Origin of the sequence: Streptomyces sp. WM6372, assembly GCF_001279655.1 — a bacterium.
Classification (GTDB): domain Bacteria; phylum Actinomycetota; class Actinomycetes; order Streptomycetales; family Streptomycetaceae; genus Streptomyces.
Window position 1 is genome coordinate 56,036 of sequence record NZ_LGDB01000093.1, and the last position, 52,888, is coordinate 108,923.

General features: G+C 72.2%; 48 protein-coding genes (1 of these 48 only partly in view). 13 read left to right on the forward strand and 35 right to left on the reverse strand.

The features are described 5' to 3' along the window. The 13 genes from ADK52_RS08885 to ADK52_RS08945 form a co-directional block, all read right to left on the reverse strand. Positions 1-658, reverse strand: the 5' portion of a protein-coding gene (locus ADK52_RS08885; RefSeq protein WP_078988159.1) for a 1-hydroxy-2-methyl-2-butenyl 4-diphosphate reductase. The gene continues 68 nt to the left of window position 1, outside the view; the window shows 658 of its 726 coding nt (coding positions 1-658); the start codon lies at positions 656-658; the stop codon falls past the left edge of the window. Continuing rightward, positions 658-2,628, reverse strand: a complete 1,971-nt coding sequence (gene shc, locus ADK52_RS08890; RefSeq protein WP_053689217.1) for a squalene--hopene cyclase — start codon at positions 2,626-2,628, stop codon at positions 658-660. Before shc ends, ADK52_RS08885 begins: the two co-directional genes overlap by 1 nt. A 117-nt stretch (positions 2,629-2,745) precedes the next feature. Beyond that, entirely contained in the window at positions 2,746-3,846 is a 1,101-nt protein-coding gene (locus tag ADK52_RS08895) for a polyprenyl synthetase family protein (RefSeq protein WP_420708197.1), read from the reverse strand. 50 nt (positions 3,847-3,896) lie between these two features. Continuing rightward, positions 3,897-5,276 (reverse strand): hydroxysqualene dehydroxylase HpnE, encoded by a 1,380-nt coding sequence (gene hpnE / locus ADK52_RS08900; RefSeq protein ID WP_053689218.1) that lies wholly within the window; start codon positions 5,274-5,276, stop codon positions 3,897-3,899. Between the two features lie 109 nt (positions 5,277-5,385). Beyond that, positions 5,386-6,357 carry a presqualene diphosphate synthase HpnD gene (hpnD, locus tag ADK52_RS08905; protein WP_053689219.1) on the reverse strand — a complete coding sequence of 324 codons (972 nt, stop codon included), beginning with the start codon at positions 6,355-6,357 and terminating at the stop codon, positions 5,386-5,388. Then, positions 6,354-7,289, reverse strand: a complete 936-nt coding sequence (gene hpnC, locus ADK52_RS08910; protein ID WP_053689266.1) for a squalene synthase HpnC — start codon at positions 7,287-7,289, stop codon at positions 6,354-6,356. Before hpnC ends, hpnD begins: the two co-directional genes overlap by 4 nt. A gap of 331 nt (positions 7,290-7,620) precedes the next feature. Next, entirely contained in the window at positions 7,621-8,403 is a 783-nt protein-coding gene (locus tag ADK52_RS08915; RefSeq protein ID WP_053689220.1) for an ABC transporter ATP-binding protein, read from the reverse strand. After that, on the reverse strand, positions 8,396-9,331 hold the full coding sequence (locus ADK52_RS08920; RefSeq protein WP_053689221.1) for an ABC transporter permease: 936 nt from the start codon (positions 9,329-9,331) through the stop codon (positions 8,396-8,398). The genes ADK52_RS08915 and ADK52_RS08920 overlap by 8 nt, the downstream gene beginning before the upstream one ends. Before the next feature lie 130 nt (positions 9,332-9,461). Beyond that, positions 9,462-10,343, reverse strand: a complete 882-nt coding sequence (locus tag ADK52_RS08925) for a glycosyltransferase family 2 protein (RefSeq protein WP_420714826.1) — start codon at positions 10,341-10,343, stop codon at positions 9,462-9,464. 8 nt (positions 10,344-10,351) lie between these two features. Continuing rightward, complete coding sequence (locus ADK52_RS08930) at positions 10,352-11,131, reverse strand: CDP-alcohol phosphatidyltransferase family protein (RefSeq protein ID WP_078988160.1); 780 nt, start codon at positions 11,129-11,131, stop codon at positions 10,352-10,354. After that, on the reverse strand, positions 11,109-12,170 hold the full coding sequence (locus ADK52_RS08935) for an iron-containing alcohol dehydrogenase family protein (RefSeq protein WP_053689224.1): 1,062 nt from the start codon (positions 12,168-12,170) through the stop codon (positions 11,109-11,111). Before ADK52_RS08935 ends, ADK52_RS08930 begins: the two co-directional genes overlap by 23 nt. Further along, positions 12,158-12,910, reverse strand: a complete 753-nt coding sequence (locus ADK52_RS08940) for a sugar phosphate nucleotidyltransferase (protein WP_053689225.1) — start codon at positions 12,908-12,910, stop codon at positions 12,158-12,160. Before ADK52_RS08940 ends, ADK52_RS08935 begins: the two co-directional genes overlap by 13 nt. After that, positions 12,907-14,688 (reverse strand): DUF5941 domain-containing protein, encoded by a 1,782-nt coding sequence (locus ADK52_RS08945; protein ID WP_053689226.1) that lies wholly within the window; start codon positions 14,686-14,688, stop codon positions 12,907-12,909. Before ADK52_RS08945 ends, ADK52_RS08940 begins: the two co-directional genes overlap by 4 nt. A gap of 319 nt (positions 14,689-15,007) precedes the next feature. Between ADK52_RS08945 and idi the strand changes: the two genes are divergently transcribed. Then, positions 15,008-15,607 (forward strand): isopentenyl-diphosphate Delta-isomerase, encoded by a 600-nt coding sequence (gene idi, locus ADK52_RS08950; RefSeq protein WP_053689227.1) that lies wholly within the window; start codon positions 15,008-15,010, stop codon positions 15,605-15,607. Between the two features lie 13 nt (positions 15,608-15,620). On the opposite strand, the gene ADK52_RS08955 is transcribed toward idi, so the two are convergent. Then, positions 15,621-16,109, reverse strand: a complete 489-nt coding sequence (locus ADK52_RS08955; RefSeq protein ID WP_053689267.1) for an ATP-binding protein — start codon at positions 16,107-16,109, stop codon at positions 15,621-15,623. Between the two features lie 130 nt (positions 16,110-16,239). Next, entirely contained in the window at positions 16,240-16,944 is a 705-nt protein-coding gene (locus tag ADK52_RS08960) for an HdeD family acid-resistance protein (RefSeq protein WP_078988162.1), read from the reverse strand. Between the two features lie 78 nt (positions 16,945-17,022). Between ADK52_RS08960 and ADK52_RS08965 the strand changes: the two genes are divergently transcribed. Continuing rightward, entirely contained in the window at positions 17,023-17,805 is a 783-nt protein-coding gene (locus tag ADK52_RS08965) for an enoyl-CoA hydratase/isomerase family protein (RefSeq protein WP_053689228.1), read from the forward strand. Here ADK52_RS08965 and ADK52_RS08970 read toward each other — a convergent pair. Together ADK52_RS08970 and ADK52_RS08975 are read right to left on the reverse strand one after the other, a co-directional pair. Further along, a complete protein-coding gene (locus ADK52_RS08970) occupies positions 17,780-18,418 on the reverse strand; it encodes a DJ-1/PfpI family protein (protein ID WP_053689229.1) in 639 nt (212 codons plus the stop codon). The genes ADK52_RS08965 and ADK52_RS08970 overlap by 26 nt on opposite strands. Before the next feature lie 32 nt (positions 18,419-18,450). Further along, entirely contained in the window at positions 18,451-19,422 is a 972-nt protein-coding gene (locus tag ADK52_RS08975; protein ID WP_053689230.1) for a GlxA family transcriptional regulator, read from the reverse strand. Between the two features lie 93 nt (positions 19,423-19,515). Here ADK52_RS08975 and ADK52_RS08980 point away from each other — a divergent pair, with 93 nt between their 5' ends. Further along, positions 19,516-21,153, forward strand: a complete 1,638-nt coding sequence (locus tag ADK52_RS08980; RefSeq protein ID WP_053689231.1) for an ABC-F family ATP-binding cassette domain-containing protein — start codon at positions 19,516-19,518, stop codon at positions 21,151-21,153. A gap of 103 nt (positions 21,154-21,256) precedes the next feature. Here ADK52_RS08980 and ADK52_RS08985 read toward each other — a convergent pair whose 3' ends face one another. The 7 genes from ADK52_RS08985 to ADK52_RS09015 form a co-directional block, all read right to left on the reverse strand. Then, positions 21,257-22,027, reverse strand: coding sequence for an SDR family NAD(P)-dependent oxidoreductase (locus ADK52_RS08985; protein WP_053689232.1), 771 nt, complete (start codon positions 22,025-22,027; stop codon positions 21,257-21,259). A 15-nt stretch (positions 22,028-22,042) separates the two neighbouring features. Then, entirely contained in the window at positions 22,043-23,242 is a 1,200-nt protein-coding gene (locus tag ADK52_RS08990) for an MAB_1171c family putative transporter (protein ID WP_053689233.1), read from the reverse strand. Beyond that, positions 23,229-23,732, reverse strand: coding sequence for a hypothetical protein (locus tag ADK52_RS08995; protein ID WP_053689234.1), 504 nt, complete (start codon positions 23,730-23,732; stop codon positions 23,229-23,231). Before ADK52_RS08995 ends, ADK52_RS08990 begins: the two co-directional genes overlap by 14 nt. Before the next feature lie 205 nt (positions 23,733-23,937). After that, complete coding sequence (locus ADK52_RS09000) at positions 23,938-24,327, reverse strand: hypothetical protein (protein ID WP_053689235.1); 390 nt, start codon at positions 24,325-24,327, stop codon at positions 23,938-23,940. 55 nt (positions 24,328-24,382) lie between these two features. Then, on the reverse strand, positions 24,383-25,204 hold the full coding sequence (locus ADK52_RS09005) for a GAF domain-containing protein (protein ID WP_053689236.1): 822 nt from the start codon (positions 25,202-25,204) through the stop codon (positions 24,383-24,385). Between the two features lie 321 nt (positions 25,205-25,525). Beyond that, positions 25,526-27,991, reverse strand: coding sequence for a Tex family protein (locus tag ADK52_RS09010; RefSeq protein ID WP_053689237.1), 2,466 nt, complete (start codon positions 27,989-27,991; stop codon positions 25,526-25,528). Between the two features lie 115 nt (positions 27,992-28,106). Continuing rightward, entirely contained in the window at positions 28,107-28,970 is an 864-nt protein-coding gene (locus ADK52_RS09015; RefSeq protein WP_053689238.1) for an SCO6745 family protein, read from the reverse strand. Between the two features lie 94 nt (positions 28,971-29,064). On the opposite strand from ADK52_RS09015, the gene ADK52_RS09020 reads away from it, so the two are divergent. Together ADK52_RS09020 and ADK52_RS09025 are read left to right on the forward strand one after the other, a co-directional pair. Further along, a complete protein-coding gene (locus tag ADK52_RS09020) occupies positions 29,065-29,535 on the forward strand; it encodes a hypothetical protein (protein WP_199828469.1) in 471 nt (156 codons plus the stop codon). A gap of 269 nt (positions 29,536-29,804) precedes the next feature. Beyond that, entirely contained in the window at positions 29,805-31,310 is a 1,506-nt protein-coding gene (locus tag ADK52_RS09025) for a M1 family metallopeptidase (RefSeq protein ID WP_053689270.1), read from the forward strand. A gap of 36 nt (positions 31,311-31,346) precedes the next feature. On the opposite strand, the gene ADK52_RS09030 is transcribed toward ADK52_RS09025, so the two are convergent. Beyond that, positions 31,347-32,240 (reverse strand): oxygenase MpaB family protein, encoded by an 894-nt coding sequence (locus tag ADK52_RS09030; RefSeq protein ID WP_053689239.1) that lies wholly within the window; start codon positions 32,238-32,240, stop codon positions 31,347-31,349. A 151-nt stretch (positions 32,241-32,391) separates the two neighbouring features. Between ADK52_RS09030 and sph the strand changes: the two genes are divergently transcribed. Beyond that, the gene (sph, locus tag ADK52_RS09035) at positions 32,392-33,381 is read left to right on the forward strand and encodes a sphingomyelin phosphodiesterase (RefSeq protein WP_053689240.1); all 990 of its coding nucleotides are present in this window, start codon (positions 32,392-32,394) and stop codon (positions 33,379-33,381) included. Between the two features lie 120 nt (positions 33,382-33,501). Here sph and ADK52_RS09040 read toward each other — a convergent pair whose 3' ends face one another. After that, positions 33,502-34,035, reverse strand: coding sequence for a flavoprotein (locus tag ADK52_RS09040; RefSeq protein WP_053689241.1), 534 nt, complete (start codon positions 34,033-34,035; stop codon positions 33,502-33,504). Between the two features lie 113 nt (positions 34,036-34,148). Here ADK52_RS09040 and ADK52_RS09045 point away from each other — a divergent pair, with 113 nt between their 5' ends. The 3 genes from ADK52_RS09045 to ADK52_RS44400 all read left to right on the forward strand — a co-directional run bounded on the left by ADK52_RS09045 (position 34,149) and on the right by ADK52_RS44400 (position 36,412). Further along, positions 34,149-35,324: a helix-turn-helix domain-containing protein gene (locus tag ADK52_RS09045; protein ID WP_053689242.1), complete on the forward strand. Its 1,176-nt coding sequence runs from the start codon at positions 34,149-34,151 to the stop codon at positions 35,322-35,324. Between the two features lie 414 nt (positions 35,325-35,738). Beyond that, entirely contained in the window at positions 35,739-36,266 is a 528-nt protein-coding gene (locus ADK52_RS09050; protein WP_234343574.1) for a glycine-rich domain-containing protein, read from the forward strand. A 14-nt stretch (positions 36,267-36,280) separates the two neighbouring features. Further along, a complete protein-coding gene (locus ADK52_RS44400; RefSeq protein WP_267887242.1) occupies positions 36,281-36,412 on the forward strand; it encodes a hypothetical protein in 132 nt (43 codons plus the stop codon). A 72-nt stretch (positions 36,413-36,484) separates the two neighbouring features. Here ADK52_RS44400 and ADK52_RS09055 read toward each other — a convergent pair whose 3' ends face one another. Continuing rightward, positions 36,485-38,137 (reverse strand): bifunctional aspartate transaminase/aspartate 4-decarboxylase, encoded by a 1,653-nt coding sequence (locus tag ADK52_RS09055; protein WP_053689243.1) that lies wholly within the window; start codon positions 38,135-38,137, stop codon positions 36,485-36,487. 55 nt (positions 38,138-38,192) lie between these two features. Then, positions 38,193-40,061, reverse strand: a complete 1,869-nt coding sequence (locus ADK52_RS09060; protein ID WP_053689244.1) for an AMP-dependent synthetase/ligase — start codon at positions 40,059-40,061, stop codon at positions 38,193-38,195. Between the two features lie 85 nt (positions 40,062-40,146). Between ADK52_RS09060 and ADK52_RS09065 the strand changes: the two genes are divergently transcribed. Then, complete coding sequence (locus ADK52_RS09065; RefSeq protein WP_053689245.1) at positions 40,147-40,884, forward strand: MerR family transcriptional regulator; 738 nt, start codon at positions 40,147-40,149, stop codon at positions 40,882-40,884. 108 nt (positions 40,885-40,992) lie between these two features. On the opposite strand, the gene ADK52_RS09070 is transcribed toward ADK52_RS09065, so the two are convergent. From ADK52_RS09070 to ADK52_RS09095, 6 genes are read right to left on the reverse strand one after another with little or no spacing between them, the layout of a single operon-like run. Beyond that, positions 40,993-43,164 (reverse strand): 3-hydroxyacyl-CoA dehydrogenase NAD-binding domain-containing protein, encoded by a 2,172-nt coding sequence (locus ADK52_RS09070; protein ID WP_053689246.1) that lies wholly within the window; start codon positions 43,162-43,164, stop codon positions 40,993-40,995. A 52-nt stretch (positions 43,165-43,216) separates the two neighbouring features. Beyond that, complete coding sequence (locus ADK52_RS09075) at positions 43,217-44,431, reverse strand: acetyl-CoA C-acetyltransferase (protein WP_053689247.1); 1,215 nt, start codon at positions 44,429-44,431, stop codon at positions 43,217-43,219. Positions 44,432-44,461: 30 nt separating this feature from the next. Then, positions 44,462-45,604, reverse strand: coding sequence for an acyl-CoA dehydrogenase family protein (locus tag ADK52_RS09080; RefSeq protein ID WP_053689248.1), 1,143 nt, complete (start codon positions 45,602-45,604; stop codon positions 44,462-44,464). A gap of 9 nt (positions 45,605-45,613) precedes the next feature. Further along, positions 45,614-46,639, reverse strand: a complete 1,026-nt coding sequence (locus tag ADK52_RS09085; RefSeq protein WP_053689249.1) for an LLM class F420-dependent oxidoreductase — start codon at positions 46,637-46,639, stop codon at positions 45,614-45,616. Then, entirely contained in the window at positions 46,639-47,898 is a 1,260-nt protein-coding gene (locus ADK52_RS09090; RefSeq protein WP_420714824.1) for a CaiB/BaiF CoA transferase family protein, read from the reverse strand. The genes ADK52_RS09085 and ADK52_RS09090 overlap by 1 nt, the downstream gene beginning before the upstream one ends. Before the next feature lie 44 nt (positions 47,899-47,942). Continuing rightward, complete coding sequence (locus tag ADK52_RS09095) at positions 47,943-48,359, reverse strand: MmcQ/YjbR family DNA-binding protein (RefSeq protein WP_234343579.1); 417 nt, start codon at positions 48,357-48,359, stop codon at positions 47,943-47,945. A gap of 454 nt (positions 48,360-48,813) precedes the next feature. Between ADK52_RS09095 and ADK52_RS39240 the strand changes: the two genes are divergently transcribed. Beyond that, a complete protein-coding gene (locus tag ADK52_RS39240) occupies positions 48,814-50,424 on the forward strand; it encodes a PKD domain-containing protein (protein WP_063783799.1) in 1,611 nt (536 codons plus the stop codon). 125 nt (positions 50,425-50,549) lie between these two features. Then, positions 50,550-51,839: a saccharopine dehydrogenase family protein gene (locus tag ADK52_RS09105; protein ID WP_078988164.1), complete on the forward strand. Its 1,290-nt coding sequence runs from the start codon at positions 50,550-50,552 to the stop codon at positions 51,837-51,839. An 18-nt stretch (positions 51,840-51,857) separates the two neighbouring features. Here ADK52_RS09105 and ADK52_RS09110 read toward each other — a convergent pair whose 3' ends face one another. Then, on the reverse strand, positions 51,858-52,535 hold the full coding sequence (locus tag ADK52_RS09110) for an endonuclease V (protein ID WP_053689253.1): 678 nt from the start codon (positions 52,533-52,535) through the stop codon (positions 51,858-51,860). A 26-nt stretch (positions 52,536-52,561) separates the two neighbouring features. Between ADK52_RS09110 and ADK52_RS09115 the strand changes: the two genes are divergently transcribed. Next, the gene (locus tag ADK52_RS09115; protein WP_053689254.1) at positions 52,562-52,861 is read left to right on the forward strand and encodes a YciI family protein; all 300 of its coding nucleotides are present in this window, start codon (positions 52,562-52,564) and stop codon (positions 52,859-52,861) included. Positions 52,862-52,888 lie beyond the last annotated feature (27 nt).

A 52,888-nucleotide genomic window follows, 5' to 3' on the forward strand; every position in this document is an offset into this window, starting at 1 on the left:
GGAAGGCCGATATTCCACCGCGGAACGTGCCGATGCGGACGAGCTCATGCTCCGGAGCGTCCACGATCACCCGGACGGCCGCAACCGGACGGTTCCAGCCATCTGTGGCGGCCCCCATGGCCGTCCACAGGGTGGCCGCGGACTCCATGTCGACCGCGATGGCGCCGGTGGCGCGCAGCTCGGCGCGCTCCTGGCCGCGGACGACGTGGTCGGATCCGGTCAGTGTGCCGGTGTGCACGGTCCGGCCCGGAGCGGCCCGGGCCAGTGCCTCGGCGAGCAGGGCGGTACCGGCGCAGGCGACGGTGCCCCGCGGATCCCGGGTCTCCCCGGCGACGACCAGGTCGCCGGGTCTCATGCCGGGGACCAGCCCGGCGCAGAACCCGGTGGCGAGGACGGGGGCCCGGCGCAGCCCGGGCTCGGCGAGCGCCCGGGCGACGGCCCGCTCGGCGGCGCGCGGGCCCATGCCCGTGCGCAGCACGGCGTACCCCGGGTCGGGGCGGGCGGCGCCGCGGCCGCCGCCGCTGCGCAGGGCGGCCTGCTCGATGCGCAGCGCGCAGGCGACCAGCAGCGGTGCGGGCTGCTCGGCCTGTACGGGCGGCTCGGCCGGCGCCGGCGGCTCGTACGGTCCGGGGCCCCCGGCCCGGTCGGCCGCGGCCATCAGGACGCCCCGGGCGCGAAGGGTTCCCCGTACAGATAGCGGCCGAGCGCGGTGAGCGGGAACACCTGCCGGTACAGGTGGTAGTTGATGGAGAAGTCCCACGGGAAGCCGGTGCCGGTGAAGTACGGCTCGTCCCAGGAGCCGTCGCCGCGCTGGGACTCCACCAGGTATGCGATGCCGCGCTCGACCGCCTTGCCGTCCCGCTCCCCCGCCGAGAGCAGGGCCATCAGCGCCCACGCCGTCTGCGAGGGGGTCGAGGCCCCCTTTCCGGCCCACTCCGGGTCCTTGTACGAGCGCTGGTCCTCGCCCCACCCGCCGTCCTCGTTCTGTACGGATTCCAGCCAGCGCACGGCCCGCCGGATCGCGGGGTGCGCCGGGGCCAGGCCCGCGGCCGTCAGGGCCGGCACCACCGATCCGGTCCCGTACACGTAGTTGGTGCCCCAGCGGCCGAACCAGGCGCCGGTGGGCTCCTGTTCGGTGAGCAGCCAGGCGATGCCGCGCCGGGTCCGCGGGTCGGCCGCCCTGCCCTCGACGGCGAGCATCTCCACCACGTGGGCGGTGACGTCGGCCGACGGCGGGTCGATGACCTCACCGAAGTCGCAGAACGGCAGCCGGTTCGGGAAGGGGCTGGTGTTGTCGGCGTCGAAGGCGCCCCAGGCGCCGTTCCTCGACTGCATCCCGAGGTTCCAGGACACCCCGCGGGCGATGGCCGCCTCGACCCGGGCCGGCTCGGGGTGCTTGATCCGGCGCAGGGCGAGCACCACCTCGGCGGTGTCGTCGATGTCGGGGTAGGTGTCGTTGTGGAACTCGAACGCCCAGCCGCCCGGGGCGAGTCCGGGGCGGCGCACGGCCCAGTCGCCGGTGCGGACGATCTCCTCGCCGAGCATCCAGTCGGCGGCCTTCACCAGGGCCGGGTGGTCGGGCGCCAGGCCCGCGTCGGCCAGGGCGATGGCGGCGAGGCAGGTGTCCCAGACCGGGGACTGGCAGGCCTCGATCATCCGGGCGCCGTCTTCGCGCCACACCGCGAACCGGTCCAGGGACTCCAGCCCGGCCCGCATCACCGGGTGGCCGAGGTCGTACCCGAGGAGGTGCAGGGCGATGACGGAGTACACGGCGGGTGGCTGGATCCCGCCCCAGCAGCCGTCGTTCTCCTGTCGCTCGATGATCCAGCGGGCGGCGGAGTCCATGGCGGCCTTGCGCAGCCGGCGCGGGGCGAACCTGCGGTAGGCGTGCAGGACCTTGTCCATCCGCTGGAAGGCGCCTTCCCAACTGGCCAGCGGGGCCGGACGGTTGGCAGCGGGGTACGGGCGCCGCGCGTCGGTGTGCAGCTCGTCGAGGGCGAACGGCGCCGGGCGGACGGGCCGCTTCGCGGAGACCACGGTCAGCGGGACGATGGTCTGGCGGGCCCAGCAGCCGAAGTCGTAGATGTTCAGCGGCACCCACGGCGGCAGGAAGACCAGCTCGGGCGGGAGTTCGGGCAGTTGGTCCCAGCTCCACCAGCCGAAGAGGGCCAGCCAGATCCGGGTGAAGACGCGGGCGGCGGCGATCCCGCCGTGGGCCCGGATCCAGGCCGAGGCGCGGGCCATGTGCGGGGCGTCGGGCGCGTCGCCGGCGAGCCGCAGGGCCACGTACGCCTCGATGGTGGCGGAGAGTTCGGGCGGCCCGCCGTGGAAGGTGGCCCAGGTGCCGTCCGCACCCTGTTCGCCCCGGATGAAGAGGGCAGCGGCCTGCGTGGTGGCCTCGTCCCGGATCCCGAGGAACTGCCGGAGCAGCAGGTCCTCGGCGTCCATGGTGACGTTGGTCTCCAGGTCGCCCTTCCACCAGCCGGCCGCGTCCTGGCGGGCCAGCAGGTGCCGGGTCGCCCGCGCGGCGGCCTCCCGGGCCCCCCGCAGTGCGGGGGGCCCGGGAGCGGGCTCGGTCTCAGCCGGGTCGGCGCCGGGGGTACCGGCGCCGTCGGTCGTCGCTGTCATGGCTTCCCCTTACGTGGCAGTGGTCCTCTGCTGTGCTGGGGTATGCCGTCGGCCGGGCGCTGCTGTCAGGCGGCGCCGGCCGGCGACTCGCGAGTCATATCCCTGCTCGGGTGGCGGTCACCTCTTGCGCACGACGACGAAGTCGGCGAGGGCGACGAGCTGTTCGCGCACCCGCTGCGGCATGTCCACGTCGTCCAGGGCGCGGATGGCGATGGCGTGCTGGCGGCGCGCCTCCTCGGCGGTCCACTCGCGCCCGCCCGCGGCCTCGATGAGCGCGGCGCGCGCCGCGAACTCCTCCTCCGAGAAGTTCTCGAAGTCGTTGCTCTTGGCGTCGGCGGCGAGCAGCTCGGCGAGCTCCTCGCAGGCGGGCCCGCCCGCCGCGAGGGCGGCGACGACCGGCAGGGACTTCTTGCGCTGGCGCAGGTCGCTCCAGGTCTGCTTGCCGGTGGCCTCCGGGTCGCCCCAGATGCCGAGGAGGTCGTCGACGGCCTGGAAGGCGAGGCCGAGGTGGTAGCCGTACTCCTCCAGCTTGTCGGCCGTACGGTCGTCCGCGCCGCCGAGCACGGCGCCGATGGAGACCGCGCAGGCGAGCAGGGCGCCGGTCTTGTTGCCCTCCATCTCCAGGCACTCCTCGACGCTGACGCGCTCGCGGTGCTCGTAGGAGATGTCCTGCGCCTGGCCGTCGATGAGCTTGCGGCTGGCGGTGGTCAGGCGGCGCGCGGCGCGGCCGGCCTCGACGGTGCCGAGTTCCAGCAGGACCTCGTTGGCGAGGGCGAACAGCGCGTCGCCGACCAGGATCGCCAGCGCCGGGCCGTGCACCTTCCACACCGTGTCGCGGTGGCGGCGCTGCTCGTCGCCGTCCATGAGGTCGTCGTGGAGCAGCGAGAAGTTGTGGACGAGCTCGACGGCCACGGCGCCCGGGATGCCGACCTCGGCCGCGGCCCCGGCGGCCTCGGCGGAGAGCAGCGCGAGGGCGGGGCGCACGGCCTTGCCGCCGTCGCCGTCCGCCGCGTTGCCCTGGGCGTCGATCCAGCCGAAGTGGTACGCGGCGACGGTGTCCATGGGCGCCGCGAGCCGGTCGACCGCGGCGCGGAGCACGGGGGTCGACAGCGCGCGGCCGCGCTCCAGGAGCGCGAGCGTGTCCGCCTTCTCGACGCCCCCTCCGGCTGCGCCGTTGCCGGCGTCCGTGTTCTCGACAGCCGGATTCCCCGGGTTCACTGGCTCTCCTCTGTGTCCTGTACGTGCTGCTGCGGTCGTGCTGGTGGTCGTCATGCCGCCTCCTGCAGGGGGTGCTCCCGGTGGCGGCCGAGTGCGGCGAGTGCGGCGTGCGCCGCGCTCAGTCCGCTGCGGACAGCGCCCTCCATGGTCGCGGGCCAACCGGTGGCGGTCCACGCACCGGCGAGGTAGAGGCCCGGCGTGTCGGTCCGCGCCCCGGGGCGCAGCCGGCCGACGCCGGGGGTGGGGGCGAACGTGGCGGTCCGCTCCCGGGTCACGAAGAAGTCCCGTACCTTGGCGCCGCGGGCGGCCGGCAGCAGCCGTTCCAGCTCGGGCAGGTACTTGGCGCGCAGCACCGAGACGGGCTCGTCGATGTCGTCCTGGGCGGCCGACTGGGACAGCGCCAGGTACTGGCCGCCGTCGGGCAGCCCGGAGGCGTCGGTGCGGTCGAACACCCACTGGACCGGGGAGCCGAGCGCGGCGAAGAAGGGCTGCTTGAGCACCTTGCGGTCGTAGACGACGTGGACGTTGAGGATGGGCGCGGTGCCGATGTCGAGGAGCTTGTCCGGGTCGGCGAGGGCTCCGGGCGGCAGCAGTGCGTGCGCCTCGCGCTGCGGGACGGCGAGGACGACGGTGCCGGCGTCGAGGGACTCGCCCTCGGTGTCGACCCGCCAGTTCCCGTCCTGCGTACGGGAGATGCAGGTGACGCGGGTGCGCAGTTCGGTGCGTACGCCGGCCGCGTCGAGCTGCTTGCGGGCGAGGGTGTCGTGCAGGTCGCCGAGCGGGACGGTGGCCCAGCCGATGTCGGCGGCGCCGTTCTCGGAGAGCAGGCCGGTCTTGAAGACCATGGCGGCCAGGCCCAGCGAGGACTGCCCGGCGGTGGCGTTGAGGGTGGCGATGCCGACGAGGTCCCACAGGGCCTCGATGGCGCGCGGGCTCTGGCCGTAGCGGCCGAGCCAGGTCGCGAAGTCCAGGCCGTCCAGCGCCGGGTCGGCGGGGTCGAGCCGGCGCAGCGCGAGGGCGGCGCGGCCGACGCTCGCCCGCTCGGCGAGCGAGAGGTGCGGGTAGCGGGCGAGGGAGGCCGCCAGGTGCAGGGGTACGGGCAGGGCGCTGCGGCGCAGCCGGCCCAGGCGCGGGCCGGCGGGGTGGGCGACGTCGAGCACGGGTACGTCGAGCCGGTCCTGGACGGGGGCGAGGGCGGCGCCCTCGACGCGGTCGAGGAACCACCGGTAGGCGGTGCAGCAGCGCAGGTAGACGTGCTGGCCGTTGTCGACGGTGAGGTCGCCGCGCTTGAAGGAGAAGGCGAGCCCGCCGAGCCGCGGGCGGCCTTCGAGCAGGGTGACCTTGAGCCCCGCGTCGGCGAGTTCGAGGGCGGCGCTCACTCCGGCGAGCCCGCCGCCGATGACGACGGCGCGGTCGTCGCTGCCGTTCATGAGCCCTCCCCGGTGGCGTGGCCTGCGGCGCCCGCCTGGAGGGACGCGGCCGCGCGGGAGGGGGTTGCGTCCGCCGCGAGGGGTGCGGCGGGCGGGGGCGTCGGCCGGATCACGCGCGCCTCCGCGTGCTCTGGCGGGAGATGGTACGGGCGTCGAGGCCGGACAGGCCGCGTACGGCGACGTACGCCTTCTCGTGCGGGGGCAGCGAGACGCGGCCGCGGAGGACGGCCTCGGGCTCGCGCTCGATGCGGTCGAGCAGGCGCCGGTAGATGCCGGCCATGGCGGCGACGCAGGCGCCGCTGCGCCGGTCGAGCATGGGCAGCAGCCGGTAGCCCTCGACGAACAGGGCGCGGGCGCGCCGGACTTCGTGGTGGACGAGCCCGGCGAAGTCCGCCCCGGCGGGCATCCGCTCGCTCGCGAACCCGTCCGAGCAGCCGAACTTGGCGAGGTCCTCGGCCGGCAGGTAGGTGCGTCCGTTGGCGGCGTCCTCACGGACGTCGCGCAGGATGTTGGTGAGCTGGAGGGCGAGGCCGAGGGTGTCGGCGTACTCGCCGGCCCGCGCGGCGTCGGCGGCGCCGAGGCCGCCGGTGTGCACGGTGCCGAACACGCCGAGGGAGAGCCGCCCGATGGCTCCGGCCACGCAGCGGCAGTAGGCCTTGAGGTCGTCCCAGGTCTCGTAGGTCTCGCCGCGGACGTCCATGAGGACGCCGTCGATGAGCTCGTCGAGGCCGCCGAGCGGGATCGGGAAGCGGCGGGCGGCGTGGGCGAGGGCGACGGCGACCGGGTCGGTGTCGTCCTCGTCGATCTCCTCGGCCCGGATCCGGCCGAGGAGGGCGCGGGTCTCCTCCAGCCGGACGAACTTGGCCTCGGGGGCGAGCGTGCCGTCGCCGATGTCGTCGACGCGCCGGGAGAACGCGTACAGCGCGGACATCGCCTGCCGCTTGTCGGAGGGCAGCAGCCGGATGCCGTACGCGAAGTTGCGCGCCTGGGAACCGGTGACGGCCTCGCAGTAGCTGTACGCCGCCAGGACCGCTGCGGACGGTGCGGACGTGTGTGCGGAACCCTCCACGGTCGGGCTCACCCCTTTCTCGGCGCTGTGCGCAGGACGGCGGCCACCTCGCGGAGCAGGCCGCTCCTGGTGGGCTTGGGCGGGCCGGGAAGTACGTCGAAGCCGGCGGCGGTGACGGCTCGCAGGGCGGCGCGCCCTCCTCCCACGAAGCCCGCGAGCAGCAGCCGGAGCCTGCCGTGCACGCTACCCACGAGCGGGGTGCCTTCATTCAGGAGGTCCCGGGCGCGTTCCGCCTCGAACGCGACCAGGGAGCGCACGGACGCGCCGGCGCGGTGGGCCTTGAGGTCGGTTTCGGCCACGCGGAAGCGGCGCATGTCCTCGGCCGGGAGGTAGATCCGGTCGCGGCCGAGGTCCTCCGTGACGTCCTGTACGTGTTCGACGATCTGCAGGGCGGTGCAGACGGCGTCGGAGCGGCGGATCCGCTCGGGGGTGCTGGTGCCGGTGAGGGACAGCACGAGCCGGCCGACGGGGTTCGCGGACAGTTCGCAGTACGCGAGGAGGTCGCCGTACGTCTCGTAGCGCGTGACGCGCTGGTCCTGGCGGTTGGCCTCGATGAGCCCGAGGAAGGGCTCGGGGGTGAGGCCGTGGGCGCGGACCACGGGCCGCAGCGCCTGGAGGAGGGGGTGGCGGGGCGGGCCGCCGGGGCCGCCGAAGACGCGGTGGAGGTCGGCCTCGAACGCGTCGAGCATGGCGAGCGGGTCGTCCGCGGCGGCCGGGTCGAGGCCGAGGAGTACGGCGTCGTGTCCGCCAGGGGCGAGGTCGCCGTCGCCGATGTCGTCGACCAGGCGGGCGTACCCGTACACCGCCATGAGGCCGTCGCGCCAGGCGCGCGGGAGGAAGGACGGGGCGACGGGGAAGTTCTCCGAGCGCGCCTTGCCGAGGGTGGCGGACGCGTGGGCTCGGGCGTCGGGGGCTGTGGGGGCCGCGTCCCGGTGTGGCCGGATACCGTGCCCGGGGGTCACCGCCCGCCGCCCGCGCGGGGGACGGCCGTAATGCCTGGGGGCCGGAGAATTCCCGTAGCCATTGCCGTCACGTCTCCCGTTCTACACTGCCGACCCAATACATCCTATTTCGGACACGCCGCCGGACTTTCCCCGGGGTACCCCAGGCCGTTCACCTGCGGGGAATCGTCCCCTCTGGCGTGATTCAGGACTGCTCCAGCTTACGCTGTACAACGCCGCGGCAGCCTCTCGGGTATTCACTGCGCCACCGAATGTCGGCCGACATGCCGAGGCCCCCGCCGCTCGGAGCGACGGGGGCCGGCGAAGACCGCGGTCAGGCGCTGGTCGCCTTCTCGTAGGCCGAGACGACTTCCTCCGTGGGCCCGTCCATCAGCAGCTCACCCTTCTCCAGCCACAGCACGCGGCTGCAGGTGTCGCGGATGGACTTGTTGTTGTGGCTCACCAGGAAAACGGTACCGGCGTGCTTGCGCAGTTCGCGGATGCGCTCCTCGGAACGCACCTGGAACTTGCGGTCACCGGTGGCCAGGGCCTCGTCGATCATCAGAACGTCGTGGTCCTTGGCCGCGGCAATGGAAAAGCGCAGGCGCGCCGCCATACCGGAGGAGTACGTGCGCATCGGAAGGGAGATGAAATCGCCCTTGTCGTTGATGCCCGAGAAGTCGACGATGTCGTCGTAGCGCTCCCGGATCTGCTCGCGGCTCATTCCCATCGCGAGACCGCCGAGGACCACGTTGCGCTCACCGGTGAGATCGTTCATCAGTGCGGCGTTGACACCCAGCAGCGAGGGCTGGCCGTCGGTGTAGACCTTGCCGGACTCGCAGGGCAGCAGACCGGCGATGGCGCGCAGCAGGGTGGACTTGCCGGAGCCGTTGGAGCCGATGACGCCGATGGCCTCGCCGCGGTACGCCGTGAAGGAGACGCCGCGCACGGCGTGGACCCGGCGGACGCCCGGGGCATCGCCCTTGCCCCGGCGCATTATCTTGCTCAGCGCGGCGGTGGCGCTGCCCTTGCCGGAGCTGCCGGTGTTGACGCGGTAGACGATGTGCACGTCGTCGGCGATGACGGTGGGGACGTTGCCCCGGTTGATCTCAGCCACGGCCGTAACGCTCCTCAGCCTTCCAGAAGTACACGAAACCGCCGAGGCCGATGACGACGGCCCAGCCGACGGCGAAGGCCCAGACGTGCGGCGGCAGGTTGTGCCGGCCGTAGTCGTCGATCAGCGCGTACCGGACCAGGTCCATGTAGATCGCCGCCGGGTTCCACTGGAGGACGTCCGAGACCCAGGAGGGTACGTTCCGCTCCTCGAGCGCCCCGCTGATCGAGAACATGACGCCCGAGGCGTACATCCACGTACGTGTGAGGAACGGCATGAGCTGCGCGAGGTCGGGGGTCTTGGAGCCCATCCGCCCGAAGATCAGCGCGAGGCCGGTGTTGAAGACGAACTGGAGCGCCAGCGTCGGGATGACCAGCAGCCAGGACAGCTTCGGGTAGTTGCCGAACGCGACCGTGACGATCACCACGACGATCATCGAGTACAGCAGCTGCTGGAGCTGCTGCATCGAGAAGGAGATCGGCAGGGAGGCGCGCGGGAAGTGCAGGGCACGGACCAGGCCGAGGTTGCCGGGGATGGCCCGGACTCCCGCCATCAGCGAGCTCTGGGTGAAGGTGAAGACGAAGATGCCCGTCACCAGGAAGGGGATGTAGACCCCCTTCTCCATGCCCCGGCCCGCGTTCATGATCAGGCCGAAGATCAGGTAGTACACCAGCGCGTTGAGCAGCGGGGTCGCCACCTGCCAGATCTGGCCGAGCCTCGCCTCGCTGTACTGCGCCATCAGCTTGGCCCGGGAGAACGCCATGATGAAGTGGCGCCGGTCCCAGAGCTGCCGCACGTACTGGGCCAGGGTCGGCCGGGCACCGCTGACGGACAGGCCGTACTTCCTGGCGAGCTCCGCGGGGCTCAGCCCGGCGTCTTCGGACGGCGGCTTGCTCGTGGCGAGGGCGCCATCCTGGGTTGTGTCACTCACAAGTTGAAACTTTCCGTCTTCAAGATGCGGCAGAAGGTGGCATCGGGCCTGGGGCGCTCGGCCCGTGAACGTGCATGGTCCGTGATCACGTGTGTTCCGTGACCGCGTCATGTTCTCAGACGCGAGCGTGTCAGATGACAGGCGGTCGGCCCAGCCGGGTCAGCCGCCAGACCGTGCGCCACTTCATGGGGCGCCGGGGACCGCAGGGGGTGGTCCATCCCTCTTTGAACCCACCGAACCAGGCCTTGAGCGCCGGTGCCGAGGGCCTGCGCAGGAGCGTCAGCAGGAGCCAGACGCCCAGGTAGACCGGGACCAGCGGGGCGGGCAGGTTACGGCGGGCGAGCCACACCCGGTTACGGGCAACCATACGGTGATAGACCGCGTGCCGGGAGGGGGCGGTCGTCGGATGCAGGAGCACCATGTCCGCCCGGTAGTCGATCAGCCACCCCGCGTCGAGCGCCCGCCAGGCCAGGTCGGTCTCCTCGTGCGCGTAGAAGAACTCCCCCGGCAACCCTCCGACCTGCTGGAACACCGACGTGCGGACGGCATTGGCGCCGCCCAGGAAGGTGGTCACACGGGAGGAGCGCATCGGGTCCGAGGCGCGCAACCGGGGCACGTGCCGGCGCTGGGTCTCGCCGGACTCCGGATCGGCGATCCGGAAGCTGACGATCCCGAGCCGGGGGTCCTCGGCGAAGGCCTGCCGGCACAGCTCGGCGGTGTCGGTGCGCTCCAGCAGCCCGTCGTCGTCGAGGAAGAGCAGGGCGTCGACCTCGCTGCCGCCGGGGCCGAAGGCCTCGATGCCGACGTTGCGGCCGCCGGGGATGCCCAGGTTCTCGGGCAGCTCGACGGTGCGCAGGCCCGGCAGCACACCCTCCAGCCCGGTGACCTTGACGCCCTGGCCCACGACGACGACCTCGACCGGGTCGCCCTCCTGGCGGGCCACCGAGTCGAGGAGGGCCTTGAGCTCGTCGGGGCGGTTGCCCATCGTGATGATCACGGCGCCCAGCCGCATCGGCGTCGTCACTTGAGCCTGCTGGAGGCCAGGATCGACACCAGGTGCAGCACCGTCTGGAGCATCGCGATGCCGGCCAGCACGGCGACGCCGAGCCGGGTGAAGAACAGGTCGCCCCGCATCTGGTCCGCGATCGCCAGCAGCAGGATGAGCAGCGAGGCCTCGATGCCGAGGACGAGCCGGTGGAACTTGAGCGCGGACGCGGCCCGGCGGGCGAGCGCCATGCCGGAGGAGCGCGGCTCGGCGGCGGACTCGGCGACGGGCTCCTTGCCGGTCTGGTGCCGGGCGACGCCGACCAGGTCGGTCTCGGCCTTGATCAGGATGGCGCCGAGGGCCGCGAGGGTGCCCAGGAAGGCCCACAGCCAGTCGATCCGGCCGGTGCCCCACAGATCGGAGGCGCGCAGGCCGAAGCCGACGAGGACCGCCGCGTCGCACAGGTAGGCGCCGACGCGGTCCAGGTAGACGCCGGAGAGGGAGTACTGCTTCTTCCATCGGGCGACCTCGCCGTCGACGCAGTCGAGCAGCAGGTACATCTGGACCGCGACCACGCCGAGGACGGCGCCCCAGATGCCCGGCACGAGCAGCGCCGGGGCGGCCAGGACGCCGGCGAGGGTCATCAGGTAGGTCAGCTGGTTGGGCGTGACCTTGGTGTTCACCAGGACGCGGGTGATGCGCAGGGAGATCTCGCGCATGTACAGACGACCGCCCCAGTGCTCGCCACTGCGCCGGTCCTTGACGCCCGGCGGGTGAACGACGGGCCGGAGTTCAGCTACGGATGGTCTTGGCATAGTCGGCGTAAGCGTCCCTGATCTCGGCTGCGGACAGATTGAGGTGCTCCAGGATCGTGAAGCGTCCCGGACGGGTCTGGGGGGCGTACTCGACGGCCGCGACGAACTCGTCCACGCTGAACCCGATCTCGGCGGGCAGTACGGGCAGTCCGTGGCCGCGCAGCGACTCGACGAACAGCCCGGCCTGCTCGTCGGCGCCGCGCAGGAACATCGCGAAGGCGGCGCCGAGGCCGACCTGCTCGCCGTGGAGCGCGGAGCGCCCCGGGTAGAGCAGGTCGAAGGCGTGGCTGATCTCGTGGCAGGCGCCGGACGCCGGCCGGGTGTCCCCGCTGATCGACATGGCGATGCCGGTGAGCACCAGGGCCTCGGCGAGCACCGTGAGGAACGTGTCGTCGCCGCAGCCGCCGGGGTGGCGCAGCACGGCTTCGCCGGCCGTACGGGCCATGGCGGCGGCCAGGCCGTCCACGGGCTCCCCGGTGATCTTGTGCGAGAGCTCCCAGTCGGCGATGGCCGAGATGTTGGAGAGGGCGTCGCCGATGCCGGAGCGGACGAACCGCACCGGGGCGTCGCGGATCACGTCGAGGTCGATGACCATCGCGATCGGCGTGGGCACGCCGTAGGAGCCGCGGCCGTTGTCGTTGTCCAGCGTGGCCACGGGCGAGCAGATGCCGTCGTGCGCCAGGTTGGTGGCGACGGCCACCATGGGCAGCCCGACCCGCGCCGCGGCGTACTTCGCCACGTCGATGATCTTGCCGCCGCCCAGGCCGACGACGGCGTCGTAGCGGCGGCCCTTTATGTCGTCGGCCAGCTTGACGGCGGAGTCGATGGTGCCGTCGGCGACCGGGTACCAGTCGGCGTGCGGCAGTACGGGCTCCAGCTTGGAGCGCAGCAGCTGGCCGGAGCCGCCGCTGATCGCGATCGCCAGCTTGCCGGACGCCGAGATCCGCTGGTCGGCCAGGAGGCCGGCCAGGTCGTCCATGGCGCCGCGGCTGATGTCGACGACGACCGGGGAGGGGATGAGCCTCGTCAGTACTGGCATGCGATCGTCCGGCCCTTGGCGAGGTCGTCGTGGTTGTCGATCTCGACCCACTTGACGTCGCCGATGGGGGCCACGTCGATGACGAAGCCGTCGTTGACGAGCTGCTGGTAGCCGTCCTCGTAGTACAGGTCGGGGTCGCGCTCGAAGGTGGTCTTCAGCGCCTCGGCGAGGGCCTCGGCGGCCTCCGGCTCGATGAGGGTGACGCCGATGTACTCGCCGGTGGCGTCGGACGGCTCCATCAGCTTGGTGATCTTCCGCGCGCCCTTGGCGCCGTCGACGACGACCTTCATCTCCTCGTCGGCCAGGTTCTTGACCGTGTCGAGGGCGAGGATGATCTTCTGGCCGTTGCCGCGGGCGTCGAGCAGGGTCCGCTCGACGGAGACCGGGTGGACGGTGTCGCCGTTGGCGAGGATCACACCCTGCTTCAGGACGTCACGGGCGCACCACAGGGAGTAGGCGTTGTTCCACTCCTCGGCCTTGTCGTTGTCGATCAGCGTGATCTTGACGCCGTACTTGGCCTCCAGGGCCTCCCGGCGCTCGTACACGGCCTCCTTGCGGTAGCCGACGACGATCGCGACCTCGGTGAGGCCGACCTCGGCGAAGTTTCCGAGGGTGAGGTCCAGCACGGTCAGGCTGTCCTCGGCGCCTTCGGGACCGACGGGCACGAGGGCCTTGGGCAGGGTGTCGGTGTAGGGACGCAGGCGGCGTCCGGCACCGGCAGCGAGTACAAGGCCGATCATGCTGGTTCTCCTTCGTCATGTACGGCGGGTGCCCCGGAGGAGACCCAGAAGCGGATGCTCTCCACGAGCACCACCAGTGCCACGAACACGGCCAGGGCCGTGAGCGCGACGGGGAAGTCCGTGGCGCGCGTCGCCAGGACGGAGGCCAGGGCCGCGGTCAGCAGGACCCGGCCTTCGTGGCCGCCGATCGTCCACACCAGCCACCGCGGGGGCGCGCCCGATCCACCGCGGATGCGGTAGACCGTGTCGTAGTGATGGTAGGCGACCGCCGCGACCAGTCCGAATGCGGCGGGAAGGGCCCCGGGTACGTCCGCCTTGACGGCGAGCGCGAGGACGGTCACGTACTCGGCGGCCCGGAAGAGCGGCGGGAGCAGCCAGTCGAGGGGGCCCTTGAGCGGGGCGGCCACGGCCGCCCCGGCGAGCACGGCGTACAGCGCGGCGGCGCCCAGGACCGTCACGGAGCCGAACGGCTCGTACCAGGCGGCGCCGATCAGGGCCGCAGCGCCGAGCACGGCGAACGGCAGGTGCAGGGAGCGCGCCGGGACGGCCGCGGCCCGGGCGACGAGGGACGCGACCGGGCCGGAGTCGGCGAGGTCGGCCAGCGCCTGGGCGGCCCTGTCCGTGCGGACGGCCTTGCGGGTCAGCGAGCGCAGCACCCGGCCGGCGGTGGTGTAGAGGGCGCCGAAGGCGCAGCCGGTGAGCAGGGCGTAGAAGACGATCCGGGGGGTGGTGGCCGCGGTCAGCACCGCGATCATGGCCCAGCGCTCGCCGATCGGCAGGATGATCATCCGCCGGACCCAGACCGTCCAGCCGACGCTGTCGAGCTTGTCGGAGAGGGCGGCCGTGGGGCTGGTGTTCGCCGTGGCGTCGTGGTTGGCCTCGTTGAAGGCGAAGTCCACGACGTGGCGGCAGGTCATGAGGATCATCGCGCCGAGCGCGAGGGCCCACACGTCGTCGCCGTCGCGGGCCGCGCCGAGCGCGAGGCCCGCGTAGAAGGAGTACTCCTTCGCGCGGTCGAAGGTGGCGTCGAGCCAGGCGCCCATCGTCGAGTACTGGAGCGAGTAGCGGGCGAGCTGCCCGTCCGTGCAGTCCAGGACGAAGGAGACGAGGAGCAGCACACCGGCCGCGATGTAGCCGCCGCGCTCGCCGGTGGCGGCGCAGGCGGCCGCTATCAGCGCGGTGATCAGCGAGGCGGTGGTGACCTGGTTCGGGGTCAGGCCGCGGCGCGCGCACCAGCGGGCGATGTAGCGCGAGTACGGGCTGATGAAGAAGGTGGTGAAGAACCCGTCGCGGGACTTCACGGCGGTGCGCAGCCGTACGGCCTCGTCGTCCACGGCGGCGACGGCGGCGTCCGCCGCGGCGCGCTCGGCGTCGGTGGCGGGGACGGCGGCGACCAGGGTGCCGAGCTCGGGGCGCTGGACGGGGGTGCCGGCGGCCTCGACGGCGGCGGCGAGCCGGTCCGCGTACGGGCCGGCGCCCTCCGCCGGCAGGGCCGCGGCCTTGTCCAGGGCCGCGCGGGCACCCGGCTGGACGGCGAAGGCGCCGGTCACGGCGCAGGCGTCGAAGCGCGGGTCGGTCAGCGCGAGCCGCAGGGCGTGGACGTGTCCGACGAAGGCGCTGTCGACGACGGCGACGCGCTGGTCGGCGGGTACGCCGGCCAGCACTGCGGCGGTCCCTTCAGGGCCGGCGGCCGGGCGGACGTCGAAGCCGAGGGAGCGCAGCTCGTCGGTGAGCGGTGATCCGGGGACCGGCAGGCCGGTGAGGATGACGGTCGACAGACGGACTCACTCCTTGCAGCGAACACTGGACGGGCGCCCCCTGTGGGGGGCGGCGGCACGTCGGCAGAGGCTATCGGATGAATGGAAGCGGGGGTTCACCACCCGTTTACTCCCCGATAAGCCGAATATTCCGGGGCTTCGGGCCCCGGCGCGATCATCATTGACGATCGCGGTGAGATACCACAAACCCGCGGTGCGGGGGTGCTCCGCCACCGCCGCTTACCACGCTGCGCGGGCGGACATGCGCGGATGGCCGAAGTGGGGACAAGCCTCTTTTGTACGGCAGACTGAAGGTCGAAGTCCGAAGCGAAGGATGGGTATGCCGACCACACCAGCCACCGCCGCGAACACCGCGTCCCCCGGCACCGGCACTCAGGAACCGATCATGCTCGAACTGGTCGATGAGTCCGGCAACACCATCGGCACGGCGGAGAAGCTCTCCGCCCATCAGGCACCCGGTCTGCTGCACCGGGCCTTCTCCGTGTTCCTCTTCGACGAGCAGGGCCGCCTGCTGCTCCAGCAGCGGGCCCTCGGGAAGTACCACTCCCCCGGCGTCTGGTCGAACACCTGCTGCGGTCACCCCTACCCCGGGGAGTCGCCGTTCGCGGCGGCGGCCCGGCGGACCCACGAGGAGCTGGGCCTGTCGCCCTCGCTGCTCGCGGAGGCGGGAACCGTGCGCTACAACCACCCGGACCCCGCGTCGGGCCTGGTGGAGCAGGAGTACAACCACCTTTTCGTGGGACTCGCGCAGTCGCAGCTGCGGCCGGATCCGGAGGAGGTCGGGGACACCGCGTTCGTGACCGCCGAGGAGCTGGCCAAGCGGCACGCCGAGGCGCCGTTCTCCGCCTGGTTCATGACCGTCCTGGACGCGGCCCGGCCCGCGATCCGCGAACTGACCGGGGATGCCGCGGGCTGGTAGCCCGTACGCCGTCTCAGCCCGCGGGTGCGGCGAGCGGCAGGGCCGCCCAGATGACCTTGCCGCCCGTCGAGGTGTGCTCGACGTCGCAGACCCCGCCGGACTCGCGCGTGACCTCGCGCACCAGCAGCAGGCCCCGGCCGCCGGTCTGGCCGAAATCCGCCTCCAGCGCCTTGGGGCGGTACGGGTGGTTGTCCTCGACCGCCACCCGTACCCAGTCCCGGCCGATGGCGACCTCGACCGCGACCTCCGGCGAGAGCAGGGCCGCGTGCCGGACCGAGTTCGTCACCAGTTCGGAGACGATCAGCAGCAGCGAGTACACGAGGTCCCGGTCGGCCGGGACGCCCTGGCGCCCGAGCAGGTCGCGCACGGCCCGGCGGGCCTGCGGAACGGATTCTTCTACAGCGGGCACGGTGAACCGCCACACGCCCTCGTAGGCGAGGGGGTCGGCCGGGGCGGCCGGCTCCCCCTCCTTGGCTGGCGGGACGCTCCCGCTGACATCCATCTTCCGGCCCCCGTCTTCGCGCTCGATCGTCTCCACGCGTCAAGAGTGGGGAGCGGACCGGTCCGGACCGGACCCCTGACCAGAAGTCAGCGTCAATCGGACGCTTTCTGATCGTTGGCGTATGACAGCGTCAGTTGTGCGACCGTTCCTGGTCTTCTGCGGGCCCCTTCTCGGCCGTGCTCCCCGGCCCGGCCGCGTCCGCCGGAACCTCGTCTTCCCTGACCAAGCCCAGAATGCGCCGGGCGCTCATGCCCAGGAGCACCAGGCTCAGCCCGTCGAACAGCAGGGCGAGCGAGAAGAAGGTTCCGATCACGTAGAGACTGCTGCTCGGCCAGTTGGCGAGGATCAGGAAGCCCAGCAGGATTCCGAAGGCGCCCTGGACCAGGTTGACCCAGAGGTTCGTCCCGCGCACCACCAGGCCGCCGACCAGCCGGAACAGCCCGCCGATGAGGAAGAACAGCGCGGCGAACATGGTCAGCGCCTCGGCGCTCGCCCCGGGCCGGCGCAGGATCACGAAGCCGGCGGCGATGTTGATCGCGGCGACGACGACGGCGAGCCAGACGTGGTTGCTCTTGCGGGACTGGAACGCCTGGACCAGGCCCACCAAGCCGCCGGCCAGCAGCAGCCAGCCGAAGAGGAACATCGTGGTCAGCGTGGCGAACCCGGCGTAGAACAGACCGATCAGCCCGGCCACCACCAGGAGCAGTCCGAGCACGGCCAGCAGCCCGAAACTGCGCTTGAGCTGCTTCCTGTCCTTGGCTCCCGCCCCGGACGAGGCTGCGGCTGCGGCTGCGGACGAGGCCCCGGCTCCGGCCCCGGAACGGTCTGCGCCCATGGTCGTGCCACCTTTCAGCACCCCCCGGACGGACTCCCCTTGATCATAGGATCGGCCGACCGGGATAGCATCCGGCGCATGGACGCAGCCCAGGAAGCAGCCCTCCTGCACACCGTCGCCGACGGGGTCGCCACGGTCGTCATCTCCCATCCCGCCAAGCGCAACGCCATGACGGCGGCGATGTGGCGGGCGCTCCCGGCGGTACTGGACGGGCTCGCGGCCGATCCGGCCGTACGCGTGCTCGTCCTGACCGGGGCCGGACCGACCTTCTGCGCGGGGGCCGACATCTCCTCGCTGACCGGGAACGAGGACCCGCAAGCGCTGGCCGTGGCCGCGGAGGAGGCCCTGGCCGCCTTCCCGAAGCCGACGCTCGCGGCGGTCCGCGGATTCTGCGTGGGCGGCGGCAGCCAGCTGGCGGCCGCCTGTGACCTGCGCTTCGCGGAGGAAGGGGCGTCGTTCGGGGTGACCCCGGCGAAACTGGGCATCGTCTACCCCGCGTCCTCGACCCGCCGGCTGGCCTCGCTGGTCGGCCCGGCGGCGGCCAAGTACCTGCTCTTCTCGGCCGAGTTGATCGACGCGGAGCACGCGCTGCGGGCCGGCTTCCTGAACGAGCTGCTGCCGGCCGGACAACTGGACAAGCGCGTGGCGGACTTCGCCCGCGTACTGACCACCCGCTCCCAGCTGACCCAGGCGGCGGCCAAGGAGTTCGCGAACGGGCGGACGGACCGGGACGCGTACTGGGCGGAGCAGGCGGCCGGGAGCGGCGACACCGCGGAGGGCGTCGCCGCGTTCCTGGAACGCCGTGCGCCGGCGTTCGGCTGGACCGCGGGGCCCGCTACGCGAGGTCCTGGCGGGCGTTGAGCGCGCGCAGCCGCGCCACGATCTCGGCCGGGGCCTTGTCGGGCGAGCCGGCGTCGTAGGGCGGCTGCGGGTCGTACTCGGTCATCAGCTGGACGGTCTGGGCGTACTCGTCGCCAGCGATCCGGCCGAGGAGGCCGAGGCCCATGTCGATGCCGGAGGACACCCCGGCGGCGGTGACGTACTTCCCGTCGTACACGACGCGCTCACCGGTGGGCTCGGCGCCGAAGGCGGGCAGCTGGTCCAGGTAGAGCCAGTGGCTTGCCGCCCGCCGCCCCTCCAGCAGCCCTGCGGCGGCCAGCAGGAGCGAGCCGGTGCAGACGGAGGTGGTCCACGTCGTGGTGGCGTCGACGGTGCGCAGCCAGTCGACGACGGCGGGGTTCTCCATCTCCGGCTCGGGGTGGGGCCCGCCGGGCACGACGACGATGTCGGGCCTGGTCACCTCGTCGAGCCCCTTGTCGGCGACGAGCGCGAGCGCGCCGCTGTCGGTGCGCACCGGCCCGGGCCGCTCCGAGACGAACACGACCTCGGAGTCGGGCAGCCGCCCCAGGGTGTCGAAGGGCCCGATGGCGTCGAGCGCGGTGAACCGGTCGTAGAGCAGTACGGCGATCTGCATGTTTCCTCCAGAGTGGTGAAGAATCGGGTCCGCTACGCGGAATCGGGACCGAAGCGGCGGCGGTATTCGGCCGGGGGCTGGCCCAGGGTCTTCACGAAGGCGCGGCGGAGGGCCTCCGGGGTGCCGTAGCCGCAGGCCCGGGAGATCTGGGCGACCCCGTCGCCCGTGTCCTCCAGGAGCCGCCGCGCGTGCTCGACGCGTACGCGCTCCACGTAGCGGCCGGGCGTCACCCCCGTCTCCGCCTGGAAGGCCCGGGCGAAGTGCCGCGGCGAGAGCCGGGCGCGCGCCGCCAGGGCCTCCACGCTCAGGTCCGCGCCCGGATGCTCCGTGATCCACTGCTGCACCTCCCGCAACGGATCCCGCTGCGCGGTCTGCGCCGCCAGCTGCGCGCTGAACTGCGCCTGGTTGCCGGGCCTGCGCAGGAACACCACCAGGTGGCGCGCGATGCTCAGCGCCAGCTCCCTGCCGTGGTCCTCCTCCACCAGCGCCAGCGCGAGGTCGATCCCGGCCGTGACCCCCGCCGAGGTGGCCACCGGGCCGTCCCGTACGTAGATCGGGTCCGGTTCGACGGTCACCGCCGGGTAGTCCCGGGCCATCCGCTCGCATACGTACCAGTGCGTCGTGGCCCGCCGCCCGTCCAGCAGCCCGGCCTCGGCCAGCAGCAGCCCGCCCGTGCAGACGGACACCAGCCGCTCCGCGCCACCCCCGTGCGCGCGCAGCCACTCGGTCAGCCGGGGCTCGAAGTCCCCCCGGTACTGGCCGCCCGGCACGAGCAGCGTGGTGCCCGCCCCCGGCCGCGCGCTCTCCAGGTCCCCGTCCGGCACCAGCGTGAGCCCGCTGCTCGTCCGTACGGGCGCCCCGCCGAGCGCGACCGTGCGGATCGCGTACCCGGCCCCCGCCCGCTCCGGGAAGCGGCCGACCGCGGCGAACACCTCCACGGGCCCGGTCACGTCCAGGCTCTGCAGACCGTCGTAGAGGACGACGAGCACGTTTCGCGACGACATGACCCCATGGTGTGACGCGGGCGCCGGTGGCCGCAATGACGCTCATCCCACCTTTACGGCCATGCCCCGGCGCGCGGATAGGATCGACGGACCATGACTGCAACCCTCGTCGCCAAGAACCTCACCGCCGCGCACGGTGAGCGCACGCTCTTCGCCGATCTCGACCTCGTCGTCGCCCCCGGCGACGTCATCGGCCTCGTCGGCGTCAACGGCGCCGGAAAGTCCACCCTGCTGCGCCTGCTCGCCGGCCTGGACACGCCCGAGACCGGCGAGCTGCGGCTCTCCCCGCCCACCGCCGCCGTCGGCCACCTGCCCCAGGAGCCGGAGCGGCGCCCCGAAGAGTCCGTACGGGACTTCCTGGCCCGGCGCACGGGCGTCGCCACCGCCCAGGCGGCGCTGGACGCGGCGACCCAGGGCCTGGTCGACGGGACCCCGGGCGCGGACGACGCGTACGCGACGACCCTGGACCAGTGGCTGAACCTCGGCGGCGCCGACCTCGACGAGCGCGCCGAGGAGGTCGCCGACGAGCTCGGGCTGGCCGTCAGCCTGGACCTGCCGATGACCGCGCTGTCCGGCGGCCAGGCGGCCCGCGCGGGCCTCGCCTCGCTGCTGCTCTCCCGCTACGACGTCTTCCTGCTCGACGAGCCGACCAACGACCTGGACCTGGAGGGTCTGGAGCGCCTGGAGCGGTTCGTGAAGGGCCTGCGCGCGGGCACCGTCGTGATCAGCCACGACCGCGAGTTCCTGACCCGCACGGTCACCAAGGTCCTCGAACTCGACCTGGCGCAGCAGCAGATCAACCTCTACGGCGGCGGCTACGACGCCTATCTGGAGGAGCGCGAGCGGGCCCGTACGCACGCCCGCGAGGAGTTCGACGAGTACGCGGGCAAGAAGGCGGCCCTGGAGGGCCGCGCCCAGATGCAGCGCAACTGGATGGACAAGGGCGTCCGCAACGCCCGCCGCAAGGCGAGCGACAACGACAAGATCGGCAAGAACCTTCGGGGCGAGTCCAGCGAGAAGCAGGCCGCCAAGGCCCGCCAGACGCAGCGCGCCATCGAGCGGCTCGAAGTCGTCGACGAGCCCCGCAAGGAGTGGGAGCTGCGGATGGAGATCGCGGCGGCGCCGCGCTCCGGCTCGGTCGTCGCCACCCTGAACGAGGCGTCCGTGCGGCGCGGGGACTTCTCCTTCGGCCCGGCCAGCCTGCAGATCGACTGGGCGGACCGGGTGGCGATCACCGGCGCCAACGGCGCGGGCAAGTCCACGCTCCTCGCCGTCCTCCTCGGCCGGCTGGTGCCCGACTCCGGTGCGGCCACGCTCGGTTCGGGCGTACTGGTCGGCGAGGTGGACCAGGCGCGCGGGCTCTTCCTCGGGGACGAGCCGCTGCTGGAGGCCTTCTGCGCGGCGGTGCCGGAGACCGAGCCGGCCGAAGTGCGGACCCTGCTGGCCAAGTTCGGCCTGAAGGCGGCGCACGTCCTGCGGCCGGCGGCCACGCTCTCCCCCGGCGAGCGCACGCGGGCGGCCCTGGCGCTGCTCCAGGGCCGCGGGGTGAATCTGCTGGTGCTCGACGAGCCCACGAACCACCTGGACCTGCCGGCGATCGAACAGCTGGAGTCGGCCCTGGACGCGTACGAGGGCACCCTGCTGCTGGTCACCCACGACCGCCGGATGCTGGACGCGGTGCACGTGACCCGCCGTCTGGAAGTCGCGAACGGCAAGGTCACCGAGCTCTAGCGGTCGTCCGGCCGCTACGGCCCGGGCATCGCCGCTCGGGCCGTCACTGCGCGCGCCGCAACTGCTCGGGCCGTTACCGCCCGGGCCGTTACCGCCCGGGCTGTTACTGCCCGGGCGCGCGCCGCTTGCGCGCGAGCCTGGCGGCCACGAAGCCGCGCGGCAGGTGCCGGACGGCGAGCGCGTACGCCTGGTAGCGGCGGCCGGTGATGCTCACCGGCCGGCGCAGCGCCAGGTCCCGCAGCGCCTTGGCCACCACGGCCTCGGGCTCCAGCCACACCGCCTCGCGCAGGGAGCTGACGTCCATCCCGGCGCGCGCCTGGAACTCGGTGCGGGTGAATCCCGGGACCACTGCCAGGACCCTGACCCCGTACGGCGCCATGTCCACCCGCAGGGACTCGCTGAACGCGGTGACCCAGGCCTTGGCGGCCCCGTACGTCCCGGTCGGCAGCAGCCCGGCCACCGAGGAGACGTTCACCACGGCGCCCCGACGGCGGGCGCGCAGCCCCGGCAGCACGGCGTGGGTGAGCCGCAGCGGGACCTTCACCAGCAGGTCGAGCAGCCGCTCCTCGTCCTCGACGGGGCTGTACGGGAAGGGTGCGGGGAGCCCGAAGCCCGCGTTGTTGACCAGGATGTCCACGGGCCGGTCCCGGTCGGCGAGCCGCTCGGCGACGGCCGTGCAGTCCGCCGGGTCCAGCAGATCGGCGGGCAGCACCTCGCTGGCCGTGCCGAACTCCCGGCCGAGCTCCCGGGCCACGGCTTCGAGGCGGTCCTTGTCGCGGGCGACCAGGACGAGCTCGCAGCCCTTGGCCGCGAAGCCGCGGGCGAAGGCGGCGCCGAGTCCGGCACTGGCCCCGGTGATCAGAACGGTGGTCAAGAGAGGGTCACTTCCTTACGGGGTGTGCGGGCGCTGCGGGGTGAAGTCCGTGGTCGACGGCGATCCGTAGGCCTGGGCCACGTCGACCAGGAACCGGGCCTCGTCGTCGAGGTCGCCGCCCTCGGCGGAGGTCTGCATCGCGGCGGGCAGTTCCCACACCGCGTCCTCCCCCGGCTGCCCGGGCCGTCCGGCGAGCTTCGCCTGCCGCGCCTCCTTCAGTACGCAGGCCAGTGCGGCCGCGGTGCGCCGCTGCTCGGGGATCCCGTGCCCGGTGACGTGGCTGCGGGCGAGCTCCGGAACGCCCGGGGCGACGTACTCGCCGAGGATCAGGATCGCGTCGCGGGTCTCGATCACCTTGCGGTACACCAGCAGGTTGCGCGGGACGGGCGGCCACAGGAGCTCCACGACCCGGCCGGCCCGCGGCTTGGTGAGGGCGACGTGCGGGACGGCCTGGACCAGGTCGTGCCAGAGCGGCCACAGCCGCCAGGCGGTGGCGATGTCGGCGCTCGTGCGGCGCAGCGTGAACAGGGTGGGCACGAGGATCGCGGCGGCCCGCAGCAGTCCGTGCAGGTTCATCATCAGCGGCAGGGCGGGCATCGCCCAGGTGCTGGCGAACAGGGCCTTGAGCAGGTACACGAACCAGAACAGGCCGGCGAGCGCGGTACCGAGGCCGAACAGCCGCAGGCCGGCGGCCAGGCCCCGGCTCTCGGTGCGGCGGCTGTAGCGCCAGCAGAGGGCGACGCAGGTGGTGTTGGCGAGCAGGTGCGCGGTGATCAGGAGCAGCCAGTAGGCGAGGGAGGGCACCGGATCGCCCTGCGGCGGGATGGTGTGCACGGTGTGCGCGGGGGCGGCCGTGTCCAGCACCACGAGGGTGGTCAGCCAGGCCACCGTGCCCACCCAGGAGGCGAGTTGGAGGACCCTGCCTCCGGTGGCGGCGGCGACGAAGTAGAGCACGGTGCCCGCGGACAGCACGCCGATCAGGTTGCGGACGAGGCCGACGGAGTGCGCGTAGTGCGGGTCGCGCATCGCGTACGCGACGACGTCCGGGAGGTTCAGGGTCATCGCGGCGGCCGCGGTGGCGACGGCGAGCCACAGGCCGCGCTGCTGCGGGGAGCGCAGGGCGGCCGGGGCGCGCAGCAGGACCGCTGTCCAGAGGCAGACGACGCTGGGCACGGCCAGCGAGTCGCCGAAGGCGGTGAGGTCAGCGGCGTCCATGGCTCCCCCGCCCGTAGCCCATGGCGGATTCCAGCCAGGCGAGGGTGCCGCGGGGTGCGGCGGCCGACTGCGGGCAGGGGCCCGTCGTGCGGATGCGGATCATGCTGGCCAGCATTTCCGCCTCCTGCTCCTGGCTGGTGGTGTAGTTGGTGCGCCCGAGGACGACCGGGACCTGCCCGTCGTTGTCCTCGGCCTCCAGGGAGTTGTGGCCGAACAGGATGTGCCCGAGCTCGTGGAGCACGATGTGCTCGCGGTGCAGCGCGGTGGTCTGGGCCTCGTAGAAGACGAAGTCGACGCTGTCGGTGCCCACCCACAGTCCGCAGACCCCCGATTCAGCCGCCTCCTTGGGGAGCGGGTGGAGGTGGATGGGGCGGCCCCGCTGCTCGGCGATCCGGTTGCACAGCCCTTCGATGGAGAAGGGATGGGTCAGATCCAGATGGCCGAGAATCTTCTCGCACCGTTTACGGAGGCTGGGTTGCGAGTGGGGCATGTGATCCCTCTTCGGACCCTTTCGCGGGCAGCGTCGGTAGGCGTGCGTGGGCGTGGGCATGGCGTCCTGTGCCTTCAAGGCGGCCTCTGGGAGTGGGGTCCTGAGGGGAGAAACGGAAGCCCGCTCACCACTCGGCGAACGGGCGTTCCACCATGCCTACAGATCTTGTACGGGAGTTCGCAAGGTGTGTGCCCAGGTGGGGTGCCTATTCGGCCATCCCCGAACCCCCCGATTCCGGCGTGCGCGGCCGGATACCGAGGACCAGCAGGCCGTAGCCTACGGCCAGCAGGACCGCCGGTACCAGCAGGGCCAGCGGCAGCAGGCTCCACGGCCCGAGCCCCATGGTGAACAGGGCGAGGGCGATGATGCCGAACGCGACCGACGCGACGACGGTGACACCGAGGTTCGACAGGTTCCGCTCACGGGGGCGGGCCAGCTCGGCGTCCACCTGACGGCGTGCCACGTCGAGCGCCATGCGGTGGACGCGCTCGTGCTCCCGCAGCAACCGCCAGTTCTCGGGGCTGACGCCCTCCAGGTGCGGGGGAACGGAATCCTCGTCGGGCCGCTCGCGCGGCTCGCGTCCTCCGTCCGGCATCCGTCCTCGGCCCGGCACGCTCGACGCCGCCATGGAGAAGCCTCCCTTACTCCGGTTACTTCAGTGCGTAGGAAGCCGCGAGGATGCCGGCCAGCGATTCCATGAGCGGGACGTGCCGGTCGGCGAGGTCGGCGAAGCGGGGTGCGTCGACGGAGAGTACGCCTATCTTCTCGGTGCCGTGGATGACCGGGACGGCGATGACCGCTTCGTATCCCGTTCCCCCGGGGATGAGATAGGACTGCGTCACGAGCTTGCCGTCGATCCTGAAGGTCGTTCCGGTGCCGCCGAGGATCTCGTTCTTCATGTGCGCCGCGCCGACCGGGTCGATGTTGGGCCTGGGCTGCCGGTACCCGGGAAAGGTGCCCTCCAGGGTGAAGCCGTCCGTGGCGGCGTCGTACCGGTAGAAACTGCACCGCGCCCGCGGCACGAGCCTCGGCTGCAGCGGCGGGGCGGTGAGGTCGACCGCTCCGGCCAGGACCTGGTCGAGGATCTCCTTGCGCAAATCCTTGAGATCGTCGACCGTCGTCTGGGGCAGAGGGGACGGAACCCGGGCCCGGTCCGCATAGAGCACGGCCAGGTCCCTGATCTTGTCGCTCAGGGGGCCCAGCGTGCTCGAGTAGAGCTTCGTGACCTCAGCGTTCGTCTGGCTGGCGTATTCCTTGGCCCGCTTCTCGCCGTTCTCCGCGAACCGCTTCTCGAAGTGGGTGATCAGGACGACACCGCAGGCGGAGACGCCGGCTATGAGGGCCCAGCGCTGCTTGTCGGCCCCGGTGGCCCCGTCGGCCCACACCGAGACGACGGCGACGGCCACACCGAGGACGGCGGAGAAGAGCAGGAACAGGTAGTGGACGCCCCGTTGGGCCAGCCATTGCTTCATCCGTACGTGCCGCTCCCCGCAGGTGGAAGGTCTGGGATCGCAGAATCCCATGTTTTTCCGTGCGGTGACTCGGAGTTGACGAAGCACGGGAAGTCAGCCCCGCGGCTCCCCGGGCCGGTGCCGGTGGAACCGCGGGACCGCGCCGCGCTCGGCGCTCGGCGCTCGCCGGAGGCCGGCGGCCCGGGCCCGCGGCCCGCGGCCCGGAGGCCGGAGGCCGGGGCCGGGGCCGGGGCCGGGGGCCGGGGCCGGGGCCGGGGCCGGGGGCCGGGGCCGGGGCCGGGGGCCGGGGCCGGGGGCCGCGGCCCGGAGCCCCGGGGCTCGCTAGCGCTTGCGGCGCTCCTCGGGGCCGCCCGTGAGGCCGGCGCGGCGCAGGGCGTCCGCCATCGCGCTGTTGGCCGGGGCCGGGGAGCCCCCGCCCTGGCGCTGCCCGCCCTGGCGCTGGCCGCCGCCGCCTTGACCCCGGCCCTGGCCACCCTGGCCCTGCCCGCCCTGGCCCTGGCCCTGGCCGCCTTGACCGCCGCCGCGCTGCTGCGGGGGACGGCCGCCGCCGCGCCGGTCCTGCCGGTCCTGGCGGTCCTCGCGCGGCCGGGGAGCGCCGCCCGCCGGGCGGTCGGCCTCGTCCTCCAGCCGCAGCGTCAGCGAGATCCGCTTGCGCGGGATGTCCACGTCCAGGACCTTCACGCGGACGATGTCGCCCGGCTTGACGACGTCCCGCGGGTCCTTGACGAAGTTCTTCGACAGCGCCGAGACGTGGGCCAGCCCGTCCTGGTGGACGCCGATGTCGATGAAGGCGCCGAACGCGGCCACGTTCGTGACCACGCCCTCCAGGATCATCCCGGGCGCCAGGTCGCCGATCTTCTCGACGCCCTCCTTGAAGGTGGCCGTCTTGAAGGCGGGCCGCGGGTCGCGGCCCGGCTTCTCCAGCTCGCGCAGGATGTCCGTCACGGTCGGCAGGCCGAAGGCCTCGGTGACGAACTGCTCCGGCCTCAGCGAGCGCAGCACGCCGGTGTTGCCGATCAGCGCCGCCACGTCACTGCCGGCCGTCTTGGCCATGCCCCGGACCAGCGGGTACGACTCGGGGTGCACGCTGGAGAGGTCCAGCGGGTCGTCCCCGCCACGGATCCGCAGGAAGCCCGCGCACTGCTCGTACGCCTTCGGGCCGAGCCGTGCCACGTCCTTGAGCGCCTTGCGGCTGCGGAAGGGGCCGTTGTCGTCGCGGTGGGCCACGATGTTCTCGGCGAGCCCGCCGCTGATGCCCGACACCCGCGAGAGCAGCGGAGCGGAGGCGGTGTTGACGTCCACGCCGACGCCGTTCACGCAGTCCTCGACCACCGCGTCGAGCGAGCGCGAGAGCTTCACCTCGGAGAGGTCGTGCTGGTACTGGCCGACGCCGATCGACTTGGGGTCGATCTTGACGAGCTCGGCGAGCGGGTCCTGGAGGCGGCGGGCGATGGACACCGCGCCGCGCAGCGACACGTCCATGTCCGGGAGTTCCTGCGAGGCGAACGCGGAGGCCGAGTACACGGAGGCCCCCGCCTCGGACACCATCACCTTGGTGAGCTTCAGCTCGGGGTGGCGGGTGATCAGGTCCCCGGCGAGCTTGTCGGTCTCGCGCGAGGCCGTGCCGTTGCCGATGGCGATCAGCTCGACCGCGTGCTCCTTGGCGAGGCGGGCCAGCTTGGCGAGCGACTCGTCCCACTTGTTGGCGGGCACGTGCGGGTAGATCACCTCCGTGGCGACGACCTTGCCGGTGGCGTCCACGACGGCGACCTTCACACCGGTGCGGAAGCCCGGGTCGAGGCCGAGCGTGGCCCGGGTGCCGGCCGGGGCGGCGAGCAGCAGGTCGCGCAGGTTGGCCGCGAAGACCCGTACGGCCTCGTCCTCGGCGGCGGCGCGCAGCCGCATCCGCAGGTCGATGCCGAGGTGCACCTGGATCTTCGTGCGCCAGGCCCAGCGGACGGTGTCGGCCAGCCACTTGTCGCCCGGGCGGCCGCGGTCGTTGATCCCGAAACGCCGGGCGACCATGCCCTCGTACGTGGACGGGCCGGGGGTCTCGCCCGGCGCCTCCGGCTCCAGGGTGAGGTCGAGGACGTCCTCCTTCTCCCCGCGCAGCATGGCGAGGACGCGGTGCGAGGGCAACGCGGTGAAGGGCTCGGCGAAGTCGAAGTAGTCGGCGAACTTGGCGCCCGCCTCCTCCTTGCCCTCACGGACCTTCGCGGCGAGCCGGCCGCGGCCCCACATGCGCTCGCGCAGCTCGCCGATCAGGTCGGCGTCCTCGCCGAAGCGCTCGGTCAGGATGGCGCGGGCGCCCTCCAGGGCCGCGGCCGGGTCGGCGACGCCCTGGTCGGCGTCGACGAACGCGGCCGCGGCGGCGGCCGGTTCCACCGACGGGTCGGCCAGCAGGCCGTCGGCGAGCGGCTCCAGGCCCGCCTCACGGGCGATCTGCGCCTTGGTGCGCCGCTTGGGCTTGAAGGGGAGGTAGATGTCCTCCAGCCGGGCCTTGGTGTCGGCCGCGTTGATCCGGGCCTCCAGTTCGGCGTCGAGCTTGCCCTGCTCCCGTACGGAGTCCAGGATCGCCGCGCGGCGGTCCTCCAGCTCGCGCAGATAGCGCAGCCGCTCCTCGAGGGTGCGCAGCTGGGCGTCGTCGAGCATCTCGGTCGCTTCCTTGCGGTAGCGCGCGATGAACGGCACGGTGGAGCCGCCGTCGAGCAGCTCGACGGCGGCCTTGACCTGCCGCTCCCGTACGCCGAGCTCCTCGGCGATCCTGCCTTCGATGGACATCGTCACGATCGGGTCCCGCCTGCCTTCGTTTGCACTGGAAGGCTGCCAATTGTGGCAGGTGGCGGTGACGGCGTCCGGGAGCCCCGCGCCCGGGCCCGTACCCGGGCCGCGCCCGGCCCCGTCAGGCCTTGCCGAAGGCGTCCGCGGGGAAGGCACCGGCGGTGACGGCCTTGACGACGAACCCGCCGCCCAGCTCGGCCAGCCGGGCCAGGCCTTCGGCGCCGAGGTGCTCGTACGGGGCCGCGTCGAGGCGGTCGGTGTCGGCTTCGAGGCGCTCGCGTACGGCCGCGCCCTCCTCGGTGAGCTCGCCGTCGGCGTCGAGGATCCCGCGCTCGCGCAGCCGGTCTGCGGCGGCGTCGAGGTCGGACTGCTCCCAGCCGCGGATGGCCTTGATCCACTTGGGGGTCATGCCGCGGCCTGTGGCGGTGTGGCTGACCAGGGCCTCCAGCGGGTCGAGTCCGGCGAGCAGCAGGGCGGCGAGGTGGCCGTCGCCGCGGTGTTCGCGCAGCAGGGTGGTGGCGTACCAGAGGCGCAGGTGCGGCTCCTCGGGTACGGGGAGGTCGGCGTGGGCGGCGTAGAGGGGCCGGGCGTGCCGGGTGCAGCCCTCGGTGGCGCGCAGGGCGAGGTCGGCGGTCTCGGCGAGCTCGGGGGATTCGATGGCCTCCGCACCGAGCAGTCGGCGCAGGGTGCTGTCGGCGGCGCGCAGCCGGGCGTCGAGGGCTTGTTCGGGGGTGATGGTGTCCCAGACGGCGGGCAGGTGCCGGGCGACGAAGTCGTGGCGGTAGTTGTAGAAGGTGGCGGTGACCGTGCCGGGCCCGACGGCGCCCATCGCGGCGGACCGGGAGGCGAGGTTCACGGCGGGCCGCTCGGTGACCCCGAGGGCGGCGAACTCCTTGCCCAGATCGGGAGAGAAGTAGATGGTGGCGTGCAGCGGGTTGATCGCTGCGTGCCAGCAATTGCGGGCGGCGCGCGGAGGAATCGTCATGGCGGCCAGATTACCGACCGCTCAGTATGTCGGGTAGACCGAGTCCCGGCCGCCATGCATATGATCGAGCCGAAACCAACGGGGAGGCGTGAACATGTCAGGAGATGGCGAGCAGGTGTCGGACCTTCAGGTCGGCATGCGCTTGAACCACGTGCCGGTCGAACCGAGCGGACCGACGGCTCCGACGGGACCGGCCGCGCCGGGCAACCCGAAGGGCCCGATGGGCCCGTTCGTTCCGGGCGGCTCCGGGGACTTCGCTTCGACGCCGGCGCAGAAGAAGGCCGCGGCGAACACGATCGAGACCGAGCTGGAACCGAACACCAAGAAGGCCGCGGAGCACGCGGACACCGACACCGGCACCGCCCAGAAGGGCTTCGACGGCTGGGAGACGGCCGCCGGCCTGAAGAAGGTCGCGGACACCTGGGACCAGCAGGTGAAGACCCTGATGGGCCGTCTGGCGGCGGAGAAGACCAGCCTGCGCGGCGCGTCGGGCCTCTTCACCAGCAACGACACCGGCATCGGCACCCAGTTCCTGACGACCAAATCGAAGCTGAACGGCCTCTAGGCCGAGTCTCTTCCGCATCCGGCCGCACATCCGGACGGCATCCGGTTTCCGGCCTTCTTCCGCGGTCCACCTGGCGGAGGAAGGCCGTTCGCGTACCCGAACGCGGCTCTTCGGGGCGGTGAGCCACCGGTCCGGCCCCCGGCCTGTGACGGCCGAATGGCGATCGTGTGACACCAGGGGCCATGGACATGACGTAGGGGGCCGGGCGTGAATACGGTCGGACGACAAGCCGTTGAACAGAACTGTCTCCCTACCACTTGGAGCTCTTCGTGCACCGCAAAGTCATCGCCCCGAGCGTGCTGGCCGCCTCCCTCCTGCTGGTGATCCCGGCCTCGGCGGCGAGTTCGGTCCAAGGGGCCCCGGGTATCGGCGATCCCTACTACCCGGTCAGCGGCAACAGCGGATACGACGTGTCCCACTACGACCTGCGCCTGCAGTACCAGCCGAAGACGGACCTGCTGGAGGGCACCGCCACCCTCCTGACCACCGCCAAGCAGGACCTCTCCCGCTTCAACCTGGACTTCGGCCTGAAGGTCAGCGAGATCCGGGTCAACGGCGCCAAGGCGAAGTTCGCCACCTCCGGGCAGCACGAGCTGGAGGTGACCCCCGCCCAGCCGCTGAAGAAGGACACGCCGGCGACGGTCGTCGTCAAGTACGCCGGGAAGCCCTCGGAGTTCAAGATCGACGGCTGGTCGGCCTGGCAGCGCACCCCGGACGGCGGCGTCGCCGCACAGGAGCCCGACTCGGCCGTCTGGTGGTTCCCGAGCAACGACCACCCGCTCGACAAGGCCACCTTCGACATCTCGGTCAACGTCCCCGACGGCACCCAGGCCATCAGCAACGGCGTGCTCCAGTCGCAGAGTTCCCGGCTCGGCTGGACCCGGTACAACTGGCGCTCGAACAAACCGCAGGCCACGTACCTCGCCACCCTCGCCATCGGCAAGTTCGACGTCACCACCGACAAGACGGCGAGCGGTCTGCCGATCCTCAACGCGTACAGCAAGGACCTCGGCGACAACGCGGGCGCGGCGCGCGCGAGCGTGGAGCGGACCGGAGAGGTCGCCGAATGGCTGGAGGGCGTCTTCGGGCCGTACCCCTTCAACGCCCTGGGCGGGTACGTGCCCAACGTGCCGTCGAGCTTCGCGCTGGAGACGCAGACCCGGCCGTTCTACAGCCCGAAGCAGTTCGCGAACGGCGCGAACGTCTCGGTGATCGTGCACGAGCTGGCCCACCAGTGGTACGGGGACAGCGTCTCCGTCGACGGCTGGAAGGACATCTGGATCAACGAGGGCTTCGCCCGCTACAGCCAGTGGCTGTGGTCGGAGAAGGAGGGCGAGGGCACCGCGCAGGAGCTCGCCGACTGGACGTACGGGCAGCGCCCGGCGGACGACCCGTTCTGGCAGGTCAAGCCGGGTGACCCGGGCCCGGACAACCAGTTCCACGGGGCCGTGTACGACCGCGGCGCGATCGCCTTGCAGGCGCTGCGCAACGAGGTCGGCGACGAGACGTTCTTCCGGATCCTCAAGGGCTGGCCGACCGAGCGGGCCTACGGCAACGCCAAGGTCGGGGACTTCGTCCGGTACGCGGAGAAGGTGTCGAACAAGCCGCTGGCGCAGCTGTTCGAGACCTGGCTGTACACCCCGGGCAAGCCGGCGTTCGCCCCGCCGGCCGCCGCGGCCCCGACCGCCCGGTCCCTCAAGGCCCCCGCCGCGAAGCCGGTGGAGCCGAAGTCCTGGAAGAAGATCGCCGAGACGAACACGATCCACGAGCACTGATCGGCGTACGTACGGACACCCGCGCGCCGGCGCCCCTCAGGGGGTGCCGGCGCGCCACCGGGCCCGGGCGGCGCGCGCGATGGGCAGGTACCGCAGGCGCTCCGGCAGCAGCGGTACGAGGAGCCGTACGGCCGTGCTGAACCGCCGGAGCCTGCGCTCCTGCGCCGGGCTCCACTCCAGCCCGATGGCGGCGCGGGCCTCGGGCGGCATGTACCCGACGGTGGCGAAGGCCCGGAAGCGCAGGAACGCCGCCCGCAGCACCGGCCAGGTGAGCCGCAGCAGCAGCCGCACGGGCAGGGAGCCGCCCTCGGGCCTCGGCAGCGGCACGTCGGTGGCGACCAGCTCGCGGGCGACCTTGGTCGGCTCGATCTCCTCGGCCAGCATCCTGCGGTAGTAGACCCAGTACTCCTCGATGCTCTGGGGCATGTCGCGGTCGTGCAGGCCGAGGATCCGGCCCACCTGGAGCCACTCCCGGTACAGCTGCCGCTCCTGCGCGGGGGTGAAGCGGCGCAGCAGGTAGCGCCCGGCGTACAGGTAGATCGGGAAGCCGGTGGCGTGCACCCAGGAGTAGCAGGCGGGGTCGAGGGAGTGGTAGCGCCGCCCCCGGGTGTCGACGCCCTGGATCTCCTTGTGCAGGCGGCGCACCCGGCGGCCCTCCTCGGCGGCCTCCGCCCCGCCGTACACCCACAGCTGCACGGAGCGCAGGGAGCGCTCTCCGCGCCCCCAGGGGTCGGTACGGAAGACCGAGTGCTCGTCGACGCCGGCGCCGATCGCGGGGTGGGCGACCTGCATGGTGAAGGCGGCGGGCAGCATCAGCAGGGCCCGGACGTCGCCGGAGATGGTCCAGAGCACCCCGCCGGGGGCCGGCGGCTCGGGATCGGGGCGGCGGGCGGCCGTCGGTCCGGGTGCGGGGAGCTCTGTTTCTCTCATGGTTCCAGTATGCGAGTGCTGAAGGTTCGGGTCGCGAGTGCCAGACGTCCGCTCCCGGACAGAAAGTCTTGTCACGGGTGTTACCCAGAGGTAACCGCGGCTGCTTGGATGACGGAGTCGATCTCCCCCCTGCAGGAATGATGGAGACCTCATGCTGCACACCAAGCTCCGCCGCAACCGCGCCGCCGCCACGGCCGTCGCGGCGATCGCCGTCGGCGCACTGGCCGCCACCAGTGCGCCGGCCGCCTCGGCCGCGGAGAGCGCCGCGGCCCCGCGGCTCAGCGTCCTCACGTACAACACGTTCCTGATGAGCAAGAACCTCTACCCCAACTGGGGTCAGGACCACCGGGCTTCGGAGATCCCCAAGGCGTCCTTCTTCCAGGGCCACGACGTGGTCGTGCTCCAGGAGGCCTTCGACAACGGCGCCTCGGACGCGCTGAAGTCCAACGCCTCGGCGCAGTACCCGTACCAGACCCCGATCGTCGGCCGCAGCAAGAGCGGCTGGGACGCCACGGGCGGCGCGTACTCCTCGACCACCCCCGAGGACGGCGGCGTCACGATCCTCAGCAAGTGGCCGATCGTCCGCAAGGAGCAGGTCGTCTACAAGGACGCCTGCGGCGCCGACTGGTGGTCCAACAAGGGCTTCGCCTACGTCGTGCTGAACGTGAACGGGACCAAGGTCCACGTGGTCGGCACCCACGCCCAGTCCACCGACCCGGGCTGCGGCTCCGGCGAGGCGGCGGACATGCGCGCCCGCCAGTTCAAGGCGATAGACGCCTTCCTGGACGGCAAGAACATCCCGGCGAACGAGCAGGTCATCGTCGCCGGTGACATGAACGTCGACTCGCGCTCCCCCGAGTTCGCGTCCATGCTCGCCAACGCCGACCTGGCCGACTCCGACTCGCGCACGGGCCACCCGTACTCGTTCGACACCGCGCTGAACTCCATCGCGAACTACCGCTACCCGACGGACCCGCGCGAGGACCTCGACTACGTCCTCTACCGCAAGGGCAACGCGCGCCCGGCGGGCTGGGAGAACAACGTGGTCAAGGAGGAGTCGGCGCCCTGGACGGTCTCCAGCTGGGGCACCTCGTACACGTACACCAACCTCTCCGACCACTACCCCCTGATCGGCCGCTAGCCCGCGGGCCGGTACGCACGCCTGCCGAGCGACCAGAACCACGGTCCAGCGCGGGGACGCACAACGCCCCCTCTCGGCCCGGGGCCGGGAGGGGGCGTTTTCGTGCTGTCCGGGGGACGGCTACCGACAGTCCTCGTCTACAGCGTCCAGCGCCGCGCCCCACGGATACGGGCGCTTCTCGCCCGGGGCGTTCGGCTCGAACCCGCCCGGCCCGTACAGCACGCGGACCCCGGCCCCGCGCAGCGTCTCCAGCGACGACGGGAACTGCGGGTGCTGGGCATACGCGCTGTTCACGCAGGGCATCGTCGACAGCGGGATGCCCTTGCCGATGGCCTCGGCAACGAACCCGACCAGCCATGTACCGGTGATCCCGAGCGCCCAGGAGTTCAGCGTGTTCATCGTCGCCGGGGCCACGAGCACCGCGTCCGCAGGCGGCCACACGTCCGGGTGACCGGGGCGCTTGTACCGGTAGCGCACCGGGTGCCCGGTCAGAGCGGCCAGCCCGTCGAGGCTGTCCTCCAGCCAGTCGGCGGCCGTCGGCGTCAGGCCGAGGCACACGTCCCAGCCGCGGCCCTGTGCCTCCTCGATCACGCCCGCGATCTCGAAGACGGGCGGGGCGGCGGAGCAGAGCAGGTACAGAGTCCTCGTCGTCATGGCTGACGAGCCTATGCAATCGCCCCCGATCCTGAAGGAGTCGGGGCGAGGGCCGACCGGGCGCATCGTGCGCGGGTACCGTCCATGATGACGAGTCTTGGACGGAGACCAGTATGTCCGCACCTGACGATGACCGCACCGGATCTCGGATCCAGGAGCAGCGGCGGCTCGCTCGCCTGACACAGCGCGAGCTCGCCGACAGGATCCCGTACAGCCTCAGCCTCTTGAGCCAGGTCGAATGCGGGGCGCGCCCCGCGACTCCCGGCTTCGTGGCCGCCGTGGCGCAGGCGCTCAGGGTGGACACGTCCCAGCTGACAGGACCCCCGGCCGTGACATCGCTGCCACCTGATCGGCTGGTCGCACTGGTCGCTCCGATCCGGGAGGCCCTCGACCGGTACGACCTCGGCCCGCACCCCGATCTCCCCACCGTCCGGCCGGTGCCGCAGCTGACCGCCGCAGCGGACGCTTCGTGTCAGCAGGTGCGGGCCACCCACCTGCGCGCGGCGGCCAAGGCGCTGCCGGCCCTCATTCTGGAGCTGACGCACACCGCGTGGACAGAGCCGTCAACGCCGGTGTGGCGGGCGCTCGCCTCCGCCTACCGGACCGCACACGACGTGGCGCTCAAGCTCGATCACCCGGACCTCGCCCGCGTCGCCCTGGACCGGATGGGCTGGGCTGCGGCCCGAGCCTCAGATCCCTGCATCGAAGCGGTGCAACGCTACAAGCGGGCCACCCTGTGGCGCTGCGCCACGTCCACGCCGCTGATCCTGTCGGGCCAGAGCCTGCTCGCCGGGGATGCGAGGCGCGAGGCCCTCGCGGTGACCGGCCAGCTCCACCTCGGCATGGCCACCGTGGCCGCGAAGAACGAGGACGCAACCGCCGTTGAGACGCACCTGGCGGCGGCCCGGGAGCTGGCGGACCGGGTGGGCGGCGAAGCCGGGGATGTGCACTGGCTGTCCTTCGGGCGGGTGAACGTACGGCTGCACGAGCTCGGCGCTTCAATCGCGATGCGGCAGTTCGACGACGCGCTCGGCCGGGCTCGCACCCTGAAGCTGCCGGCGTCGACGCTGACCTCGCGGCGTGCCCGCTACCTCGTGGACCGGGCGCTCGTGGAGATGGAAGCGGGCTCCGCGAAGACGTCGCTGAAGTTCCTGACCCAGGCGCGGCAGGTGGCACCGGAGCAGACGCGGCATCTTCCGGGTACCCGGACCACGATCCGCGGGTTGGTGCACATGTCGCGGCGGGCGCCCGACGGTCTCGGGGGGATGGCCCGCTGGATCGGGCTGTAGCACTCACAAATCTGTGAGTGTTGGCGCTCTGCCGGAGCGTCAGGCTGGTGTCACCACCCGCTGACGACGGTAGGGAGCCGCCATGAACAGCACGGATGCCACGGGCCAGGTCTGCGCGCGCTGCCAGCGCGTGATCCGTGGCGGCGGGCAGAAGCTCATCCCGCATTCCGGGTCCGGGGCCCGTCCGACGGTCTGGTCGCACGACATCCGAGACCCGTCGTGCCGGCCCAGGGCCACAAGCGACGAGCAGTGACCGAGCGCGTGCGTCAGCTCCTATACGTCGCGATCGTGCTCGGCATCCTCGCCGTGATCGCCGTCAGCACCCACTAACCCCGCCCCTGCGTCCGTCCATTTCCCCCGGCGGCGCCCGTGGCGGGTACCTCGCACCATCGGAATCTCACCGAGGAGCAACCCATGACATCGCCCTCTCCTGCGTGCAGCACCGGCCCCACGCCGCCCCCGCCGCCCTACACCGGCACCACGGCCACCGCCCTGTCCCCGCGGGCGCTGCTGTCCGACGCGCAGTTCAACGGCGTCATGCACACGGTCCTCAACGGCAACCCGGGCATGGAGCCGGAGATGGCCGGCCGCATCGTCGTCGAGGCAATCGCGTTCCTCGCCACTGCGGCGAAGAGCACGACGTCTCTGGTCCCGTCCCGCGTGGTTGACGAGGGCTGGCACGCGCTCATTCTGCACACCGGCCTGTACCAGGGCCTGTGCTTCAGGCTGGGTGGCTTCATCCACCACGTGCCCGAGCGCCCGGATCCGGGGCAACGGTCGCAGTCGAGCGTCGAGCGGACGGTCGCAGCGATGGAGGCGGCCGGGTACACCCCGGATCGCGATCTGTGGCGGGGCCCGGAGGACACCACCGTGTCGGTCGCGGCGGACTGCCAGCACTCGGATGACGGAGGCACGGTCATCATCACGCCCAAGCCGAAGTAGGTAGGCTCCGCGCCATGACTGAGTGGATCGACCCCCGGTACGAGGACGTCGTCGCCGCGCTGCACGAGCACGAGCGGACGGGTTGGCGCGAGCTTCAACAGCCGGTCCGCGGGTTCATCGTGCCGGAGCCCGGCGACATCGACTGACCGCACCGCACTCCAGCCCCGGCCGGGTTTCCGGTCGGGGCTACTCGCTGATCGGCCGGGTACGCGACGGCGCTAGTCGGCCCGGGTGCGCTGCCATTCCGCCGCGTACTCCTGGAAGATCTCCCTCAGGTGGTGGCCGACCTTGAGGTAGTCGAGGTCGTCGAGGTTGGCCAGGGAGACGCGGACCGACCACTGCGGGCCGTCGAAGCCGCCGCCGTTCAGCAGTACCACCGAGGTCTGTTCCGCGAGGCGGAACAGGGGGTCGACGGGCTCGTAGTTCTTCTCCAGGAACTCCGCGAACTCCTTGCCGTGGACCCGCTCCGCCTCGGCCAGCAGGTCGAGTTCGACGTAGTACCCGGCCCGCCGGTCGTCTTCCGCGATCTTCATTCCGGCGCCCTCCAGCAGCAGGCCGAGCCTCCTCCGGACGATCCCGCGGACCCGCTCCTTGTACGCCTGGCCCTCCTCCAGCAGGTCGAACAGCGAGAAGAGCACCATCAGCGCCTGCTGCGGCGGGGAGAGCCCCGCCGTGTGGCCCAGCGCCACCGAGCGGGAGTCCGCGACCATCCGGTCGATGAACCGGATGGTCGCCGGCTCCGGGCTGAGCGAGGCGTACCGCCGGGCGAGCCGCTCCGTCTCCTCCGGCGGGAGGTCCGCGATCATCTCGTCCACGAGGTTGTCGTCGTGCAGGCCGATGACGCCGAGCCGCCAGCCGGTCGCCCCGTAGTGCTTGGAGTACGAGTACACCAGCAGCGTGTTGCGCGGCAGTTCGGCGGCGAGCGAGCGGAAACCGGGTACGAACGTGCCGTACACGTCGTCGGTGACGATCAACAGGCGCGGGTTGGCGGTGGCCACGATCTCCTTGATCTGCCCCGCCACCCGGTCGCTCAGCGCGAGCGAGGGCGGGTTGCTCGGATTGACCAGGCAGACCAGCTTGACCTCCGGGTCGGCCAGCTTGGCGACCTCCTCCGGCGGGTAGCGCCACTGGCGCACGCCCGTCTCGGCGAAGAGGCTCGCGCTGACGTTGACCACCTCGAACTGGAAGGTGTCGAGCCCGGGGATCTCGATGTACGGGGCGAACACCGGGGTCATCAGGGCGATCTTGTCGCCCTTGCGGAGGATCCCGTTCTGGACGAGCGAGTCGAAGACGTAGCACATCGCGGCCGTGCCGCCCTCGGTCGCGAACAGCGACAGGCGGTCCACGGCCGGCCGCTCACCGAAGATCTCGAAGTCGAGGTAGCCGCGCACGATCTGCTCGGCGTGCACCAGCATCCGGTCCGGCACGGGGTAGTTGTCGCCGATCACGGCGTCGGCCAGCTCGTGCACGAGGGCGTCCTTGTCGAACCCCCATCGCGACAGGGCGTACGCGACGCACGCGGAGAGCAGCTCGGTGCCGGGCAGCTCCGGGTGGCGGCGCATCCACGAGTCGAACCGCTTCCCGATGCCGCGGCGCTCCGGCATCCCGCCGAGGTGGTCGGCGGTCCACACGCGCCGGGACTCGTCGAGGGCGAAGTAGCCGAGGGCGTGGAAGGCCTCGCGGGGGCCGGTGGCGATCCAGTTGGGGTTGCCGCGGCCCGCGTTCAGCATCGCGCGGGCGGTGGTGTCCTTCTGGCCCGGCCGGTCGGCCTGGGCCGCATGGGCGAGCTGGATGAACCTGTCCTTCAGCTCGAACGGGCTGAGCCGTGCGAGGGACTGGATCTCCTCGCGGCTGAAACGGGTCTCCGGCATCTTCCCAGCCTCGTCCGGCGGGCGCCCGCGCGCCCACCGGACGGGGCCATCCGGGCTACCGCTCCCCGGCCCGGCGCGGTTCCTCGTACGGGTCGTACGGGTCATACGGGTCGGCGTACAGCGCGTCGATGAGGGCGCCGTACTTCTCCCGGACCACCCGGCGGCGCAGCTTCAGCGACGGGGTGAGCTCCCCGGACGCGGGGCCCCACTCCTGCGTCAGCAGCCGGTACCGCTTGATCTGCTCGGTCCGGTTGAGCCGGGCGTTGGCCGCGTCGACCGCGGCGGCGATCTCCTCCCGGACGGCCGGGTGCCCGGCGAGCCCGGCGAGCGAGCCGGCCTCGATGCCGCGGGCCGCCGCCCAGGCCGGGGCCACCTCCCCGTCCAGCACCAGCAGGGCGACGAGGTAGGAGCGGCCGTCGCCGTGCACCAGGGCCTGGCCGATCAGCGGATGCTCCTTGACGGTGTTCTCCACCAGGGCCGGCGAGACGTTCTTGCCGTTCGAGGTGATGATGAGTTCCTTCTTGCGGTCGGTCAGCCAGAGGAACCCGTCCTCGTCGAGCCGGCCGACGTCCCCGGTCGGGAACCAGCCCTCGGCGTCGTGCGCGCTCTCCACCGTCCCGTCGGGCCGCAGGTAGCCGGCGAAGACGGTCGCGCCCCGCGTGAGGATCTCCCCGTCCTCGGCGAGCCGCAGTTCCAGCCCCTCGATCGGCCGCCCCACCGAGCCCAGCCGGAAGCCGTCCGGGCTGTTGATCGTGCACACGCCCGAGGTCTCGGTGAGCCCCCAGGCGTCCATGATGGTGATCCCCCAGCCCGCCCAGAACCTGACCACGTCGATGGGCATCGGCGCGGTGGCGCTGGCCGTCCACACCAGCCGGTCCAGCCCGGCCAGGCCCAGCAGCGGGTCCAGCACCTGCTCCTTCGCCCGGGCGTACGAGGCTTCGAGCGCGGCCGGGATCCGCTCGCCGCGCTCGCGGTGGCCGGCCCGGGCGCGGGCGAGGTCGTTCGCGGCCTCGATGGACTCCCGCTGCGCGGCCGGAAGCTGCGCCAGCACGGCCCGTACGGACGCGGCGAGCTTCTCCCAGACCCGGGGCACCCCGAAGAACTGCACCGGGTGCAGCTCGCGTACGGCGGCCCCCACGGCGGCCGGGTCGGCGACGAGCCGGACGTGCGCGGCCCGCAGCAGCGGCAGGTAGATGCCGAGGATCCGCTCGGCGATGTGCGCGAACGGCAGGTAGCAGATGTGCTCGGCGTGCTCGGGCAGCTCCGTGCGCCCGTCGATGCGGACGGCCTGGAGCATGATGTTGCGGTGCGTCAGCCGCACGCCCTTGGGGTCGCCGGTGGTGCCGGAGGTGTAGACGACGGTCAGCGGGTCCTCGGGGCGGGTCTCCCGCCAGGCCTTCTCGAAGGCGTCGGGGCGGTGCGTACGGGCCCCGCTCGCGTACAGGGAGCCGTACGTGCGGTGTGGACCCGCCTCGGCGGCCTCGGCCACGACCAGCTGCTCCAGGGGCACCCGGGCGTCGGCGAGCAGCGGTTCCCAGCGGGCCAGCTCGCTCGCGCCTTCGAGGACGGCGACCCGGGCCCGGCTGTGCCGGGCGATGTGGGCGATCTGCTCGGGCGCGGAGGTCCCGTACACGGTGACGGGGACGGCGCCGAGGTGGACGAGGGCGAGGTCGGTCAGCCAGTGCTCGGGCCGGTTGCCCATCATGATCAGGACGTGTTCGCCGCGTTCTATGCCGAGGGCGGCGTATCCGGAGGCGAGGACGGCGACCTTGCGGCGGACCTCGGTCCAGTCGAGGGTCGTCCAGCCGTCACCCTCGCGCCAGGAGAGGGCGGGCAGAGCGCCGTGCTCGGCGGCGTTGCGCGCCAGCAGGGCGGGGATCGTGAGCTCTTCGGGTCGTCCGGGCAGTCGCAGTTTCATGGTCATGGGCAGCTCCTGGCCGTTTCACATCGTTGGTGCGACAGCAATACTGTTGAACCCAAGCTGTGGAGCAGAGAGCGAGGCGCAGACGATGGCCGACCAGGCACCCGAGCCGATGCTCACCGTCGACGAGCTGGCGGCCAGGGCGGGCGTCACCGTGCGCACCGTTCGTTTCTACAGCACGCGCGGGCTTTTGCCCCCTCCCGTGATCGGCCCGCGTCGGGTGGGGCACTACGGGCCGGAACACCTCTCCCGGCTGGCGCTGATCGAGGAACTCCAGCACCAGGGCATGACCTTGTCCGCCATCGAGCGCTATCTGGACGCGCTGCCCGACGACCTGAGCGCGCACGACCTGGCGATCCACCGCGCGATGGTGTCCAGTTGGGCTCCGGACGCGCCGCAGGAGGTGTCGCGGGAGGAACTGGAGAAGCGGGCGGGGCAGGGCCTGTCGGACACCGACGTCCGGCGGCTGACGGCGATGAACGTGCTGGCGCCGGCCGGGGAGGGCTTCCGGGTGGACGTGGGGCTGCTGCGGCTGGGCGTCGCGCTGCTGGACGTGCCGATCGCGCACGAGACGATCCTGGCGGCGCGCACGGTGCTGCTGGAGCATGCGCGGACGGCGGCGCACGAGCTGACGGCGCTCTTCCGGGACGAGGTGTGGAGTCCGTTCACGCGGGGCGAGAGCGATCCGGAGCGGGTGGAGTCGATGAAGGCGCTGTCCGCGCACATGCAGCCGATGGTGGTGCAGGCGCTGGTGACCGCGTTCCAGCGGTCGCTGAAGGAGGAGCTGCGGGCGGCGTTCGTCTCGGAGTCCGCCGACTCCGAGTGAACGCCGCCCGCGGCGGTGCTGCGGGTACTACAGGTGTTGCGGGTACTACGGGCGTTGCGGGTACTACGGGTACTACGGGTATGACAGGTGTGACGGGTGTGACGGGGTTCAGTCGGCGTACGTCTCGCCGCGCTCGGCCTTCGCCACGAGCGAGGCCGGCGGGGTGAAACGCTCGCCGTACTGGTCGGCCAGCTCGCGGGAGCGGGCGACGAAGCCCGCCAGGCCGCCCTCGTAGCCGTTGATGTACTGGATCACGCCGCCGGTCCAGGCCGGGAAGCCGATGCCCATGACGGAGCCGATGTTGGCGTCGGCGATCGAGGTCAGGACGCCCTCGTCGAGGCAGCGGACGGTGTCCAGGGCCTCGGAGAACAGCATCCGCTCCTTCATGTCCTCGAACGGGATGTCCGCGTCCGGCTTCGCGAAGTGCTCGCGCAGGCCCGGCCAGATACCGGCGCGCTTGCCGCTCTCGTCGTACTCGTAGAAGCCGGCCCCGCCGCTGCGTCCGGGGCGGCCGAACTCGTCGACCATCCGGTCGATGACCGTGTCCGCGGGGTGCGGGGTCCACGCGCGGCCCTCGGCCTCGAAGGCCTTGCGGGTCTCGTTGCGGATCTTGCGCGGGAGGGTGAGGGTGAGCTCGTCCATCAGGGAGAGCACCTTGGCCGGGTAGCCGGCCTGGGCCGCGGCCTGCTCGACGGAGGCGGGCTCCACGCCCTCGCCGACCATCGCCACGCCCTCGTTGATGAACTGGCCGATGACGCGCGAGGTGAAGAAGCCGCGCGAGTCGTTGACGACGATCGGGGTCTTGTTGATCTGCCGTACGAGGTCGAAGGCGCGGGCGATGGCCTCGTCGCCGGTGCGCTCGCCCTTGATGATCTCCACGAGCGGCATCTTGTCGACGGGCGAGAAGAAGTGCAGTCCGATGAAGTCCTCGGGGCGCGAAACGCCCTCCGCGAGGCCCGTGATGGGCAGCGTGGAGGTGTTGGAGCAGAGCAGCGCGTCGGGGGCGATGACGTCCTGGATCTCCTGGAACACCTTGTGCTTGAGGGAGGTGTCCTCGAAGACGGCCTCGATGACGGCGTCGCAGCCCGCCAGGTCGGCGGCCTCGCCGGTCGGCGTGATCCGGGCGAGCAGCTCGGTGCGCTGGGCCTCGGTCGTACGGCCGCGGGAGAGCGCCTTGTCGAGCAGCTTCTCGGAGTACGCCTTGCCCTTCGCGGCGGCCTCGGCGGAGACGTCCTTCAGCACCACCTCGATGCCCGCGCGGGCGCAGGAGTACGCGATGCCCGCGCCCATCATGCCGGCGCCGAGGACGGCGACCTTGCGGACCTTGCGCGGCTCGATCCCCTGCGGGCGGCTGCGGCCGGCGTTGACGGCCTGGAGGTCGAAGAAGAACGCCTGGATCATGTTCTTGGCGGTCTGCCCGGTGACCAGCTCGGTGAAGTAGCGGGCCTCGATGGTCAGCGCGGTCTCGAAGTCCACCTGGGCGCCCTCGACGGCGCAGGCCAGGATGTTGCGCGGGGCCGGGTACGGGGCCCCGTTCAGCTGCTTGCGCAGGTTGGCCGGGAAGGCCGGGAGGTTGGCCGCGAACTTCGGGTTCGACGGCGTGCCGCCCGGGATCCGGTAGCCGGGGACGTCCCAGGGCTGCTTCGACTCGGGGTTGGCGTCGATGAAGGCGCGGGCCTTGGCCAGCATCTCCTCGGGGGTGTCGGCCAGTTCGTGGACGAGGCCGTTGTCGAGGGCGCGCTGCGGGTTGTACTGGGTGCCCTGGAGCAGGACCTTGAGCAGCGCGTCGGCGATGCCCATGAGGCGCACCGTACGGGTGACACCGCCGCCGGCCGGGAGCAGGCCGAGGGTGACCTCGGGCAGGCCGATCTTGGAGCCGGGGGCGTCGAGGGCGACGCGGTGGTGGGAGGCGAGGCAGATCTCGTAACCGCCGCCGAGGGCCGCCCCGTTGATGGCGGCGACGACGGGCTTGCCGAGGGTCTCGATGCGGCGCAGCGAGCGCTTGATCGCGGTGCCGGTCTCGAAGGCGAGCTGCGCGTGCTCGGGGCGCAGCCCGATCATTTCCTTGAGGTCGCCGCCCGCGAAGAAGGTCTTCTTCGCGGAGGTGTAGATGATGCCGCGGATGGAGTCCTTCTCGGCCTCGGCGCGGTCGGCGATCGCGGCGATGGAGTCCTTGAAGGCCTGGTTCATCGTGTTGGCGGACTGGTTGGGGTCGTCGAGGGTCAGGGTGACGACGCCGGTCTCGTCCTGTTCCCAGCGGATCGTGGTGGACTCGCTCATGTTCTCGCTACTTCCGTGTCTGAGAGGAGGTCTGGGGGATACAGGACGTGGTTCAGAGGCGCTCGACGATGGTGGCGACGCCCATGCCGCCGCCGACGCAGAGGGTGACGAGCCCGTAGCGCTTGTCCTGGCGCTCCAGTTCGTCGATGACCGTGCCGAGCAGCATCGCGCCGGTGGCGCCGAGCGGGTGGCCGAGCGCGATGGAGCCGCCGTTGACGTTGACCTTGTCGAGGGAGACGCCCATGTCCTTGACGAAGCGCAGGACGACGCCGGCGAAGGCCTCGTTCATCTCGATCAGGTCGATGTCGTCGATGGTCAGGCCGGCCTTGGCCAGGGCCTTGCGGGTGGCCGGGGCGGGGCCGGTGAGCATGATGGTGGGCTCGGAGCCGGAGACGGCGGCCGAGACGATCCGCGCGCGGGGCGCCAGGCCGTTGCGCTCGCCCGCCTCGCGGGTGCCGATGGCGACGAGCGAGGCGCCGTCGACGATGCCGGAGGAGTTGCCCGCGTGGTGCACGTGGTCGATCTTCTCGATCCAGTGGTACTTCTGCAGGGCGACCGCGTCGAAGCCGCCGAGGTCGCCGATGTCCGCGAAGGACGGCTTGAGCCCCGCGAGGGTGTCGGCGGTGGTGCCGGGGCGGACGAACTCCTCGTGGTCCAGGACGACCAGGCCGTTGCGGTCGGTGACCGGGACGACGGACTTCGCGAAGCGGCCGTCCTTGATGGCGGTGGCGGCCCGCTCCTGGGAGAGGGCGGCGTACTCGTCCACGTCGCGCCGGGAGAAGCCCTCGATGGTGGCGATGAGGTCGGCGCCGATGCCCTGCGGGACGAAGCCGGTGTCCCAGTTGGTCATGGGGTCGTTGAACCAGGCGCCGCCGTCGGAGGCCATCGGGACGCGGGACATGGACTCCACGCCGCCCGCGAGGACGAGGTCCTCCCAGCCGGAGCGGACCTTGGCGGCGGCCAGGTTGACGGCCTCCAGGCCGGAGGCGCAGAAGCGGTTCTCCTGTACGCCGGCCACCGTGTCCGGGAGTCCGGCGGCGATGGCCGCGATCCGGGCGATGTCGGAGCCCTGGTCGCCGACCGGGCCGACGACGCCGAGGACGATGTCGTCGATGGTGGCGGGGTCCAGGCCGGGGTTGCGCTCGCGCAGGGCGTTGATCAGGCCGACGACCAGGTCGATCGGCTTGGTGCCGTGCAGGGCGCCGTTGGCCTTGCCGCGGCCGCGCGGCGTGCGGATCGCGTCGTATACGTACGCTTCGGTGCTCACTGGTCAAGCCTTTCGGGGAGGAGTCTGGCGTTAGCCGAGGAGGGAGCGGCCGATGATCTCTTTCATGATCTCGGTCGTGCCGCCGTAGATGGTCTGGATGCGGCCGTCGGTGAAGGCCCGGGCGACCCGGTACTCGCTCATGTAGCCGTACCCGCCGTGCAGTTGCAGGCAGCGGTCCGCGACCCGCTTCTGGAGCTCGGTCGCCCACCACTTGGCCATCGAGGCGTGGACGTGGTCCAGCTCGCCGTTGGAGTGGTCGACGATGCAGCGGTCGAGGAAGCTGCGGGTGACGGCGCACTCGGTGGCCATCTCCGCTATCTCGAAGCGGATGTGCTGGAGCTTGGAGAGCGGCCGCCCGAAGGCCTCGCGCTCCTTCACGTACGTGGTGGTGATCTCCAGCAGGTGCTCGGCGGCGGCGATGCCGGCCATCGCGATGCCCATCCGCTCCTGCGCCAGATTGGTCATCAGGTGGACGAAGGCCTCGTTCAGCTCGCCGAGCAGGTTCTCCTTGGGGACGCGTACGTCGTGGAAGAACAGCTCGGCGGTGTCCTGCGCCTTCTGGCCGATCTTGTCGAGGTTGCGGCCGCGTTCGAAGCCCTCCGCGCCCCGCTCGACGACGAGCAGCGACAGGCCGTGCGCCCCGCCCTCCGGGGTGGTCTTCGCGACCACGACCACCAGGTCGGCCAGGATGCCGTTGGAGATGAAGGTCTTCGATCCGTTGAGCACCCAGTGGTCGCCCCGGTCCTCGGCGCTGGTCCGGATGCCCTGGAGGTCCGAGCCCGCGCCCGGCTCCGTCATGGCGATGGCGGTGATCGTCTCGCCGGAGCAGAAGCCGGGCAGCCAGCGGCGCTTCTGCTCCTCGGTGGCGAGCGAGGTCAGGTACGGGCCGATGATGTCGTTGTGCAGGCCGATCGCGAGCCCGGCCGCGCCCGCCCGGGTGAACTCCTCGGCGATCACGGCGGCGTAGCGGAAGTCGGTGTTCCCGCCGCCCCCGTACTCCTCCGGGACGGCCAGGCCCAGCAGGCCCTGCCGGCCGGCGGCCCGCCAGGCCTCGCGGCTGACGATCCCGTCCTTCTCCCACTGCTCGTAGTGCGGCAGCACCTCCTTGGTGAGGAAGGTGCGGACCGTTTCGCGGAACGCCTCGTGGTCGGCGTCGAAGATGCGGCGTTGCATCGGGGCCCCCTAGAGCCAGCTCTTGACGGTTTCGATCAGCCGGGCCGGCTCGGCTCCGACGGGTGTGACGTTCAGCATGGTGACGCCGGCTTCCCGGAAGGCCTCGACCCGCTCGCGTACGTAGCCTTCCGGCCCGCACAGCGTCATGAGCTCGCAGAACTCGTCCGGGACGGCGGCCGCGGCGTCGCGCTTGCGGCCGGAGAGGTAGAGCTCCTGGATCTTCCGGGCCTCCTCCCCGTACCCGTAGGCGACGGCGAGGTCGTTGTAGAAGTTCTTGCCGACGGCGCCCATCCCGCCGACGTACAGCGCGATCTGCGGGCGCGCGAGGTCCCGTACGGCGGCGGCGTCCTCGCCGATCGCGAGCAGCCCGCCGGCCACGGTCTGGAGCGGGCCGAGCTCCGGGGCGCGCAGGGCCGCGCCCTCGGCGAGGGCGCTCCCCCACACGGCGCGGGCCTTCTCGGGGAGGAACAGGGTGGGCAGCCAGCCGTCGGCGATCTCGGCGGTCATCCGCACGTTCGCGGGGCCGAGCGAGGCGATGTAGACGGGGACCGCGTCGCGGACCGGACGGGTGAGGATCTTCAGCGGCTTGCCGTGCCGGCCGCCCTTGGAAGGGGGCAGCGGCATGTCGGTGATGCCGTGGTGGTCGATGGTCTCGCGGCGCCAGATCCGGCGGCACAGCTCGACGGTCTCGCGGGTCCGGCCGATCGGCTTGTCGTACGGCTTCCCGTGCCAGCCCTCGACCACCTGCGGGCCGGAGGCGCCGAGGCCCAGCAGCGCCCGGCCGCCGGAGATCGCGTCCAGTCCGGCGGCCGTCTGGGCGATGAGGGCCGGGGTGCGCGAGTAGACGTTGAGGATGGCCGAGCCGATCTTCATCCGCTCGGTGCGGGCGGCGAGGTAGCCCATGATCGTCGGGGAGTCGAAGCCCCAGGCCTCGGCGACCCACACGGCGTCGAGTCCGGCCGCCTCCAGCGCCGCCGCCTCGTCGGCGGCCCGGCGCGGGTCCCCGGCGTAGTCGAGCATCATGGACAGTTCCATCAGACCTCTTTCGGGAGCAGGGCCGGTACGTCCCAGTCGCGGGCCACGGATTCGGTGTGCGCGCCCGGCAGGGCGGGGCCCGCGGTGACCGCGGCCGGGGTGGCCGAGAACCGGGGCGCGGGGGCCGGCTGGGTGATCCCGCCGAAGTCGGTGAAGGTGGCGCGGGCGGCGAGGTGCGGGTGGTGCGGCGCCTCGCCCAGGGACAGCACCGGCGCCACGCAGGCGTCGGAGCCCTCGAAGACCTCCGTCCACTCCTGGCGCGTACGGGACTTGAAGTGGGCGGCGACGGCCTCGCGGAGCTCGCCCCAGCGGGCCAGGTCCTTGCGGGCCGGGGCCTCGTCCTTGATGCCGAGCAGCTCGACGAAGGTGTCGTAGAACTGCTGCTCCAGCGCGCCGACCGCCATGTACCCGCCGTCGGAGGTCTCGTACGTGCCGTAGAACGGGCAGCCGCCGTCGAGGAGGTTGGCCCCGCGCCGGTCCTGCCAGCCGCCGGCCGCCATCATGCCGTGGATCATGGCGGTGAGGTGGGCGGTGCCGTCGACGATGGCCGCGTCGACGACCTGGCCGGCGCCGCCGGGGGTGCGGGCGTGCTGGAGGGCGGCGAGGACGCCGATGACCAGGTACAGCGAGCCGCCCGCGTAGTCCCCGACGAGGTTGGCGGGGACGGCCGGCGGCTCCCCCGGATTGCCGATCATGCCGAGGGCTCCGGTGACGGCGATGTACGCGATGTCGTGCCCGGCGGTGTGCGCGAGCGGGCCGTCCTGGCCCCAGCCGGTCATCCGGCCGTAGACGAGCTTCGGGTTGCGGGCGTGACAGTCGGCCGGTCCGACGCCGAGCCGCTCGGCGACCCCGGGGCGGAAGCCCTCGATCAGCACGTCGGCCCGCTCGACCAGGTCCAGCACCCGGGCGGGGCCCTCGGCGGACTTCAGGTCGACCAGGACGGACCGCTTGCCGCGGTTGGTGACGTCGTACGCGGGGTTGACCGCGAGCCCGCCGCCGCCGGGGCGGTCCACCCGTACGACGTCGGCCCCCAGGTCGGCCAGGAGCATGGCGGCGAACGGGCCCGGGCCGATGCCCGCCAGTTCGACGACGCGCACGCCCGCGAGCGGACCGCCGCCGGACGGGCCACCGGGCCCGCCACCGGGCGTGCCGCCGGGCGTGCCGGGCCCGCCGGGCACGTTCCCTGTCACTGCCATCGAGCCCCCAGCATCCGTAGCATCCGCGGCGCGCGCCTTTGTGTGACACAACTGATGTAACACCAGCGATGCTAGGAACGCGTTCCACTCAGCACAAGAGCAACCGCTTAGCCGGTTGACTCGTTTCGCACGCCGGGTCCCGTCTCGACCCGCGCGTCGAGTTCCTTGAGGTGCCGCTTGAGCGCGACGGTGCGGTAGCTCTCCTCCACCCACTCGCACAGCACGTCGAGGGGCGGCGCGCCCTTCTCTCCCAGCGGCACGGAGACCCAGCCGGCCTTCCCCAGCCCGTAACCGGTCGGCTCCGCCCCCGGCGCGGTCATGGCGTGGCCGTGCAGCGCCTCGTCCTTGAGCTTCACGGAGAGCCCGGGCGACTGCGGGCCGTCGGCACTGCCCAGGAACACGAAGATCTTCTTGTTGACCTTCACGACGCAGTCCTCGGGCCCCCAGGGAAACTCCATCACGGCCTCCGGCAGCCCCCGGGCAAACTCCCGCACCGCCTCCCACTTGCGCACCGCAGCCTTCACCGACGCCTCCCTCACCACAGCTCACACGCGCCCGCACGGACAGTCCCTCCCCACGCTAACGCCGCCCCCCGACGCGGGCCGGGAACCGGGCAACGGCCTTTCCGGCCGGGACCATCGGGCCCGCCCACCCCCGCCACCGATTACCGGAACCGGAATGACAGCGACATCAGCCCCGCCGTCGGCCTTTTCGGGCCCTACCCGGACAACTGCTCGGAGAACACGAAACCCCTGATCACAGCGGCAGGTGTACGACTTTCAGGCAGCTTTCGCGGCACGTCCCGCAGGCGCCCGCACTTAACGCGGGGGGCCTTAAGCGGAACGCCAGGAGCTATGTAATCTGAGCGAGCTTTCAGCCCTGGCCAAGGGCTCACGGAACATAGGGGGCTCGGTGTCCTACCGCCGACTCGCAGCATCTGCGGCCGTCTTCGCGGCCGGCATTTCTCTCATACCGGGCATGGCCCACGCGGCCGGAGCGAACTCCGGCGATGCCCAGGGCATCAGCAAGCCCGACCTGGTCCAGGACGGCCTGAAGGACACCGCCAAGTTCTCCAGCCCGGCCGACCGGTCGATCCGGAAGAGCGCACCGGTCCCCACGGGCAAGCTCGCGGCCGCCCCCATGACGGAGACCGCCGGCGCCGCCAACCCGACCCTCGCGGTCGGCCTGGACGCGTTCTCCGTCTCCGCGCACTCGATCGAGCTGGACAGCTCCGTCACCAGCGCGGCCACCCCGCTCGACATCAGCATCGCCTGGGGCGACGGGGCCACCACCGCCGCCTCGGCCTCCGGCACGCAGATCGTGACCTCCGAGCACACCTACGCGGAGCTCGGCACCTACACCGTCAAGGTCACCGTGACGGACAAGGCCGCCAACACCTCGGTCACCAACGAGGTGGCGGTCACCACCGCGGGCTCGGACTACACCCCGTACGGCCCGACCCGTCTGCTGGACACCCGCAACGGCACCGGCGCCCCGAAGAGCAAGGTCGCCGCGTACACCTCCGCGCACCTGAAGATCGGCGGGAACGGCGGCATCCCCGCCGGCGTCACCGCGGTGGTCCTCAACGTCACCGTCACCGGCACCACCAGCGGCGGCCACGTCACCGCCTTCGCCGACGGCGACGGGCGTCCGAGCACCTCGAACGTCAACTTCGTCCCCGGCCAGACGGTCCCGAACCTGGTCATCGTGCCGGTCGGCCCGAACGGCTACGTCAACCTGTACAACGGCGGCTGGGAGTCGGTCGACCTCATCGCCGACGTCACCGGCTACTTCACGCAGACGGCCTCCAGCGGCTACACCCCGCTGGCGCCGCAGCGGTTCGTCGACACCCGCAGCGGCACGGGCACCGCCAAGGGCCAGCTCGCCGGGTACGGGTCCTTCAGCACCCAGATCAGCGGCCTGGGCAAGGTGCCGGCCTCCGGCGTCACCGCAGTGGCGCTCAACGTGACCGTCACCAACCCGCGCAGCGACGGCCACCTGACCGTCTTCCCGAGCGGCCAGCAGGCCCCGACCGCGTCCAACGTGAACTTCACGACCGGTCAGACCATCGCCAACTCGGTGATCGTCCCCGTCGGCCCCGACGGCAAGATCAGCATCCGCAACGGCGGCTGGAACCCGGCCGACGTCATCGTCGACGTCGTCGGCTACTACAGCCCGCAGAGCAAGGGCTCCTACCTGCCCTTCACCCCGGAGCGGATGCTCGACACCCGTGACCCCGAGAGCCCGGTCTACGGGCCGCTGGGCGGCCGCGACTACATCTACACGCCGATGGGCGAGCCCGGCTCCGGCATCACGGGCTTCGTGCTGAACGCCACGGTGACCAACACCAAGGACAGCGGCTTCCTCGCGGTCTCCCCCGACCCGAACACGCTGGACGAGTACGACAACGACACGGCGAGCCAGCCGACGCCGCCCACCTCCTCCACGCTGAACTGGACGACCGGCAAGACCGTCCCGAACCTGGTCCAGGCGAGCACCGGCGGCACCGGCATCGTCGACTTCTGGAACCAGAGCGACGGCGACGCCGACCTCATCGTCGACGTCTTCGGGCTGTACCAGGAGAACTGACCCACCGCGCCCCGCGCCACTCGCAGCGCCCCGGGAACGGCCCTCCAGGCCGCCCCCGGGGCGCTGTTCTGCGTACGGGGAGTGCGGGTTAGCCTCAGCCACCGACAGGAGTGGGAGGAGCCGTGATGGACGACGAGGTTCAGCGGGCCGACGGGACCGCAGGGCGCGGGCGTGAGCCTCAGCGCGGACGCGAGGGTGAGCGCGGGCGCGGGCATGAGCGCGAGCCCGGGCGTGGGCGTGTCCCCGAGCGGTCCTATGACGTGGTGCTCTTCGGGGCGACCGGGTTCGTCGGGGCCCTCACCGCCGAGTACCTCGCCGCGCACGCCCCCGCCGGCTGCCGGTGGGCCCTCGCGGGGCGCGACCTCGGGAAGCTGGAGCGGCTGCGCGAGCGGCTGACCCTGCTCCACCCCGGCTGCGCGTCGCTGCCCCTGCTGCGCGCGGACGCGGGCGACGCGCGGGCCGTACGGGAACTGGCCGCCTCCACCCGGGTGCTGGCCACGACCGTCGGACCGTACGTCCTCTACGGGGCCGAACTGGTCGCCGCCTGCGCCGCCGCGGGCACGGACTACGTGGACCTCACCGGCGAGCCGGAGTTCGTGGACCGCATGTACGTGGAGCACGACGCCCGGGCCCGCGAGACCGGCGCGCGGCTCGTGCACGCCTGCGGCTTCGACTCGATCCCGGCCGACCTCGGCGCGTACTTCACGGTGGGGCAGTTGCCCGAGGGCGTCCCGCTCCGGGTGGACGGGTTCATGCGCTCCCACGCGACCTTCTCCGGCGGAACCCTGGCCTCCGCCCTGACCGCCATGGGCCGCGGACCGCAGACCCTGGCCGCGGCGCAGGAGCGCCGGCTGCACGAGCCCCGGCTGCCGGGGCGCCGCGTACGCAGCCCGCTGGGCGCGCCGCGGTTCAGCCGGGAGACCGGCACGTGGGCGCTGCCGCTGCCGACGCTGGACCACCGGATCGTGTCCCGCTCGGCGGCCGCGCTGGAGCGGTACGGGCCTGACTTCCGCTACCGGCAGTACGCCTCGGTGAAACACCTCCCGGTCGCCGTGGGCGGCGCGGCGGCGGTCGGCGGAGCGGTGGCCCTGGCCCAGCTCCCGGCGGCGCGGCGGTGGCTGATGAGCCGCTGGGAGGCGGGCCAGGGCCCGGACGCGGAGCGGCGGGCGCGCAGCTGGTTCACGGTCCGCTTCGTCGGCGAGGGCGGCGGCAGCCGGGTGTTCACCGAGGTCTCGGGCGGCGACCCGGGATACGGGGAGACCGCCAAAATGCTGGCGGAGTCGGCGCTGTGCCTCGCGTACGACGCCCTGCCGGAGCGGGCCGGCCAGCTCACCACGGCGGTGGCCATGGGCGACGCCCTGCTGGACCGGCTCCAGAAGGCGGGGATCCGGTTCCGGGTGGCCTCGGCTCGCTGAACCGGCCGGGGCCGGTGGTCAGGAGGCTTCGCGCAGGGCCCGTCGGCAGAGGGAGTCGGCGTGCCGGGTGGACTCGGGGATCCGGAAGCGCGGGCTCAGCGCGAGGGCATGGGCGCAAGCGGTGTCGAGCGAGATCCGGTGGCCCACGGAGACGTACACCGGCTTGATCCCGTCCTGCGTGCGCAGCGCCCGCCCGACGACGGCGCCGTCGGCCGCGAGCAGCGGGGCCGCGTCGCCGCGCCGCTGCCCCGGCTCCTCGTACGTGAACGTGAAGGGGTTCTTCGCGACGCCCATGCTCGGCAGCCCGGTGACGACCCCGAGGTGGCAGGCGAGGCCGAAGCCGCGGGGGTGCGCGAGCCCGTAGCCGTCGCAGACGACCAGGTCGGGGGCGGCGGTGAGCGAGTCCAGCGCGGCCAGCACGGTGGGCAGCTCCCGGAAGGCGAGGAGCCCGGGCACGTACGGGAAGCTGACGTGCCCGACGGCGGTCGCCTCCTCGACGACCTCCAGGGTGGCGGCGTCGAGGACGACGGCCGCGGCGGCGACCAGGTCGCGCTCGTCGTCGTAGGCGACGTCCACTCCCGCGACCAGCCCGCGCCCGGGGGGCGGGCCGGCCTCGTCGAGCACCACACTCTTACGCAGTTCGTCCTGTATCGCCCGGGCCTCGGCCTCATCGGCGGGGGTCTTCACACTCGTCATGATGGTGCGAGAGTAGCCTGGCGATCATGTTCGTCATGGAGCTCACCTACACCGCACCCATCGAAGACGTCGAAGACGAGCTGGACGCCCACATCGCGTGGCTGGACGGTTACTACGCCTCGGGCGTCTTCCTCGCCTCGGGCCGCAAGGTCCCTCGCGAGGGCGGCATCATCCTGGCCGCGGGCGTCTCGCGCGAGGAAGTGGAGCGCATCGCGGCGGAGGACCCCTTCGTCCTGGCCGGCGTCTGCGAGTACCGCATCACGGAGTTCATCGCGACGAAGACGTCGTCGGACTTGGCGGCGGTACGGGAGAACTCGGGGGTGTAGGGGGCTTCGGGGGGGGGGCCAAGGAAC

Bases quoted from the DNA above. Each gene is read 5' to 3' on its own strand.
- ADK52_RS09005 (WP_053689236.1), bottom strand. From the start codon at position 25,204: ATGAAGCAATGGCTGGCCCAACGGGGCGTCCACTACCTGTTCCTGCTC.
- ADK52_RS08995 (WP_053689234.1), bottom strand. From the start codon at position 23,732: ATGCCCCACTCGCAACCCAGCCTCCGTAAACGGTGCGAGAAGATTCTC.
- ADK52_RS09110 (WP_053689253.1), bottom strand. From the start codon at position 52,535: ATGACGAGTGTGAAGACCCCCGCCGATGAGGCCGAGGCCCGGGCGATA.
- ADK52_RS09040 (WP_053689241.1), bottom strand. From the start codon at position 34,035: ATGACGACGAGGACTCTGTACCTGCTCTGCTCCGCCGCCCCGCCCGTC.
- ADK52_RS09070 (WP_053689246.1), bottom strand. From the start codon at position 43,164: ATGAGCGAGTCCACCACGATCCGCTGGGAACAGGACGAGACCGGCGTC.
- ADK52_RS09085 (WP_053689249.1), bottom strand. From the start codon at position 46,639: ATGGAACTGTCCATGATGCTCGACTACGCCGGGGACCCGCGCCGGGCC.
- ADK52_RS39240 (WP_063783799.1), top strand. From the start codon at position 48,814: ATGGCCCACGCGGCCGGAGCGAACTCCGGCGATGCCCAGGGCATCAGC.
- ADK52_RS09060 (WP_053689244.1), bottom strand. From the start codon at position 40,061: ATGACCATGAAACTGCGACTGCCCGGACGACCCGAAGAGCTCACGATC.
- ADK52_RS09115 (WP_053689254.1), top strand. From the start codon at position 52,562: ATGTTCGTCATGGAGCTCACCTACACCGCACCCATCGAAGACGTCGAA.
- sph (WP_053689240.1), top strand. From the start codon at position 32,392: ATGCTGCACACCAAGCTCCGCCGCAACCGCGCCGCCGCCACGGCCGTC.
- idi (WP_053689227.1), top strand. From the start codon at position 15,008: ATGCCGACCACACCAGCCACCGCCGCGAACACCGCGTCCCCCGGCACC.
- ADK52_RS09020 (WP_199828469.1), top strand. From the start codon at position 29,065: ATGTCAGGAGATGGCGAGCAGGTGTCGGACCTTCAGGTCGGCATGCGC.
- ADK52_RS09065 (WP_053689245.1), top strand. From the start codon at position 40,147: ATGGCCGACCAGGCACCCGAGCCGATGCTCACCGTCGACGAGCTGGCG.
- ADK52_RS09000 (WP_053689235.1), bottom strand. From the start codon at position 24,327: ATGCCGGACGGAGGACGCGAGCCGCGCGAGCGGCCCGACGAGGATTCC.
- shc (WP_053689217.1), bottom strand. From the start codon at position 2,628: ATGACAGCGACGACCGACGGCGCCGGTACCCCCGGCGCCGACCCGGCT.
- ADK52_RS08940 (WP_053689225.1), bottom strand. From the start codon at position 12,910: ATGATCGGCCTTGTACTCGCTGCCGGTGCCGGACGCCGCCTGCGTCCC.
- ADK52_RS08930 (WP_078988160.1), bottom strand. From the start codon at position 11,131: ATGCCAAGACCATCCGTAGCTGAACTCCGGCCCGTCGTTCACCCGCCG.
- ADK52_RS08980 (WP_053689231.1), top strand. From the start codon at position 19,516: ATGACTGCAACCCTCGTCGCCAAGAACCTCACCGCCGCGCACGGTGAG.
- ADK52_RS08925 (WP_420714826.1), bottom strand. From the start codon at position 10,343: ATGCGGCTGGGCGCCGTGATCATCACGATGGGCAACCGCCCCGACGAG.
- ADK52_RS09030 (WP_053689239.1), bottom strand. From the start codon at position 32,240: ATGAGAGAAACAGAGCTCCCCGCACCCGGACCGACGGCCGCCCGCCGC.
- ADK52_RS09055 (WP_053689243.1), bottom strand. From the start codon at position 38,137: ATGCCGGAGACCCGTTTCAGCCGCGAGGAGATCCAGTCCCTCGCACGG.
- ADK52_RS08935 (WP_053689224.1), bottom strand. From the start codon at position 12,170: ATGCCAGTACTGACGAGGCTCATCCCCTCCCCGGTCGTCGTCGACATC.
- ADK52_RS08955 (WP_053689267.1), bottom strand. From the start codon at position 16,109: ATGGATGTCAGCGGGAGCGTCCCGCCAGCCAAGGAGGGGGAGCCGGCC.
- ADK52_RS08965 (WP_053689228.1), top strand. From the start codon at position 17,023: ATGGACGCAGCCCAGGAAGCAGCCCTCCTGCACACCGTCGCCGACGGG.
- ADK52_RS08960 (WP_078988162.1), bottom strand. From the start codon at position 16,944: ATGGGCGCAGACCGTTCCGGGGCCGGAGCCGGGGCCTCGTCCGCAGCC.
- ADK52_RS09015 (WP_053689238.1), bottom strand. From the start codon at position 28,970: ATGACGATTCCTCCGCGCGCCGCCCGCAATTGCTGGCACGCAGCGATC.
- ADK52_RS08990 (WP_053689233.1), bottom strand. From the start codon at position 23,242: ATGGACGCCGCTGACCTCACCGCCTTCGGCGACTCGCTGGCCGTGCCC.
- ADK52_RS09045 (WP_053689242.1), top strand. From the start codon at position 34,149: ATGTCCGCACCTGACGATGACCGCACCGGATCTCGGATCCAGGAGCAG.
- hpnE (WP_053689218.1), bottom strand. From the start codon at position 5,276: ATGAACGGCAGCGACGACCGCGCCGTCGTCATCGGCGGCGGGCTCGCC.
- ADK52_RS09105 (WP_078988164.1), top strand. From the start codon at position 50,550: ATGGACGACGAGGTTCAGCGGGCCGACGGGACCGCAGGGCGCGGGCGT.
- ADK52_RS09080 (WP_053689248.1), bottom strand. From the start codon at position 45,604: ATGCAACGCCGCATCTTCGACGCCGACCACGAGGCGTTCCGCGAAACG.
- ADK52_RS09050 (WP_234343574.1), top strand. From the start codon at position 35,739: ATGACATCGCCCTCTCCTGCGTGCAGCACCGGCCCCACGCCGCCCCCG.
- ADK52_RS08970 (WP_053689229.1), bottom strand. From the start codon at position 18,418: ATGCAGATCGCCGTACTGCTCTACGACCGGTTCACCGCGCTCGACGCC.
- ADK52_RS44400 (WP_267887242.1), top strand. From the start codon at position 36,281: ATGACTGAGTGGATCGACCCCCGGTACGAGGACGTCGTCGCCGCGCTG.
- ADK52_RS08975 (WP_053689230.1), bottom strand. From the start codon at position 19,422: ATGTCGTCGCGAAACGTGCTCGTCGTCCTCTACGACGGTCTGCAGAGC.